At 71.6% G+C, this 54,721-nt stretch carries 54 protein-coding genes and 7 tRNA genes (2 of these 61 only partly in view); 15 read left to right on the top strand and 46 right to left on the bottom strand.

Annotation, left to right across the window (positions count from 1 at the left end; genetic code table 11):
- From C1N81_RS35910 to pgsA, 15 genes are all read right to left on the bottom strand, one after another.
- Positions 1–1,238: the 5' end (the start) of a RelA/SpoT family protein gene (locus tag C1N81_RS35910; protein ID WP_394435518.1), read on the bottom strand. 1,306 nt of this gene lie to the left of the window's left edge; the window shows 1,238 of its 2,544 coding nt (coding positions 1–1,238); its start codon is at positions 1,236–1,238; its stop codon lies beyond the left edge, outside the window.
- A gap of 182 nt (positions 1,239–1,420) precedes the next feature.
- Complete coding sequence (locus tag C1N81_RS35905) at positions 1,421–1,960, bottom strand: adenine phosphoribosyltransferase (RefSeq protein WP_394435517.1); 540 nt, start codon at positions 1,958–1,960, stop codon at positions 1,421–1,423.
- Between the two features lie 131 nt (positions 1,961–2,091).
- The gene (gene secF, locus C1N81_RS35900) at positions 2,092–3,213 is read right to left on the bottom strand and encodes a protein translocase subunit SecF (protein ID WP_394435516.1); all 1,122 of its coding nucleotides are present in this window, start codon (positions 3,211–3,213) and stop codon (positions 2,092–2,094) included.
- Position 3,214: 1 nt separating this feature from the next.
- Positions 3,215–4,966, bottom strand: coding sequence for a protein translocase subunit SecD (gene secD, locus C1N81_RS35895; RefSeq protein WP_394435515.1), 1,752 nt, complete (start codon positions 4,964–4,966; stop codon positions 3,215–3,217).
- A gap of 149 nt (positions 4,967–5,115) precedes the next feature.
- Positions 5,116–5,604: a preprotein translocase subunit YajC gene (gene yajC / locus C1N81_RS35890; RefSeq protein ID WP_394435514.1), complete on the bottom strand. Its 489-nt coding sequence runs from the start codon at positions 5,602–5,604 to the stop codon at positions 5,116–5,118.
- Positions 5,605–5,778: 174 nt separating this feature from the next.
- Positions 5,779–6,852: a Holliday junction branch migration DNA helicase RuvB gene (ruvB, locus tag C1N81_RS35885; protein ID WP_394435513.1), complete on the bottom strand. Its 1,074-nt coding sequence runs from the start codon at positions 6,850–6,852 to the stop codon at positions 5,779–5,781.
- A gap of 74 nt (positions 6,853–6,926) precedes the next feature.
- Entirely contained in the window at positions 6,927–7,535 is a 609-nt protein-coding gene (gene ruvA / locus C1N81_RS35880; RefSeq protein ID WP_394435512.1) for a Holliday junction branch migration protein RuvA, read from the bottom strand.
- Positions 7,532–8,116 carry a crossover junction endodeoxyribonuclease RuvC gene (gene ruvC, locus C1N81_RS35875; RefSeq protein WP_394435510.1) on the bottom strand — a complete coding sequence of 195 codons (585 nt, stop codon included), beginning with the start codon at positions 8,114–8,116 and terminating at the stop codon, positions 7,532–7,534. The genes ruvA and ruvC overlap by 4 nt, the downstream gene beginning before the upstream one ends.
- 124 nt (positions 8,117–8,240) lie before the next feature.
- Positions 8,241–8,993, bottom strand: a complete 753-nt coding sequence (locus tag C1N81_RS35870) for a YebC/PmpR family DNA-binding transcriptional regulator (RefSeq protein WP_394435509.1) — start codon at positions 8,991–8,993, stop codon at positions 8,241–8,243.
- Between the two features lie 47 nt (positions 8,994–9,040).
- Positions 9,041–9,649, bottom strand: coding sequence for a pyridoxal 5'-phosphate synthase glutaminase subunit PdxT (gene pdxT, locus C1N81_RS35865; protein ID WP_394435508.1), 609 nt, complete (start codon positions 9,647–9,649; stop codon positions 9,041–9,043).
- 3 nt (positions 9,650–9,652) lie between these two features.
- Positions 9,653–10,570, bottom strand: a complete 918-nt coding sequence (gene pdxS, locus C1N81_RS35860; protein ID WP_394435507.1) for a pyridoxal 5'-phosphate synthase lyase subunit PdxS — start codon at positions 10,568–10,570, stop codon at positions 9,653–9,655.
- Positions 10,571–10,677: 107 nt separating this feature from the next.
- A complete protein-coding gene (locus tag C1N81_RS35855; protein WP_394435506.1) occupies positions 10,678–11,223 on the bottom strand; it encodes a LemA family protein in 546 nt (181 codons plus the stop codon).
- 437 nt (positions 11,224–11,660) lie between these two features.
- Positions 11,661–12,821: a glycosyltransferase family 4 protein gene (locus C1N81_RS35850; RefSeq protein ID WP_394435505.1), complete on the bottom strand. Its 1,161-nt coding sequence runs from the start codon at positions 12,819–12,821 to the stop codon at positions 11,661–11,663.
- Positions 12,818–13,732: a phosphatidylinositol mannoside acyltransferase gene (locus tag C1N81_RS35845; RefSeq protein ID WP_394435504.1), complete on the bottom strand. Its 915-nt coding sequence runs from the start codon at positions 13,730–13,732 to the stop codon at positions 12,818–12,820. The genes C1N81_RS35850 and C1N81_RS35845 overlap by 4 nt, the downstream gene beginning before the upstream one ends.
- The gene (gene pgsA / locus C1N81_RS35840; protein WP_394435503.1) at positions 13,729–14,397 is read right to left on the bottom strand and encodes a phosphatidylinositol phosphate synthase; all 669 of its coding nucleotides are present in this window, start codon (positions 14,395–14,397) and stop codon (positions 13,729–13,731) included. Before pgsA ends, C1N81_RS35845 begins: the two co-directional genes overlap by 4 nt.
- 253 nt (positions 14,398–14,650) lie before the next feature.
- Between pgsA and C1N81_RS35835 the strand changes: the two genes are divergently transcribed.
- Positions 14,651–16,867 carry an elongation factor G-like protein EF-G2 gene (locus tag C1N81_RS35835; protein ID WP_394435502.1) on the top strand — a complete coding sequence of 739 codons (2,217 nt, stop codon included), beginning with the start codon at positions 14,651–14,653 and terminating at the stop codon, positions 16,865–16,867.
- A 184-nt stretch (positions 16,868–17,051) separates the two neighbouring features.
- Positions 17,052–18,800 carry a hypothetical protein gene (locus tag C1N81_RS35830; RefSeq protein WP_394435501.1) on the top strand — a complete coding sequence of 583 codons (1,749 nt, stop codon included), beginning with the start codon at positions 17,052–17,054 and terminating at the stop codon, positions 18,798–18,800.
- A 91-nt stretch (positions 18,801–18,891) separates the two neighbouring features.
- Here C1N81_RS35830 and C1N81_RS35825 read toward each other — a convergent pair whose 3' ends face one another.
- On the bottom strand, positions 18,892–19,455 hold the full coding sequence (locus C1N81_RS35825; RefSeq protein ID WP_394435500.1) for an HIT family protein: 564 nt from the start codon (positions 19,453–19,455) through the stop codon (positions 18,892–18,894).
- Between the two features lie 67 nt (positions 19,456–19,522).
- On the opposite strand from C1N81_RS35825, the gene C1N81_RS35820 reads away from it, so the two are divergent.
- Positions 19,523–20,221, top strand: coding sequence for a potassium channel family protein (locus C1N81_RS35820; protein ID WP_394435499.1), 699 nt, complete (start codon positions 19,523–19,525; stop codon positions 20,219–20,221).
- 2 nt (positions 20,222–20,223) lie between these two features.
- Here C1N81_RS35820 and thrS read toward each other — a convergent pair whose 3' ends face one another.
- The 3 genes from thrS to C1N81_RS35805 form a co-directional block, all read right to left on the bottom strand.
- On the bottom strand, positions 20,224–22,203 hold the full coding sequence (gene thrS / locus C1N81_RS35815; RefSeq protein WP_394435498.1) for a threonine--tRNA ligase: 1,980 nt from the start codon (positions 22,201–22,203) through the stop codon (positions 20,224–20,226).
- 121 nt (positions 22,204–22,324) lie between these two features.
- Positions 22,325–23,551, bottom strand: a complete 1,227-nt coding sequence (locus C1N81_RS35810; RefSeq protein WP_394435497.1) for a serine/threonine-protein kinase — start codon at positions 23,549–23,551, stop codon at positions 22,325–22,327.
- A 29-nt stretch (positions 23,552–23,580) separates the two neighbouring features.
- Positions 23,581–24,147 carry a DUF4365 domain-containing protein gene (locus tag C1N81_RS35805; RefSeq protein ID WP_394435495.1) on the bottom strand — a complete coding sequence of 189 codons (567 nt, stop codon included), beginning with the start codon at positions 24,145–24,147 and terminating at the stop codon, positions 23,581–23,583.
- Between the two features lie 237 nt (positions 24,148–24,384).
- On the opposite strand from C1N81_RS35805, the gene C1N81_RS35800 reads away from it, so the two are divergent.
- Complete coding sequence (locus tag C1N81_RS35800) at positions 24,385–25,110, top strand: 3'-5' exonuclease (protein WP_394435494.1); 726 nt, start codon at positions 24,385–24,387, stop codon at positions 25,108–25,110.
- 109 nt (positions 25,111–25,219) lie between these two features.
- Here the strand turns inward: C1N81_RS35800 and C1N81_RS35795 are convergent.
- The 8 genes from C1N81_RS35795 to C1N81_RS35760 all read right to left on the bottom strand — a co-directional run bounded on the left by C1N81_RS35795 (position 25,220) and on the right by C1N81_RS35760 (position 30,635).
- Positions 25,220–25,291 (bottom strand) — tRNA-Val (locus C1N81_RS35795).
- A 39-nt stretch (positions 25,292–25,330) separates the two neighbouring features.
- Positions 25,331–25,786: an SRPBCC family protein gene (locus tag C1N81_RS35790; protein ID WP_394435493.1), complete on the bottom strand. Its 456-nt coding sequence runs from the start codon at positions 25,784–25,786 to the stop codon at positions 25,331–25,333.
- A 299-nt stretch (positions 25,787–26,085) separates the two neighbouring features.
- Entirely contained in the window at positions 26,086–26,661 is a 576-nt protein-coding gene (locus tag C1N81_RS35785; protein WP_394435492.1) for a hypothetical protein, read from the bottom strand.
- Positions 26,658–27,533 (bottom strand): carbohydrate ABC transporter permease, encoded by an 876-nt coding sequence (locus C1N81_RS35780; protein WP_394435491.1) that lies wholly within the window; start codon positions 27,531–27,533, stop codon positions 26,658–26,660. Before C1N81_RS35780 ends, C1N81_RS35785 begins: the two co-directional genes overlap by 4 nt.
- On the bottom strand, positions 27,530–28,495 hold the full coding sequence (locus C1N81_RS35775; protein ID WP_394435490.1) for a carbohydrate ABC transporter permease: 966 nt from the start codon (positions 28,493–28,495) through the stop codon (positions 27,530–27,532). Before C1N81_RS35775 ends, C1N81_RS35780 begins: the two co-directional genes overlap by 4 nt.
- Positions 28,496–28,513: 18 nt before the next feature.
- Positions 28,514–29,794, bottom strand: a complete 1,281-nt coding sequence (locus C1N81_RS35770; RefSeq protein WP_394435488.1) for an ABC transporter substrate-binding protein — start codon at positions 29,792–29,794, stop codon at positions 28,514–28,516.
- Positions 29,795–30,005: 211 nt separating this feature from the next.
- A tRNA-Val gene (locus tag C1N81_RS35765) sits at positions 30,006–30,077 on the bottom strand.
- A gap of 93 nt (positions 30,078–30,170) precedes the next feature.
- Positions 30,171–30,635 (bottom strand): TIGR02611 family protein, encoded by a 465-nt coding sequence (locus C1N81_RS35760; RefSeq protein WP_394435487.1) that lies wholly within the window; start codon positions 30,633–30,635, stop codon positions 30,171–30,173.
- Positions 30,636–30,825: 190 nt separating this feature from the next.
- On the opposite strand from C1N81_RS35760, the gene C1N81_RS35755 reads away from it, so the two are divergent.
- Positions 30,826–31,239, top strand: coding sequence for an SsgA family sporulation/cell division regulator (locus tag C1N81_RS35755; protein ID WP_004002642.1), 414 nt, complete (start codon positions 30,826–30,828; stop codon positions 31,237–31,239).
- A 308-nt stretch (positions 31,240–31,547) separates the two neighbouring features.
- The gene (locus C1N81_RS35750) at positions 31,548–32,123 is read left to right on the top strand and encodes a CGNR zinc finger domain-containing protein (RefSeq protein WP_394435486.1); all 576 of its coding nucleotides are present in this window, start codon (positions 31,548–31,550) and stop codon (positions 32,121–32,123) included.
- A 4-nt stretch (positions 32,124–32,127) separates the two neighbouring features.
- Here C1N81_RS35750 and C1N81_RS35745 read toward each other — a convergent pair whose 3' ends face one another.
- Positions 32,128–32,337: a hypothetical protein gene (locus tag C1N81_RS35745; protein WP_394435484.1), complete on the bottom strand. Its 210-nt coding sequence runs from the start codon at positions 32,335–32,337 to the stop codon at positions 32,128–32,130.
- A 205-nt stretch (positions 32,338–32,542) separates the two neighbouring features.
- Positions 32,543–32,998 (bottom strand): hypothetical protein, encoded by a 456-nt coding sequence (locus tag C1N81_RS35740; RefSeq protein ID WP_394435482.1) that lies wholly within the window; start codon positions 32,996–32,998, stop codon positions 32,543–32,545.
- A gap of 178 nt (positions 32,999–33,176) precedes the next feature.
- On the opposite strand from C1N81_RS35740, the gene C1N81_RS35735 reads away from it, so the two are divergent.
- Entirely contained in the window at positions 33,177–33,680 is a 504-nt protein-coding gene (locus C1N81_RS35735) for a DsbA family protein (RefSeq protein WP_394435481.1), read from the top strand.
- A 52-nt stretch (positions 33,681–33,732) separates the two neighbouring features.
- Here C1N81_RS35735 and C1N81_RS35730 read toward each other — a convergent pair whose 3' ends face one another.
- From C1N81_RS35730 to C1N81_RS35720, 3 genes are all read right to left on the bottom strand, one after another.
- A complete protein-coding gene (locus C1N81_RS35730; protein WP_394435479.1) occupies positions 33,733–34,557 on the bottom strand; it encodes a GNAT family N-acetyltransferase in 825 nt (274 codons plus the stop codon).
- A 55-nt stretch (positions 34,558–34,612) separates the two neighbouring features.
- Positions 34,613–35,434 (bottom strand): aminotransferase class IV, encoded by an 822-nt coding sequence (locus tag C1N81_RS35725; protein ID WP_394435478.1) that lies wholly within the window; start codon positions 35,432–35,434, stop codon positions 34,613–34,615.
- 76 nt (positions 35,435–35,510) lie between these two features.
- A complete protein-coding gene (locus C1N81_RS35720; RefSeq protein ID WP_394435476.1) occupies positions 35,511–36,539 on the bottom strand; it encodes a chorismate-binding protein in 1,029 nt (342 codons plus the stop codon).
- A gap of 201 nt (positions 36,540–36,740) precedes the next feature.
- Here C1N81_RS35720 and C1N81_RS35715 point away from each other — a divergent pair.
- The 5 genes from C1N81_RS35715 to C1N81_RS35695 all read left to right on the top strand — a co-directional run bounded on the left by C1N81_RS35715 (position 36,741) and on the right by C1N81_RS35695 (position 37,243).
- Positions 36,741–36,813 (top strand) — tRNA-Gly (locus C1N81_RS35715).
- A 35-nt stretch (positions 36,814–36,848) separates the two neighbouring features.
- Positions 36,849–36,922 (top strand) — tRNA-Cys (locus C1N81_RS35710).
- A gap of 1 nt (position 36,923) precedes the next feature.
- Positions 36,924–36,995: transfer RNA gene (locus C1N81_RS35705), tRNA-Val, on the top strand.
- Positions 36,996–37,033: 38 nt separating this feature from the next.
- A tRNA-Val gene (locus C1N81_RS35700) sits at positions 37,034–37,105 on the top strand.
- Positions 37,106–37,168: 63 nt separating this feature from the next.
- Positions 37,169–37,243: transfer RNA gene (locus C1N81_RS35695), tRNA-Val, on the top strand.
- 90 nt (positions 37,244–37,333) lie between these two features.
- Here C1N81_RS35695 and C1N81_RS35690 read toward each other — a convergent pair.
- The 3 genes from C1N81_RS35690 to C1N81_RS35680 form a co-directional block, all read right to left on the bottom strand.
- Positions 37,334–37,630, bottom strand: coding sequence for a TFIIB-type zinc ribbon-containing protein (locus tag C1N81_RS35690; protein WP_394435475.1), 297 nt, complete (start codon positions 37,628–37,630; stop codon positions 37,334–37,336).
- Positions 37,631–37,699: 69 nt separating this feature from the next.
- Positions 37,700–38,653 carry a phosphotransferase family protein gene (locus C1N81_RS35685; protein ID WP_394435474.1) on the bottom strand — a complete coding sequence of 318 codons (954 nt, stop codon included), beginning with the start codon at positions 38,651–38,653 and terminating at the stop codon, positions 37,700–37,702.
- A gap of 436 nt (positions 38,654–39,089) precedes the next feature.
- Complete coding sequence (locus tag C1N81_RS35680; RefSeq protein ID WP_394435472.1) at positions 39,090–39,299, bottom strand: hypothetical protein; 210 nt, start codon at positions 39,297–39,299, stop codon at positions 39,090–39,092.
- A gap of 607 nt (positions 39,300–39,906) precedes the next feature.
- Here C1N81_RS35680 and C1N81_RS35675 point away from each other — a divergent pair.
- Positions 39,907–41,181: a serine/threonine-protein kinase gene (locus C1N81_RS35675; RefSeq protein WP_394435471.1), complete on the top strand. Its 1,275-nt coding sequence runs from the start codon at positions 39,907–39,909 to the stop codon at positions 41,179–41,181.
- A gap of 16 nt (positions 41,182–41,197) precedes the next feature.
- On the opposite strand, the gene C1N81_RS35670 is transcribed toward C1N81_RS35675, so the two are convergent.
- The 8 genes from C1N81_RS35670 to C1N81_RS35635 form a co-directional block, all read right to left on the bottom strand.
- The gene (locus C1N81_RS35670; RefSeq protein WP_394435470.1) at positions 41,198–42,025 is read right to left on the bottom strand and encodes a TrmH family RNA methyltransferase; all 828 of its coding nucleotides are present in this window, start codon (positions 42,023–42,025) and stop codon (positions 41,198–41,200) included.
- Between the two features lie 54 nt (positions 42,026–42,079).
- Positions 42,080–43,315, bottom strand: a complete 1,236-nt coding sequence (gene cobA / locus C1N81_RS35665; protein WP_394435469.1) for a uroporphyrinogen-III C-methyltransferase — start codon at positions 43,313–43,315, stop codon at positions 42,080–42,082.
- Between the two features lie 119 nt (positions 43,316–43,434).
- Complete coding sequence (gene cobT / locus C1N81_RS35660) at positions 43,435–46,614, bottom strand: nicotinate-nucleotide--dimethylbenzimidazole phosphoribosyltransferase (protein WP_394435468.1); 3,180 nt, start codon at positions 46,612–46,614, stop codon at positions 43,435–43,437.
- A gap of 377 nt (positions 46,615–46,991) precedes the next feature.
- The gene (cbiE, locus tag C1N81_RS35655) at positions 46,992–48,209 is read right to left on the bottom strand and encodes a precorrin-6y C5,15-methyltransferase (decarboxylating) subunit CbiE (RefSeq protein WP_394435466.1); all 1,218 of its coding nucleotides are present in this window, start codon (positions 48,207–48,209) and stop codon (positions 46,992–46,994) included.
- 199 nt (positions 48,210–48,408) lie between these two features.
- A complete protein-coding gene (locus C1N81_RS35650) occupies positions 48,409–49,047 on the bottom strand; it encodes a GNAT family N-acetyltransferase (RefSeq protein ID WP_394435464.1) in 639 nt (212 codons plus the stop codon).
- A 163-nt stretch (positions 49,048–49,210) separates the two neighbouring features.
- Positions 49,211–50,041 (bottom strand): MetQ/NlpA family ABC transporter substrate-binding protein, encoded by an 831-nt coding sequence (locus tag C1N81_RS35645; RefSeq protein WP_394435463.1) that lies wholly within the window; start codon positions 50,039–50,041, stop codon positions 49,211–49,213.
- A gap of 59 nt (positions 50,042–50,100) precedes the next feature.
- Entirely contained in the window at positions 50,101–50,859 is a 759-nt protein-coding gene (locus C1N81_RS35640) for a methionine ABC transporter permease (protein ID WP_394435462.1), read from the bottom strand.
- Positions 50,856–51,902, bottom strand: coding sequence for a methionine ABC transporter ATP-binding protein (locus C1N81_RS35635; RefSeq protein ID WP_394435461.1), 1,047 nt, complete (start codon positions 51,900–51,902; stop codon positions 50,856–50,858). The genes C1N81_RS35640 and C1N81_RS35635 overlap by 4 nt, the downstream gene beginning before the upstream one ends.
- 551 nt (positions 51,903–52,453) lie before the next feature.
- Here C1N81_RS35635 and C1N81_RS35630 point away from each other — a divergent pair.
- Positions 52,454–52,813 (top strand): hypothetical protein, encoded by a 360-nt coding sequence (locus C1N81_RS35630; RefSeq protein ID WP_394435460.1) that lies wholly within the window; start codon positions 52,454–52,456, stop codon positions 52,811–52,813.
- A gap of 103 nt (positions 52,814–52,916) precedes the next feature.
- Positions 52,917–53,303, top strand: coding sequence for a hypothetical protein (locus tag C1N81_RS35625; RefSeq protein WP_394438456.1), 387 nt, complete (start codon positions 52,917–52,919; stop codon positions 53,301–53,303).
- On the opposite strand, the gene C1N81_RS35620 is transcribed toward C1N81_RS35625, so the two are convergent.
- The 3 genes from C1N81_RS35620 to C1N81_RS35610 all read right to left on the bottom strand — a co-directional run.
- Positions 53,293–53,817, bottom strand: a complete 525-nt coding sequence (locus tag C1N81_RS35620; RefSeq protein ID WP_394435459.1) for a GNAT family N-acetyltransferase — start codon at positions 53,815–53,817, stop codon at positions 53,293–53,295. The genes C1N81_RS35625 and C1N81_RS35620 overlap by 11 nt on opposite strands.
- Positions 53,818–53,858: 41 nt before the next feature.
- Positions 53,859–54,374 (bottom strand): sigma-70 family RNA polymerase sigma factor, encoded by a 516-nt coding sequence (locus tag C1N81_RS35615; RefSeq protein WP_394435458.1) that lies wholly within the window; start codon positions 54,372–54,374, stop codon positions 53,859–53,861.
- 173 nt (positions 54,375–54,547) lie between these two features.
- Positions 54,548–54,721 carry the final stretch of a glycerophosphodiester phosphodiesterase gene (locus C1N81_RS35610; RefSeq protein ID WP_394435457.1) on the bottom strand. The gene runs 834 nt beyond the window's last position, so the window shows 174 of its 1,008 coding nt (coding positions 835–1,008); the start codon falls outside the window, past its right edge; it ends in the stop codon at positions 54,548–54,550.

The raw sequence follows: 54,721 nt of genomic DNA, 5'->3' as shown, positions 1-54,721 counted from the left end.
TGCAGCGACTGGTACATGTTGAACTTGGGCATCGCGATGTAGTCCTTGAACCGCCCAGGAACCGGGTTCCAGCGGGCGTGGACGGTGCCCAGGGCCGCGTAGCAGTCGCGGACCGTGTCGACCAGGACGCGGATGCCCACCAGGTCGTAGATCTCCGCGAAGTCACGGCCGCGGACGATCATCTTCTGGTAGACGCTGTAGTAGTGCTTCGGGCGGCCGGTGACGGTGGCCTTGATGCGGGCCGCGCGCAGGTCGCTCTGCACCTCGTCGGTCACTATGGCCAGGTACTCGTCGCGCTTGGGCGCGCGCTCGGCCACGAGCCGCACGATCTCGTCGTACATCTTGGGGTAGAGGATCGCGAAGGCGAGGTCCTCCAGCTCCCACTTGATGGTGTTCATGCCCAGGCGGTGGGCGAGCGGCGCGTAGATCTCCAGGGTCTCGCGCGCCTTCTTCTCCTGCTTCTCGCGCTTGAGGTAGCGCATGGTGCGCATGTTGTGCAGGCGGTCGGCGAGCTTGATGACCAGGACGCGCGGGTCCTTGGCCATGGCGACGACCATCTTGCGCACGGTCTCGGCCTGCGCCGCCTCGCCGAACTTGACCTTGTCGAGCTTGGTCACGCCGTCGACGAGGAGGGCGACCTGGTCGCCGAAGTCGCGCTTGAGGGTGTCCAGGCCGTACTCGGTGTCCTCGACCGTGTCGTGCAGCAGCCCGGCCATCAGCGTGGCGGGGTCCATGCCCAGCTCGGCCAGGATCGTCGTCACCGCGAGCGGGTGCGTGATGTACGGGTCGCCGCTCTTGCGCTTCTGGCCGCGGTGCCAGCGCTCGGCGACCTGGTAGGCGCGCTCGATCTGGCGCAGCGTCGACGTCTCGATCTTGGGGTCATTGCCGCGCACGATGCGCAGCAAGGGCTCCAGAACCGGGTTGTACGGGTTGGAGCGCTGCACGCCGAGGCGGGCGAGACGGGCCCGGACACGGTTGGAGGAGCCGGAGCGGGCCGCCGGCTGGTTCGTGGCGGCACGGATCGCGGGCGGCGGCGTGGCACGCGAGTGCTCGGCGGACTGCCTGGAACGTGGCTGCTCGGCCGCCTTGCCGTTGCCCGCGCCCGCGGGCTGCGCGGGGCTCTGCCCGTTCTTCGCGGGGCTCTGCCCGTTCTTCGCGGGCGCGCCGGAGGACGCCGCGGCGGGATCGGCCTGCTGGTCGGGCTTGGCGGCGGTGAGTGGCTTGGCCTCGTCTGGCAACGGCGCTCCTCGTGCACGACGGGTCCCCGTACAGGTCCCGGAACGTCCATGGTATCGATCCGGCGGCCATAGCACGTATTCGGCCGCCGGGACGCCCGTGTACTGGGGAAACACCTGAGGTGTACTGCGGAAACACCTGAGGCGGGCGCGGGATTCCGCCACGCCCGCCCCTGGAGGTGTGCCTAGACGGTGAGCAGGGCGTCGAGCGGGGCGCCGTCGAGCGCGGGCTCCACGCGCGCGCGGCCGGGCAGGAAGCCCAGCTCCATGAGGACCGCGACGCCCGCGACCTGCGCGCCGGCCCGGCGGATCAGGTGCAGGGCGGCCTCGGCGGTGCCGCCGGTCGCCAGCACGTCGTCGACGACCATGACGCGGTCACCGGCGGCCAGGTCCTCGGCGTGCACCTCGATCTCTGCGGACCCGTACTCCAGGTCGTAGGACTGCGCGAGCGTCGCACCGGGCAGCTTGCCCGCCTTGCGTACGGGGATGAAGCCGAGGCCCGCGCGGACGGCGACGGGGGCGCCCAGGATGAAGCCGCGCGCCTCCAGGCCGACGACCTTGGTCGCGCCGTGGCGCACGCACAGCTCGGCCAGCGCGTCGGTGAGGGCGGTGAAGGCTTCCGGGTCGGCGAGGAGCGGGGTGATGTCCTTGAACATCACGCCGGGCTCCGGGTAGTCGGGAACGTCCCGGATGCGGCTGAGGAGCAGGTCCTTGATGTCGGTCATTTCTGCACCTCAGGCACGTGGGATGGGGTTTTGGCGGAGGAAACCTTAGCAGCCGCGCGTGTCCGGCAACGACGCGGGCGCCAGGAGCCTCGACGGCTCCCGGCGCCCGTGTCACGTACGGCCCCGGGGGGTCAGCGGCGCTTGCCCGAGGGGCGGCCGCGGCCGCGGTTGCGGGCCGGCTGGTTGCGCGGTCCCGCGCCCGCCGGGGCGGCGTCCTCCGGCTCCTCCTCCGGCTCGCCGCCGGCCTGGTGGCCGACGACGGCGGCGGCGGTCTCCGCCTGCGCCGCGGAGGAGGCCCGCTTGGCGAGGACCCGCTTCTTGAGCGCCTTCATCTTCGGCTCGCGCTCCTTGAGGTCGGCGACCAGCGGAGTGGCGATGAAGATCGACGAGTACGCACCGGCGGCCAGACCCACGAAGAGCGACAGCGAGATGTCGTTCAGCATGCCGGCGCCGAGGAACCCGCCACCGATGAACAGCAGGCCCGCGACGGGCAGGAGCGCGACGACCGTGGTGTTGATCGAGCGGACCAGGGTGCTGTTGATCGACCGGTTGGCGATGTCGCTGTAGGTCCAGCGGGTCTGCTTCTCGATGCCCCGCGTCTGCTCCTTGAGGGAGTCGAAGACGACGACCGTGTCGTAGAGCGAGTAACCGAGGATCGTGAGCAGACCGATCACCGTGCCCGGCGTGACCTCGAAGCCCACCAGGGCGTAGATCCCGACGGTGATGGTGATGTCGTGGATCAGGGCGACGAGCGCCGCGACCGCCATGCGCCACTCGAAGGCGATCGCCAGGTAGATCACGACGAGGACCATGAAGATCGCCAGGCCCTGCCAGGCCTTGTTGGCGATCGTGTCACCCCAGCTGGGGCCGACCAGATCCGCGTTGATCTTGTCCTGGGCGATCCCCAGGTCCTTGGAGAGATCGGCCGCGATCTCGTCCGACTTGCCCGTGTCGATGCCCGCGATCTGGATGCGCAGGCCGCCCGTGCCGAGCTCCTGCACGATCGCGTCGTGGCCCGAGGCGTTCTCCGCGTACTCCTCCGCCTTCGCGGCCGAGACGCTGGTCTTGGGCGTCGTGAAGACGGCGCCGCCCTCGAAGTCGATGCCCATGTTCAGGCCGCGCACCCCGAGACCGAGGATGGCCGTGATGGTGATCAGGATCGAGACGCCGTACCAGATCTTGCGCTTGCCGATGAAGTCGTAGCCGACCTCACCGCGGTAGAGCCTGGCGCCGAGATTGCCGAGCTTCGACATCTCACGCCTCCTTCGGGTCGCTGGAGCCGGCGGCGGGGGCGGTGCGGCGGGATGAGCGCCGGCGCAGCGGCGGCTGGGCGCCGAGCCGCTTCGGGTCGAGACCCGACCACTTGTGGCCGCTGGAGAAGAACTTCCTGCGGGCCAGGATCGTCATCAGCGGCTTCGTGAAGAGGAAGACGACGACCACGTCGAGCAGGGTGGTCAGGCCGAGCGTGAACGCGAAGCCCTGCACCTTGCCGACGGTCACGATGTAGAGCACCGCGGCCGCGAGGAACGACACGAAGTCGGAGACCAGGATGGTGCGCCGGGCGCGCGGCCAGGCGCGCTCGACGGCGGGCCGCACGGAGCGGCCCTCGCGGACCTCGTCCCGGATGCGTTCGAAGAACACGATGAAGGAGTCCGCGGTGATACCGATGGCCACGATGGCACCACAGACCGCGGGCAGGTTCAGCGCGAAGCCGATGGCCGGGCCGAGCAGCGTCATCAGCGTGTACGTGAGGATGCCGGAGGCGACCAGCGAGGCGAGCGCGATGACCGACAGGCCCCGGTAGTAGACCACCAGGTAGATGACGACCAGGGCGAGGCCGATGGCGCCCGCGATCAGACCGGCGTGCAGCTGCTCACCGCCGAGCGCGGCGGTCACCGTGGTGACGCTCTGCTCGTGGAAGGTGAGCGGCAGGGCGCCGTACGACAGCACGTTGGCCAGGTCCTGGGCGGACTCCTGGGTGAAGCTGCCGGAGATCTCGGCGTTGGCGCTCAGGGTCGAGCTGACGCTGGGGGCGGAGACCACGTCGCCGTCGAGCACGATGGCGAACTGGTTCATCGGCGACTGCTGGTCCTTGAGCTTGCTGGTCGTCGCCGCGAACTTCTTCGAGCCGCCGCCCGTGAAGTCCATGTTCACGACCCACGCGCCGGACTGCTGGTTGATGACGGCCTGGGCCTTCTTGACGTCCTTGCCGTTCACCTCGGACGGGCCGAGGATGTACTTCTCCCACTGCCCGGCCGAGTCCTTGCCGCAAGCGACGATGGTGTCGGCCGGCTTGGCGCCCTCGTTGACCTTGGTGCGGGCCGCCTTGTCGGTGCAGTCGAGGTCCGTGAACTTCTTCTGCAGCGCGGTGGTCGCCGGGTCTGCGGAGGCGGGCGTGCTGGCGGACGGCGTCGGCGAGGCCTTGTCGTCGTCGGCCTTCAGGGCGTCGGTGACGGCACGGCCCTGGGAGGTGGCGGTGGGGGTCGGCGTGGCGGACGAGGACGCCTTGTCGTCGCCCTTCTCCGTCGCCTTGTCCGTGGCCTTGTCGCCGGACGAGGCGCTCGGGGACGGGCTCGCGGTGGGGTCGCCGGTCTTGGCGCCCGCGGCCACCGTCAGCACGGGGCGGAAGTAGAGCTGAGCGGTCGTACCGACCTGCTCGCGCGCCTGCTTCTGGTTCGTGCCCCGGGGGATGTTGACGATGATGTTGTTGTTGCCCTGCGTCTGGACCTCGGCCTCGGAGACACCCATGCCGTTGACGCGGCGGTTGATGATGTCCGCCGCGGTGTCCATGTTGGTCTTGTTGATCGCATTGGGCTGGCCCGGCTCGTTCTTGGCCTCCAGCGTGATGCTGGTGCCGCCCGCGAGGTCGATACCGAGGCGCGGCGTGTACTCACTGGCGAGGAACATGCCCCCGACGAGCGCCACCATGATGATCACAATCAGGCTCAGAGCACGCCCCGGCCTGCTCTGGGTCCCTGACCCTCGGCTCTTTGTAGGTGTGGCCACCTTCTCGTACTCCCTCTCCATCCGCCCTGCGTCGGGGATCCGGCCCCGCACCGCCCGGGCGGCCATGAAATGGTCGAGAATCCACGCGGGTCACGCACGAGACGGAACCGCGGCGACGCAAGCGGTCGCCCCCACGGTTCCTGTCGTGACTACTTCGCGTCGGACTCGCCGTCGGTCTTCTTCGGCTCGGCGTCGGCGGCCTTGTCGGCCTCGGCGGCGGGCTCGTCGGCCGCGTCCTTCTTGCCGAGGTCGATGCGCGAGTCGTCAGCGGCGGCGGGCTCGTCGGTCCCGGTGAGGGAGGACGCGTCGTCGGGGACGACGGCGGAGTCGGTCAGCTCGGTGTCCTCGGTGGCTTCCGCACCGTGGACGATGCGGTTGTACTCGTCGTCGGAGAGCACCGCGCCGATCGCGTTCTTCGCGAACATGAGGTGCACGCCGGGGCCGGCGTCCAGGAGGACCGTGTCCTCGTTGACCTCCTTGACCGTGGCGTACATGCCCCCGATCGTGCGGACGCCGGAACCGGGCTGCATGTCATTGCGCATCGTCGCGGCCGCCTGCTGCTTCTTCTTGGCGGAGCGGGTCATCAGGAACATGGCCCCGATGAGCACGATGAACGGGAGGAGGGTCACGAGACTCACGGGTGGGAACTTCCTTCAGGCGACCGCGTCAGGAGCGGCCTTGTCGGTTTGGGGGTGCCGTCGCCGTGAAGGCGACTGTCGGCGGAGTCTAAGCGAGTCCGCACGGTGGGAACAACGCTCAGCATGGCACCGGGGTTCCATGCCCGGCGACTGCCCGCGCCGCCGGACCGGCTCTCACGTCCCGAAGAGGTCCTGTTGTCCGGAAGCGCCCGCTCGCTCCTGGGGCGGAGTGAGCCCCAGGTGGGCCCAGGCGGCCGGGGTGGCGACGCGGCCCCGCGGCGTCCTCGCCAGCAATCCCTCCCGTACGAGGAAGGGCTCGGCCACCTCCTCGACCGTCTCGCGCTCCTCCCCCACCGCGACCGAGAGCGTCGACAGGCCCACGGGTCCGCCGCCGAACAGCTTGAGCAGCGCCTCCAGGACGGCGCGGTCGAGGCGGTCGAGGCCGCGGCCGTCCACCTCGTAGACGGCGAGCGCGGCGCCCGCGATCTCCCGGGTGATGTGGCCGTCGGCCTTGACCTGCGCGTAGTCGCGGACGCGGCGCAGCAGCCGGTTGGCGATGCGCGGGGTGCCGCGGGAGCGTCCGGCGATCTCGGCCGCGCCCTCGGCGTCGATCTCCAGGTCGAGCAGGCTCGCGGAGCGGTGGATGACACGCTCCAGCTCGGCGGGCTCGTAGAACTCCATGTGCGCGGTGAAGCCGAAGCGGTCGCGCAGCGGGGGCGGCAGAAGGCCCGCGCGCGTGGTGGCGCCGACGAGGGTGAAGGGCGGCAGTTCGAGGGGGATGGCGGTGGCGCCCGGCCCCTTGCCGACGATCACATCGACGCGGAAGTCCTCCATCGCCATGTAGAGCATCTCCTCGGCTGGCCGGGACATGCGGTGGATCTCGTCGAGGAAGAGGACCTCGCCCTCCTGGAGGGAGGAGAGGATCGCGGCCAGGTCGCCCGCGTGCTGGATGGCGGGGCCCGAGGTGATGCGGATCGGGGCGCCCATCTCCGCGGCGATGATCATGGAGAGGGTGGTCTTGCCGAGGCCGGGGGCGCCGGAGAGCAGGACGTGGTCGGCGGTCGCCCCGCGCGCGCGGGCGGCCCGCAGCACCAGGTCGAGCTGGACCCTGACCTTCTCCTGGCCGATGAACTCGCCGAGGTCCTTGGGGCGCAGGGCCGCCTCGACGGCCTGGTCCTCGCGGTCGGCGGCGGAGCCCACCAGACGCTCGGGGTCCGGCGCCGCGTCGGTCGGGTCGTCCCAGTTCATTACGTGTGCCTCGCGTTGCGGGTCGGGGTCGGTCGGGTGGGTGGGGGCGGCGGGAGCGGTGCAGTGGGTGCGGTTCAGCGGGTGCGGTTCAGGGTCTGGAGGGCGGCCTTGAGGAGCTGTCCCACCTGCGGGGACTCGGCCGCCTCGGCCTGCGGGGTGACCGCGGTGACTGCCTCGTCGGCCTCCCGGGTGGCGTAGCCGAGGCCGATGAGCGCGGCGTGCAGCTGGTCGCGCCAGCCGCTGGTGACGGCGGTGCCGATGGCGGGCCCGCCGGTGCCGAGCGGTTCACCGAGACGGTCCTTCAGCTCAAGGAGCAGCTTCTGCGCGCCCTTCTTGCCGATGCCGGGGACGGCGGTGAGCGCCTTCTCGTCACCGGTGGAGACGGCGCGGCGCAGGGCGTCGGGGCTGTGCACGGCGAGCATGGCCTGGGCGAGGCGCGGGCCGACGCCGCTGGCGGTCTGGAGCAGCTCGAACGTCTGGCGCTCGTCGTCGTCCGCGAAGCCGTACAGGGTGAGCGAGTCCTCCCGTACGACGAGGGAGGTGGCGAGCTTGGCCTGCTGGCCGACGCGGAGCGTGGACAGGGTGTTCGGCGTGCACTGGACGGCCATGCCGACACCGCCGACCTCGACCACCGCGGTGTCGGGGGCGAGGGCGGCGACGGGGCCGCTGACGAAGGCGATCATGCGGTACGGCCTTTCCCTGCTGTGGATGCGCGCCCTGCTGTGGATGCGCGCCCTGCTGTGGATGCGTGAGCTGCGTGCATGGCTACGGCTTGCTGGAGTCTGTTCTGCGCGGGGGCGCGCCAGATGTGGCAGATGGCGAGGGCGAGCGCGTCGGCGGCGTCGGCGGGCTTGGGCGGTGCGTCCAGCCTGAGCAGTCGAGTCACCATGGCGCCGACCTGCGCCTTGTCGGCGCGGCCGCTGCCGGTGACGGCGGCCTTGACCTCACTGGGCGTGTGCAGGGCGACGGGGATGCCGCGGCGCGCGGCGCACAGCATGGCGACGGCGCTGGCCTGGGCGGTGCCCATCACGGTGCGCACATTGTGCTGGCTGAACACCCGCTCCACGGCGAGGAGTTCGGGCTGGTGCTCGTCGAGCCACTGCTCGATGCCCTGCTCGATGGCGACCAGGCGGTGGCCCAGCTCCGCGTCCGGGGGCGTACGGACGACGCCGACGCCGCGCATCGTCAGGGGCCGCCCCGCGACCCCCTCGACCACGCCGACACCGCACCGGGTGAGACCCGGGTCCACGCCCAGCACTCGCACGCCTTGCCCCCACTTCGCTCGCCTGTTCCTGCAGGCTATCGGGTGCCACTGACAAAGCGGCGGGCCGACGGGGTGTGTGTCCCGTCGGCCCGCCGCTGATGCCGTGTCAGGCGCGCTCGGCGCCTCAGGCGTCGACCTTCTCCATGACCTCGTCGGAGACGTCGAAGTTGGCGAAGACGTTCTGCACGTCGTCGCTGTCCTCCAGGGCGTCGATCAGCTTGAAGATCTTGCGGGCGCCCTCCTCGTCCAGCTCGACCTGCATGGTCGGGACGAAGTTGGCGTCGGCCGAGTCGTAGTCGATGCCCGCCTCCTGGAGGGCGGTGCGGACCGCGACCAGGTCGGTGGCCTCGGAGAGCACCTCGAAGGAGTCGCCCAGGTCGTTGACCTCCTCGGCGCCCGCGTCGAGCACGGCGCCCAGGACGTCGTCCTCGGTCAGCTCGCCCTTGGGGACGACCACGACGCCCTTGCGGTGGAACAGGTACGAGACGGAGCCCGGGTCGGCCATGTTGCCGCCGTTGCGCGTCATGGCGACGCGGACGTCGGAGGCGGCGCGGTTGCGGTTGTCGGTGAGGCACTCGATGAGCACCGCGACACCGTTGGGACCGTAGCCCTCGTACATGATCGTCTCGTAGTCGGCGCCACCGGCCTCAAGACCGGCGCCGCGCTTGACCGCGGAGTCGATGTTCTTGTTCGGCACCGAGCTCTTCTTGGCCTTCTGGATGGCGTCGAAGAGGGTCGGGTTGCCGGACGGGTCGGCGCCGCCCGTGCGGGCCGCAACCTCGATGTTCTTGATCATCTTCGCGAAGAGCTTGCCGCGCTTGGCGTCGATCACGGCCTTCTTGTGCTTCGTCGTAGCCCATTTAGAGTGGCCGGACATCTGCCTGTCTCCTTCGCGTAACCAACCTCAGTACGAACGCAGCGATCCTACAAGGAACCCGAAGCGTCCTTCGCCCGCACCATCTCCACGAAGAGCCCGTGGAGGCGGTGGTCCCCCGTCAGCTCGGGGTGGAACGACGTCGCGAGCGCGTTGCCCTGACGGACGGCGACGATGTGCCCCTCGTGCTCCGCGAGCACCTCGACGGCCGCGCCGACGGACTCCACCCAGGGGGCGCGGATGAAGACGCCCTCCACAGGATCGCCCGCCACGCCGCGCACGTCGACCGCCGCTTCGAAGGACTCGTTCTGTCGCCCGAAGGCGTTACGGCGCACGATCATGTCGATGCCGCCGATGGTCTCCTGGCCCGAGCGCGGGTCGAGGATCTTGTCGGCGAGCATGATCATTCCGGCGCAGGTGCCGTAGACGGGCAGACCGGCGCGCACGCGCGCGCGGAGCGGCTCCATGAGGCCGAAAAGCGTGGCCAGCTTGGAGATGGTGGTGGACTCGCCGCCCGGCACGACGAGACCGTCGACCTCGGCCAGCTCCTCGGGCCGCCGCACCGGCCTGGCCACGGCGTCGGCCGTGGCCAGGGCGACGAGGTGCTCCTGTACGTCGCCCTGCAGAGCCAGGACGCCGACGACGGGCGTGTCGCTCATGCCCTACCAGCCCCGGTTCGCGTAGCGCTCGGCCTCGGGAAGGGTGTCGCAGTTGATGCCCACCATGGCCTCGCCGAGATTGCGCGAGGCATCCGCGATGATCTTGGGGTCGTCGTAGAAGGTGGTGGCCTTCACGATGGCCGCGGCGCGCTTGGCCGGGTCGCCCGACTTGAAGATGCCGGAGCCGACGAAGACGCCCTCGGCGCCGAGCTGACGCATGAGCGCGGCGTCGGCGGGGGTGGCGACGCCACCGGCGGAGAACAGCACCACGGGCAGGCGGCCGAGGTCGGAGACCTCCTTGACCAGCTCGTACGGGGCGCGCAGGTCCTTGGCGGCGGCGTACAGCTCGTTGTTGTCGAAGCCGCGCAGGCGGGCGATCTCGTTCTTGATCTGGCGCAGGTGGCGGACGGCCTCGACGACGTTGCCGGTGCCGGCCTCACCCTTGGAGCGGATCATCGCGGCGCCCTCGGCGATGCGGCGCAGGGCCTCACCGAGGTTGGTGGCCCCGCACACGAAAGGCGTCGTGAAGGCGAACTTGTCGCTGTGGTTGACCTCGTCGGCCGGGGTCAGCACCTCGGACTCGTCGATGTAGTCCACACCCAGCGACTGGAGCACCTGGGCCTCGACGAAGTGGCCGATCCGGGACTTGGCCATGACCGGGATGGAGACCGCGCCGATGATCTCCTCGATCATGTTCGGGTCGGACATCCGGGCCACGCCGCCGTCCTTGCGGATGTCGGCGGGGACCCGCTCCAGGGCCATGACGGCGACGGCGCCCGCGTCCTCGGCGATCTTCGCCTGCTCGGCGTTGACCACGTCCATGATGACGCCGCCCTTGAGCTGCTCGGCCATGCCGCGCTTGACGCGGGCGGTGCCGGTGGCCGGGGCTTCGGTGGCGGGCTGCGGGATGCTGGTGGACACGGGTGACCTCATTCGGTGACGAAGGCTTTGCTGCGTCACCGAGGAAACCTCGCACGACCAGGCCACTACAAGAGCCAATGGAGACCCGGTGGCTCTTTTCGCGCTCCCTACGTGGTGGCGCGATCGGCGAGGGCCGAGGGCGGCTCGTCGTCCATCTCGAAGGCGAGCGGGAACGGGGCGTGTCCCGCGAGGCGGAACCAGCGGACCTTGCGGTGCCGGCGCAGCGCGCGCGCCGCGCGGACGGCGTCATTGTGAAAACGCCGGGCCATGGGAACCCGCCGCACCGCCTGCGCCAGCTCCTCCGCGGCGGCCTCCCCACCGGGCGCCTCCCGCACGGCCTCGACCTGATCGGCCTCCCCGAAGACGGCCCTGAGCGCCTGGCTCAGCTCGCTCTCGGCGACCTCCCGCTGGTCCTCCTCGGCCTGCCGCGCCGCGTGCGCCGCCTCGTAGAGCACGATGGAGGCGGCCGGATCGAGGACACCGGACGTGGCCAGCTCCTGCGCGACGGAGGCCCGCCGCAGCAACTGCGCGTCGAGCGCGGCCCGAGCGGCGTCGATACGGGCGTGCAGCCGGTCGAGCCGCCCCGCGGTCCAGCTCAGATAGAGCCCGATCGCGAAGAGGGCTACGGCGATCCAGATGAGGGTGGCGGTCACGGGCGGCAAGATTACCGGCCTGCCCCCTGTCGGTAGGACGAGCCACCCCACCGCCCTGGCGTCACGAGGGAACGATCCATAGGGGTGCACCCGCGTAACGACGCGAGGGAACGGTCCACCGGGGTGCGCTCGCGGCTCGACGTGAGGGAACGGTCCACCGGGGTGCACCCGCGACTCGACGTGAGGGAACGGTCCACCGGGGTGCACCCGCGACTCGACGTGGGGGAACGGTCCACCGGGATGCACCCGCGACTCGACGTGAGGGGACGTGCCGGGGTGCCCCCGCAGGGCACTGCGAGAACGCAGCGCCGGACGACGCGCCTACGGCGGTCAGAGGGCGAGGAGACCGATCCGGCCGAGGAGGTACCCCGGCGCGGCCCCGCCCCACGACACAACGGACGGCGCTCCCGAGCGCCCTGACCGGGCCGCGCCGGGGCTCAGTCCCGGGCGAGCCCGAACCGCGCGCGCAACCCCGTCCGCTCGTCCGTCGCCACCGCGGCAGCGCCATGCGTCACCGTCTCGTACACCGACAGGATGTCCGCCCCGACGGTCGACCAGTCGAAGCGCCGAACATGCTTGCTGCCACGTTCCCGCAGCAAGGCGCGCCGCTCAGGATCGGCAAGGAGCCGAAGGGCCGCGCCGGCCAGGGCATCGGCGTCCTCGTTGGTGAAGAGTTCACCGGCCGAGCCCTGATCGAGAACCTGGGCGAAGGCGTCGAGATCGGAGGCGAGGACAGGAGCCCCCGCGGACATCGCCTCGACGAGGATGATCCCGAAGCTCTCGCCCCCGGTGTTGGGCGCCACGTACAGATCGACGCTGCGCAGCAACCGCGCTTTGTCGACATCGCTGACCATGCCGAGGAATTCGACGCGGGACCGCATGTCCTTGGGAAGCGAGGCGACGGCCTCCTCCTCGTCACCGCGCCCGGCGACCAGCAACCGAGTCCCGGGCCGCTCCGCGAGAATCCTCGGCAGCGCCTTCATCAGCACCGGCAGCCCCTTGCGCGGCTCGTCGATGCGCCCGATGAACCCGATCGTGTCGCCCTGCCACTCGGCCTTGGGCTCGGCCCGCGCGAAGAAGTCGACGTCGACCCCGTTGGGAATGACGACCGCGTCACCGCCCAGGTGTTCGACGAGGGTTCGCCGCGCGTACTCGCTGACGGCGATCCGCGCGCTGATCTTCTCGAGCGCCGGCTGGAGGATCGGATAAGCAGCGATCATGGCCCGCGACCGCGGGTTGGACGTGTGGAAGGTCGCCACGATGGGCCCCTGCGCGGCCCAGCAGGTGAGCAGCCCGAGCGACGGCGAGGCGGGCTCGTGGATGTGGATGACGTCGAACGTGCCGTCGTGCAGCCAGCGGCGTACGCGCGCGGCGCTCAGAAAGCCGAAGTTGAGCCGTGCGACCGAGCCGTTGTACGGCACAGGAACCGCGCGGCCCGCCGAGACGACGTACGGCGGCAGCGGGGTCTCGTCATCGGCAGGGGCGAGGACGGAGACCTCGTGCCCGAGGGCGATGAGGTGCTCCGCCAGGTCGCGGATGTGGAACTGGACGCCGCCCGGCACGTCCCACGAGTACGGGCAGACGATTCCGATCCTCACGCGGATCGCTCCTCGAAGTGCTCCAGGTCAGCGAGCCACAGACGTTGCAGCATGTGCCAGTCCTCCGGATGGTCCGCGATCCCCGTGGCGAAGGCATCGGCCAGCGCCTGTGTCATGACGGACGTCTTCTCGGCCCGCGTACCTGTCTCCGGCACGTCGACGGGCGGATGGACGCGGCCCCTCATGACGGACGACGAGTCGTACCAGAGGGTGACGGGCAGGAGCAACGCGCCCGTCTGCTGAGCGAGCATGGCGGGCCCGGCGGGCATCCGCGTCGTCTCGCCGAAGAACTTGACCTCGACGCCGGAGGTGGAGAGATCGCGGTCGGCGACGAGGCAGACGAGCCCGCCCGCGCGCAGCCGCCGCGCCAGGGTGCCGAAGGCGGAGCCTCCCGTGTGGGGAAGCACCTCCATGCCGAGCCCTTCGCGGTAGGCCACGAACCGGTCGTAGAGGGTCTCGGGCTTCAGCCGCTCGGCGACCGTCGTGAACGGCGTCTCCAGCTTGGTGGTGACCCAGGCGCCCGCGAGGTCGTAGTTGCCCATGTGCGGCAGGGCGAGCACGACACCCTTGCCCGCGGCGAGGCCCTCGGTCAGGTAGTGCAGGTCGTCGGGCGTGAACCCGTCCTTGATGCGCTGCCTGCTCCAGGCGGGCAGCCGGAAGGACTCCATCCAGTACCGCAGGTAGGACCGCATGCCCGCGCGGGACAGCTCGGCGAGCCGCTGGGGCGTCGCGTCGGGCACCACGCGCGCGAGGTTGGCCTCTAGACGGAGCACGCCCTTGCCGCGCCGCTTCCAGACCTGGTCGGCGATCGTGCGCCCGAGGCGCCGCGCGACGGGTTCCGGAAGCTTCTTCACCCCCGCCCAGCCGAGCCCGTACAGCGCGTCCGTGACCCGCTCCTGGGCGCCGCTCACGAGGCGGTCTCCTCCCGCGCGGCGGCGGCAGCGGCGGCGTCGGCCTCCGCGGACTCGCGCCGGACGGTCACCACGCGCTGGATCAGCGTGACGAGGCTGCCGACGGCGACGATCCACAGGGCGACGGGCAGCAGGTACTGAATGCCGGGCACGCCGAACTTGTGCAGACCCGCGAAGCCCGCGGCGACCAGCGAGATGACGAGCCGCTCGGCGCGCTCCACGAGGCCGTTGACGGCGACGGGCAGACCGATCGCCTCACCGCGCGCCTTGGTGTACGAGACGACCTGGCCGCTGGCGAGGCAGAAGATGGCGACCGCGCACAGCACGTTGTCGTCGCCCGCACCCGCGTACCAGAGGGCCATGCCGCCGAAGATGGCGCTGTCCGCGACCCGGTCGAGCGTGGAGTCCAGGAAGGCTCCCCAGCGGCTGGAGCGCCCGAGCTGGCGCGCCATGTTGCCGTCCACGAGGTCCGAGAAGACGAACAGCGTGATGACGACCGTGCCCCAGAAGAACTCTCCGCGCGGGTAGAAGACCAGCGCTCCCGCCATGACGCCGGCGGTGCCGAGGAGCGTCACCGTGTCGGGGCTGACCCCGCGACGGATGAGAAACGCGGCGAACGGTGTGAGGACACGCGTGAAGAATGCACGCGCGTACTTGTTCAGCATGGCCTTCCCGAGGGTCGGTGCCGGGCGGCCCCTCTGGCCACCGGCTGGCCCATCGTAGCCACGCGCGCACGGGAACGGCCGCCGGGCCACCACGCGCGCGTGCGATCGCGTACGACGTATGGACGCACAGTGACCGGAGTGGAAAGCTCGATGGCACCGCGGGTGTCGCCGAAGCCGCCTCCGCACGCGGGTTCGCGTGTCCGCTGTGCACGTCCCACAGGTACCACCTCACCGTGCGACCGGGAGGTCAGGCATGGGCGACAAGGCGAACGGACATCCCGGAGCCGCCGGCAGGGCGGCGACGGCCGACCATCCCGCGTCCGTACGGAATGTGGTGCTGGTCGGCCACAGCGGATCGGGCAAGACGACTCTGGTGGAGGCCCTCGCGCTGACCGCGGGGGCGGTGAACAGGGCGGGCCGGGTCGAGGACGGCACGAGCGTCTCCGACTACGACGAGATCGAGCACCGCCAGCAGCGCTCGGTCCAGCTCTCCCTCGTCCCGGTGGAGTGGGGCGGCTACAAGATAAATCTTCTCGACACCCCCGGCTACGCGGACTTCGTCGGGGAGCTGAGGGCCGGTCTGCGCGCCGCGGACGCGGCCCTTTTCGTCGTCTCGGCGGCGGAGAGCCCGGAGACGATGGCGGGCGCGACGCGCATGGTGTGGGAGGAGTGCGCGGCGGTCGGCATGCCGCGGGCGATCGTCGTCACGCATCTGGAGGCGGCGCGCTCGAACTTCGAGGAGATGACGCGCACGTGCGCGCGCGTGTTCGGCGGCGACGACCCCGACGCCGTACTCCCCCTGTACCTGCCGCTGCACGGCGCCCAGGGCACGGACGGGCACGCGCCCGTGACGGGCCTGATCGGTCTCCTCTCGCAGCGGGTGCACGACTACGCGTCGGGCGAACGCAAGGAGTCCGAGCCCGGCGAGGACCAGCTCCCCGCGCTGGAGGAGGCGCGCAACCGGCTCATCGAGGGGATCATCGCGGAGAGCGAGGACGAGACCCTCATGGACCGCTATCTCGGCGGCGAGGACATCGACTTCAAGACGCTGGTGGAGGATCTGGAGCGGGCGGTGGCGCGCGGCGTCTTCCACCCCGTCCTCGCGGCGGCCCCGGCGCCCGAGGGCGCGCGGCAGGGCATCGGCACCGTCGAACTCCTGGAGCTGATCACGGGCGGCTTCCCCTCGCCGCTGGAGCGCGAGGCCCCGGCCGTGACCACGCGCGCGGGCAAGAGCCGCCCGGTCGGCGCCTGCGACCCGGAGGGGCCGCTGGTGGCCGAGGTCGTGAAGACGGCCTCCGACCCGTACGTGGGCCGCGTCTCGCTCGTCCGGGTCTTCTCGGGCACGCTGCGCCCGGAGGAGACGGTGCACGTGTCCGGCCACGGGCTCACGGACCGGGCGCACGACGAACGCCCCCTGCACGAGTCGGACGAGCGGATCGGCGCCCTGTCGGCCCCCTTCGGCAAGCAGCAGCGCACGCTCACCCAGTGCATCGCGGGCGATCTGGCCTGTGTGGCGAAGCTGAGCCGGGCCGAGACCGGGGACACCCTCTCCGCGAAGGACGACCCGCTCCTGATGGCGCCGTGGGACATGCCGGACCCGCTGCTGCCGCTCGCCATTCAGGCGCACAGCAAGGCCGACGAGGACAAGCTCTCCCAGGGGCTCGCGCGGCTCGTCGCGGAGGATCCGACGATGCGTCTGGAGCAGAACCCGGACACCCACCAGCTGGTGCTGTGGTGCCTGGGCGAGGCCCACGCGGACGTGGCCCTGGAGCGGTTGCGCAGCCGGTACGGGGTGCAGGTCGACGTGATCGCGCACAAGGTCTCCCTCCGGGAGACGTTCGCGACGAAGTCGGCCGGGCGCGGCCGGCACGTCAAGCAGTCCGGCGGGCACGGCCAGTTCGCGATCTGCGAGATCGAGGTGGAGCCGCTGCCCGGCGGGGCGGGGATCGAGTTCGTCGACAAGGTCGTCGGCGGCGCGGTGCCCCGCCAGTTCATCCCCTCGGTCGAGAAGGGCGTGCGGGCCCAGGCGGCGCGCGGCGTCGCGGCCGGCTATCCGCTGATCGACGTGCGGGTGACGCTGCTCGACGGCAAGGCGCACTCGGTGGACTCCTCGGACGCGGCGTTCCAGACGGCGGGCGCGCTCGCGCTGCGGGAGGCCGCGGCGGACGCCCGGATCCATCTCCTGGAGCCGGTGGCGGAGGTGCAGGTGCTGGTCGGCGACGACTACGTGGGCGCCGTCATGAGCGACCTGTCCGGGCGCCGGGGCCGCGTCGTCGGCACCGAACAGGCCCCGGGCGGGCGCACCCTCGTACGGGCCGAGGTGCCCGAGATCGAGATCGGCCGGTACGCGGTGGACCTGCGGTCGCTGTCGCACGGCACGGCCCGGTTCGACCGCGGCTACGCCCGGCACGAGCCGATGCCGCCGCAGTTGAGCGAGCGGATCCGCGAACAGGCGCAGGACACCGCGTAGTTGCGGCCCGGCCGTCGGGGGCGGCCTTGCCGTCCCCCGCAACCACCGACATCCTTTGCTCCGAGAGGGGATGTCGGTGGTGGCCGTTACGCTGGTCCACGATCGGACGGATCAGGACGATCAACTGATCAACAGGTGTGCGGTATGCGGAAGTCGGGAATGGCCGCAGCGAAGACGTGTGGTGATGGGGGCGGCAGTGGCGGACGACGTATTCGATTTCAGGCCCGGGGCGCAGGTCCCGCTGCAGGGCTCCGCTGGGCAGACCGCGGCGACGTTCGCCATCGCGTCGGCCGCCTACCGCGACGACAAGGCGTCGAAGATAGAGGACGCCAACAACGACTGGCACAAGACCGAGGCGAAGGCGGGCACCTGGTCGCTGTTCGCGCCGAACCTCGGTGAGGCGTTCTCCCGGGCCGTGCAGGTGCGGATGCTCGGCGGCGGCCGCAAGCCGCTGATCCAGTCCTTCGGCACGGAGCCCCAAGTCGTCGTGGAGCACTGCCTCGCGGCCAACCGGATCCGGCGCCAGCGCGACAGCCTGCTGACCATCATCACCGTCGTGTTCGGCGTCCTGTTCCTGCCCGGGTTCCTGCTGTGGCTGGCCGCGTTCCAGATCCGCCGCTCGAACAACGCGCGAGTGGAGACGGCCGAGAAGGTCGTCAAGGAGAGCGCGGACAAGTCCACGGCGGAGCGCAGCGAGGCGAAGAAGCGGGAGCGGGCCGCCCACGGCCGGGCCGCGGTCGCCACGACGATCATGACGGTCGTCGGCATCGGCATCGTGATCCTGCTCATCAAGCTGCCGTTCCACGGCGTGTGGGCCTGGTACCTGCGGGCGGCGTTCGTGATGCCGGTCATCGGCGGTTTCTGGGCCCGGCAGGTCTGCGAGCGCACCGCGCGGGACCTGCGCGACCGGTGGGACGGGCTACTCTCGGGCGGCGGTGTCGGCGCGAAGATCCCGGAGGCGGTGCCCGGCAGCCCCGGCGAGACGGCCGCCGAGCAGCTGCGCCAGAGCCTGGCCCGGCTCACCGCCGAGCAGCAGGCGACCACGGTCTTCTACGCGGGGCCCAAGGGCATCCTGGGTATGGGCACCCGCTGGGGCAGCTGGCAGCTCGCCGAGGACCTGGTCCCGGCCGAGGAGGGCAAGGAGATCCACCCCTTCCGCAGCTGGGACGTCATACGGGCGATCCAGGACCAGCTCCGGATGCTGCAGCGCGGCCCGCTGCACACGGGCGGCTTCCCGGCCCCGTCGGTGAAGAACTGGGTCGTCACCCCGATCGGGGAGAACGCGAAGGCGGTGGCCCGCCCGACGGGCGAGGACGTCGACGCCTACCAGATGAAGTCGCACGAGATACAGCGGATCTGCAACGAGCAGCAGTTCGGCAGCGGCGACCGGCACTACCTGGGCGTGCAGTTCACGCTCTGGGACGGCCAGCTGGTCATCACCATGCTGATCACGGTGACGGTGCTGCACGAGACGCTGCGCATCGAGGTGACGGGCCACGCGCTCGGCCCGGTCAACTCCCTGTTCACCTCGAAGCCCGAACCGAAGACGAAGACGACTCCGAAGTCGATACGGTTCTGGGAGACGACCACGAAGACGCTGCCGCTCATCGACGCGGACGAGGCGGTCCGGGTCGCGGTCCGCGCCCCCCTCACCTGGTACCCGCCGCTCCTGGACCACCTGGGCGGGAAGATCGTCCTGCCGGAGCCGTTCGGCCTGCGGCACGCCTGGGCGGACCAGCCCTGGCGCCACCGCTTCATGGCGGACGACGCGCTGCGCACGGCGACGCCGGTCCTGCGCGTGGTGCACGCGGCGGCGATCAAGGTGCTGGCGGAGCACGGCGTGAACACCGAGAAGTTCGACAACCGCTCGGGCGTGCTCAGCGGCATGGTCCAGGACCCGGCACCGCGCAAGGCCGACGTCTACGACGCGTAGACCTCACCCGGTGCCGCAGACCTCACCTGGTGCCGCAGACCTCACCTGGTGCCGCGGACCTCACCCGGCCGCACCACCGGCCGGACGCTCCTCAGGCGTCCGGCCAGGCCTTCGCCAGGGCCGTACGGGTGTCGCCGAGGAGCTGCGGCAGCACCTTGGTGTGGCCGACGACCGGCATGAAGTTCGTGTCGCCGCCCCACCGCGGCACGATGTGCTGGTGCAGATGGGCGGCGATGCCGGCGCCCGCGACGGCGCCCTGGTTCATGCCGATGTTGAAGCCGTGCGCCCCGGACGCGGCGCGCAGCGCGGTCATGGCCCGCTTGGTGAAGACGGCCAGCTCGGCGGTCTCGGCCAGGTCGAGGTCGGTGTAGTCGGCGACGTGCCGGTAGGGCAGCACCATCATGTGCCCGCCGTTGTACGGGTACAGGTTGAGGATCGCGAAGACGTGCTCGCCGCGCGCCACGATCAGCGCGTCCTCGTCGGATTTGCCGGGAGCGGCGCAGAAGGGACAGCCGTCGTCGGCCCCGGGGCCCGTCGGCTTGCCCTCGCCTTGGATGTAGGCGATGCGGTGCGGGGTCCACAGACGCCCGAACCCGTCCGGTTCACCCACAGGACCGCTCTGCTGCTCCGGCTCACTCGTCATGAAGTGCAGCATATGGCGTCACCTGGGCAGGGCGTGTCGGCGGGTGTCGCCGCCGCCGGGCAGGGGCGATGCTGTCCGGATGACCGACAGCCCCCTCGAACGCTGGGAGCGGCGCAACGGCGCCGTCCTCGCGGTGGCGTCCCTGCTCTTCCTCGTGTCCTACGCGGTCCGGGTCCTCGGCCATGGTCTGCCGGGGGCGCTGCGCACCCTGTGCCTGGTGCTGATGCTCGCGTCGTGGGCGGTGTTCGTCGCGGACTACGCGCTCCGCTGGCGGCTCAGCGGCCGGCGCCTGCGGCGCTTCGTGCGCACCCACCTCCTGGACACGCTCGTCCTGGTCCTGCCGCTGCTGCGGCCGCTGCGGATCGTGCACCTCTACGAGCGGGTGCAGGGCCGCCGGGACGCGCCGCGCCTGCCGCTGTACGGCCGGGTGATGGCGTACACGGGCGTGTCGGCGGCGCTGCTCGGCTTCGCCGCCTCCCTCGCCGTGTACCAGCAGGAGCACGCGGCGCCCGGCGCGACGATCCGTACGTACGGCGACTCGGTGTGGTGGACGTGCACCACGCTGTCGACCGTCGGCTACGGGGACATGGCGCCGGTGACGCCGCTCGGCCGGCTCGTCGCGGTGGGCCTGATGGCGTGTGGGCTCGCGCTGCTCGGCGCGGTCACGGGCTCGTTCTCGTCGTGGCTCGTCCAGGTCTTCGCCCGGGAGGGCGAGCGGGACGGCGGAAGGCCCCCGGGGAACTCCCCGGGGGCCTCCGGCCACAGAGACGACGACTGAGGTCAGACCTGCGCGCGCTCCTCGACGACCTTGAGGATCTTAGCGATGGCCTCGTCGACCGGGATGCCGTTCTCCTGCGAGCCGTCGCGGTAGCGGAAGGAGACCGAACCGGCGCTCATGTCCTCGTCGCCCGCGATGACCATGAAGGGCACCTTGGCCTTCTGCTGGTTGCGGATCTTCTTCTGCATCCGGTCCGAGGACGAGTCGACCTCGACGCGCAGCCCCTGGGCGCGCGCCTTCTCGGCGAACTCCTCCAGGTACGGCACGTGCGCGTCGCCGATCGGGATGCCGACGGCCTGCACGGGCGCGAGCCACGCCGGGAAGGCGCCCGCGTAGTGCTCCAGGAGGACGCCGAAGAACCGCTCGATGGAGCCGAACAGGGCGCGGTGCAGCATGACGGGCTGCTGGCGCGAGCCGTCCGCCGCCGTGTACTCCAGGCCGAACCGCTTGGGCTGGTTGAAGTCGACCTGGAGGGTCGACATCTGCCAGGAGCGGCCGATGGCGTCCTTGGCCTGCACGGAGATCTTCGGCCCGTAGTAGGCCGCGCCGCCCGGGTCGGGCACGAGCGGCAGGTTCTGCTTCTCGGCGGCCTGGCGCAGCGCCTCGGTCGCCTCCTCCCACTCCGCGTCCTCACCGATGAACTTGTCGGAGTCGTCGCGGGTGGACAGCTCCAGCTCGAACTCGGTCAGGCCGTAGTCGCGCAGCAGGTCGAGCACGAAGGTCAGGAGCGTGTCGAGCTCCTGCGGCATCTGCTCCTTGGTGCAGTAGATGTGCGAGTCGTCCTGGGTGAAGCCGCGCGAGCGGGTCAGGCCGTGCACGACGCCGGACTTCTCGTAGCGGTACACGGTGCCGAACTCGAAGAGCCGCAGCGGCAGTTCACGGTAGGACCGGCCGCGGGACTTGAAGATCAGGTTGTGCATCGGGCAGTTCATCGCCTTGAGGCGGTAGTTCTGCTCGTCGAACTGGATGGGCGGGAACATGCCGTCCGAGTAGTGCGGCAGGTGCCCGGAGATCTCGAAGAGCTTCTCCTTCGAGATGTGCGGGGTGTTCACGAACTCGTAGCCGGAGACCTCGTGGCGACGGCGCGAGTAGTCCTCCATGACCTTGCGGATCACTCCGCCCTTGGGGTGGAAGACCGCGAGGCCGGGGCCCAGCTCGTCCGGGAAGGAGAACAGGTCCAGCTCGGCACCGAGCTTGCGGTGGTCGCGCTTCTCGGCCTCGGCGAGGAAGTCGAGGTAGCCCTTCAGCTCGTCCTTCGTCGGCCACGCGGTGCCGTAGATGCGCTGGAGCTGCGGGTTCTTCTCGCTGCCGCGCCAGTACGCGGCGGCCGAGCGCATCAGCTTGAACGCCGGGATGTTCCGGGTGGTGGGCAGGTGCGGGCCGCGGCAGAGGTCCTTCCAGCACAGCTCGCCGGTCTTGGCGTCGAGGTTGTCGTAGATGGTCAGCTCGCCGCCGCCCACCTCCGCGTCGGCGCCGTCGGCGGCCTGCGCCGCGTTGCCCTTGAGGCCGATGAGCTCCAGCTTGTAGGGCTCGTCGGCCAGCTCGACGCGGGCGTCCTCGTCGGTGGTGACGCGGCGCGCGAAGCGCTGCCCCCGCTTCTGGATCTCCTGCATCTTCTTCTCGATGCGCTTGACGTCCTCGGGGGTGAACGGCTCCTTGACGTCGAAGTCGTAGTAGAAGCCGTCCTTGATGGGCGGGCCGATACCGAGCTTGGCCTCCGGGAACAGCTCCTGGACGGCCTGCGCCATCACGTGCGCGGTGGAGTGCCGCAGGATGTTGAGACCGTCCTCGGAGGAGATCTCGACGGGTTCGACGGTCTCGCCGTCGGCCACGGCGTACGCCAGGTCCTTCAGCTCTCCGCCCACACGGGCCGCGACGATGCTGCGCTCACCGGCGAAAAGCTCGGCGGCCGTAGTGCCCGTCGTCACCACGCGCTCTTCCCGCTCGGAATCGCGTTGGATGACTACACGGACGTCTGACACCGGTCTCTCCTGCCTGAAGGTGGAACGCCGCGCCATTACCTGTGACGCGCGCACCAGGAATCGTACCGAGTCGCGGGGGCCGCCCGCGAAGCGGTCGCCGGGCCGGAGGGCGCGAGGGGCGCTACTCCTCCCCCGCGCAGGACTCCTCGAAGAAGTCCAGATTCTCCTGGAGGGACTGGCGGGACTTCATCAGCCGGTCCCGTTCGGCCTCCTCCACCTGTACGGGTACGACGTCGCGGGCCCCGGTGAGGCGCCGGAAGCCGCCCCGGGACTCCAGGCGGCCGTGCACCCGGATCGGCAGGCCGACGAGGTGGGCGTGGCCCGCGATGCGGTACGCCTCCTCGTCGAGCGTCATCCGGATGTGCGGGACGTCGGCGCCCGCGATGACCTGGAGGCGCACCGTCCCCTCCCCGCAGGGCCCGGTCCTGCGCAGGCGGACGACGGTGCCGGTGACGCGGACGGCGACGGACGGCTCGGCGTGCAGGTAGCGGCGGCCCGCCGCGCGCAGCACGTCCAGGTCGCCGGGTGAGAACTCGACGGGCGCGTCCCCGTCCGTGCACTCCTCGGGGACCCCGGCGGCGGGCGCCCAGGCGACGCCGACGCGGGCGCCCTCGGTGGAGCGGACCAGGGCGACGACCGCCTCGGTCAGCTCATGGCTGACGCCCGCCTCCACGGCGCCGTCGAACGCGTCCATGCCGCCGGTGGCCCGCCGGTAGTCGACGGCCTCGCGGACCGCGTAGAGGGCCTGGTGCAGCCGGACGGCGAGCGCGCGCCCGGCGGCGACGGGCACGAACGCGGTGAGGCGGCGGCCGTCGGGCGCGACCTGCACAAGCACGTCGTCCAGGGCGGCCGCGGCCGGCCCGCGGTGCCGGGCGCCGTAGTACCCCGCCCGCTCCCGCGCCGCCAGCGCCCCGGCGAGCAGCATCCGCCGCGCGGCGGAGCGCAGCTGTTCCTCGACGGTCCAGGCCGACGCGCCCGCCGGCCCCCCGGGCACATCGCGCCACCAGCGGATCTCGTCGCTGGGCACGGCGAGCGCGACGAGGACCTCCCGGGCGGAGGGCGTGCCGCTGCGCTCGAGCGCGGTCAGCGCTTCGCCCAGCAGTTCCTCGCTGTCGGGGAAGGCGCGGCTCTCCGGCACGAGGAGGCTGGTCCGCCCGCCGGTGCCAGGCAGCGTCCAGCGGGCGTAGCGGCCCGGGGCGCCGCCGCGCCGCCGCCAGCCGTGCCGGTCGAGGAGGGCGCCGAGGACGACCGGGTCGACGGTGCCCGGATCGGGTCCCGCGAGGTCGGCGGGGTGGGCGCGGACCGCGCCGAGGGACCGTACGGGCCTGTCGGCCGGGCGGTGCTGCATGTCCGTTCACTCCCATCCGGGACGGCCGGTCAGGGCCGCCCGCCCGTCCCGACGCGGGTCATGATCTCGCACAGCGCGCGGTCGTCGAAGATCCGTGTGGTCGGCACGCGCACGGTGGTCCGGCGCCGGCCGGTGACCGGGTGGCCGGCGAGGTTGGTCCAGTAGCAGCAGTGCCGCAGGTCGAGCCGGTCGTGCCCGGCGCGCAGCCAGTCGTCCTGGGAGCGCGGTACGAGCATCACGACGAGGATCTTGTGCACGGACACCGGCGTGCGGGCGAGCTTCTCCAGGTGCGCGTTGTCCAGCGTGAAGGAGAAGGCGGGGCCCGGTGGGCCGGGCGGTATCTGGTAGGTCGCCTTGAGCTGCACCTTGATGGTGACCTCGTCGTCGACCGTGTGCCCGGGGGCGCTGTGGCTGACGTGCCAGTCGATGCCGTTGTCCGGAAAGGGCTGCGAGAGCGAGCAACCGGCGGCCGCGGCCACGGCGTGCAGATAGCCCACCTGGAGCGTCTCCATGCAGGCGGTGGTGGCGAGTGTGCCGCGCGGCGGTGCGTTCCGCTCGGGCAGCAGCCCGCCCTGTTCGGGCTGCGCGAGCGCCATGGTGCGACTGGCCTTTCGACGTGGTGAATCCCCGTGGACGAATTCCGCCGCAAGCGCGCGGAGTTCAAAAAACCGATCGAAGACAGGTCAACGAAACCCCGCTGAACTGCCATGACTCGTAACTGTGTTGTCACCGCTCCGCGTACGACGCAAACGGCCCGGGTATCACCGAAGCGGGCAGCGGGCGCAATTCGACGGGACGTCACCTGCCGCGAAGTGCTGAGGAGTTGCATGGTCATGACGTGCTGGTACGAGGGCCCCCTTGCCGCCTTCGACACGGAGACGACCGGGGTGGACGTGGAGAGCGACCGCATCGTGTCGGCCGCGCTGGTGGTGCAGGACGCGCCGGGCACGCGCCCGCGGGTGACGCGGTGGCTGGTCAACCCCGGGGTGCCGGTGCCGCCCGGGGCGACGGAGGTGCACGGCCTCACCGACCTCCACCTGCAGCGCAACGGACGCTGGCCGTCGCCGGTGATGGAGGAGATAGGCCACGAGCTGGCGGACCAGGCGGCGGCGGGACGCCCCGTGGTCATCATGAACGCACCGTTCGATCTGACCCTTCTCGACCGCGAGTTGAAGCGCCATCGCGCCTCGTCGCTGGCCCGCTATCTGGGCGACGCGGCCCTGTGCGTCCTGGACCCGCGCGTCCTGGACAAGCATCTGGACCGCTACCGCAAGGGCCGCCGTACGCTGACGGACCTGTGCGCGCACTACGAGGTCGAGCTGGCGGAGGCGCACGACGCGGCGGCGGACGCGCTGGCGGCGCTCGACGTCGTACGGGCGGTGGGGCGGCGTTTCGCGACCCGCCTGGAGCGCCTGTCGGCCGGTGAGCTGCACACGCTCCAGACGTTCTGGCACGCGGCGCAGGCGCGCGGCCTCCAGGCGTGGTTCGCGCGCAGCGGCAACCCCGAGGTGGTCGACACGGCGTGGCCCCTGCGGCCCGACCTTCCGGCGGCGGCCTGATCCCCGCTGTGCGGAACTCGCGGCGGCCACCTGCTCGTTCCCCCGCTGGGGGCCCGACAAGCAGAAACGAAAAACCGGCCCGTCATCAGACGGACCGGCCTTCTCCGGGTGGGCGATACTGGGTTCGAACCAGTGACCTCTTCGGTGTGAACGAAGCGCTCTCCCACTGAGCTAATCGCCCGGGAACGGGTTGAACCATACAGGGCGCGGCGGGCTGTGTTCAAACCGGTCGCAGGTGGGCACGCAGACCGCGCCGGCCGCCGCGCATCATCCACGCGTGATTGGCGAGGAAGACCGGCCTGCCCGGCAGCGCGAAGCGCCGCATCAGCGGCCTGCGCACCTCGACCCGCTGCTCGTAGACGACGCGTGTGCCGTGGCCCCGCGCGGTCAGCGTCCACCGGGCCCAGCCCGCGAGATCCCCTTCCATCACGACCTCCAGGATTCCGGCGGCCGCGTCGCGCCGCTGTTCGCGCGCCGTGACCGTCAGCTCGTAGGGCAGGAAGGACCGGAAGACGGCGACGCCGCCGGTGTCGTCCAGCGGCGTCACCGACCGCACCTGCGGCCACCACCGCGGATACTCCTCGGCGCGCTCCAGGACCGCGAAGACGGCGGCCGGGGGCGCGGGCACGTCCCAGACGCTGCGGAAGCGGTACCGGCTCAGGGGGCTGAAGTCCATGGACCGAGTCTGCCCGCGGAACGCCGCCTTCGGAGGAGTGCGTCAGGGCAACTTGCCCTCAGGGCGCTGGACTCGGCGCAGCCGTCGCTGTCGCTGTGGCTGTCGCTGTCGCTGTCGCTGTCGCTGTCGCAGAACTCTCCACACGCGCGCGTGGCGAGACGCGCGCGTGGCGAGCTTCGCGTCGCCGGTGCGGACAGCGGGCGTACGCGCCGAGCCGCGAGTGCCCCTGGCAGCGGCTCAGGCGGCCGACGCCGGCGCCGTGCCGTGCCGTACGAGAAGGGGTGCATGGTGCGCGGGGCTCACCGGCCGCGTTCCTCCACCGCCACGGCCGCCGCCGCGAGGACGCCGAGCGCGGGGACGGCGAGCGGCGCGAGGAATCCGGCGCAGAGGACCACTACGGCCAGGCCGCACACGAGGAGGAGGGATCCGGCGGGGCCCCGTACGGTGCGCCGGGCCGCGGCGGCGAGGAGCGGTCGCCAGCGTGCCTCGGGGGTCCAGACGGCGGCGGCCCGCAGGACGGTGACGGCGGCGCCGAGCAAGGCGAACACGCCGACCGCCGCGGCGAACCGGCCGCCGGGGAGGCCGGAGCGCGCGACCCGCAGGTCGGTCCACACGGCCGCCCAGGCCGCGACCCCGGCGACCCCCACGAGCCACCCCCGCCGCGCCGCGAGCCACCAGTCCGCGGCGAACGCTCGCCCGCCGCCGGCCCGCGAGCCGAGGTGGCGGCGCAGATGCCGGGAGCCCGCGGCGAACGCGGCCGGCGCGGTGACCACCGGCACGGACGCGAGCGCGATCCACACCCCGGTCAGCAGGCACTCGGCGAAGATCCCGAACCCGGTGCGGCGCCGGGACTCGACCGGCGGTGCGGCGCTCATCCCTTGAGCCCGGAGGTCGCCATGCCGTCGATCAGGTAGCGCTGGAAGGCGAGGAAGAAGGCGATGACGGGGATCAGCGCCACCAACGACATGGCGATCATGCCGCCGTAGTTGGAGATGCCTTCCTGGTCGCGGAACATCATCAGGCCGAGCGAGACGGTGTATTTCGAGGGGCTGTTGAGGTAGATCAGCGGGCCCATGAAGTCGTTCCAGGCGTTGATGAAGGTGAAGATGGCGGTGGTGATGACGGCGGGCCGGCTCAGCGGCAGCACGATCGACCAGTAGGTGCGCAGGTGCCCGCAGCCGTCGAGCTTCGCGGCCTCGTCCAGCTCCTTGGGCAGCCCGCGCATGAACTGCACCATGAGGAAGACGAAGAACGCCTCGGTGGCGAGGAACTTGCCCGCGACGAGGGGGACCAGCGTGTCGATGTAGCCGAGGTGGCGGAACAGTACGTACTGCGGGATGAGCAGCACGTGGTACGGGAGCAGGAGCGTGCCGATCATGAGCGTGAAGAGCAGGTTCCGCCCCGCGAACCGGATCTTGGCGAAGGCGTACGCGGTCAGCGAGCTGGACAGCACGACGCCGACGACGGCGAGCACCGCGTACGTCAGTGAGTTGACGAAGAAGCTGCTGATGGAGATGGCCGAGATGCCGTCGGCGAGCCCGGAGAAGTTCGACCAGACCGGCTCGACGGGCAGCAGGTCGAGGCTGCCGACGATGTCCTTGCTGGGTTTGAGGGACGCGCCGGCCACCCAGATCACGGGGTAGAGGACGACGGCGAGCACGACGAGCGCGCCCGCGTGCCAGACGAGGGAGCCGATACGCCGCCGCGGACGCGGGGTGCGGACGACAGGGCTGGTGGCGCTGGTCATGGGGTGGCCTCCGTGCTGTCGCCGTAGTGGACCCATTTCTTCTGCGACCAGAACAGAACGGCTGTGACGAACGCGACCGCGATCACGAGCGTCCAGGCCATCGCGGAGGCGAAGCCCATCTGGGACTCCTTGAAGCCCTTCTGGTAGAGGTAACAGGTGTAGACGAGGGTGGCGTCGGCCGGTCCGCAGCGGGTGTCGGAGACGACGTAGGCGGAGCCGAACACCTGGAAGGCGTGGATCGACTCGAGCAGGACGTTGAAGAAGAGGACCGGGGAGATCATCGGCAGGGTGATGTTCCAGAACCGGCGCAGCGGCCCCGCCCCGTCGACCTCGGCGGCCTCGTACAGCTCCCGCGGCACCTGTGTGAGCCCGGCCAGGAAGATGACCATGGGGGCGCCGAACTGCCAGACGGAGAGGGCGACCAGGGCGTAGAGGACGTAGTCGGGGTTGCCGATCCAGCCGCCCACGTCGAGGCCGAAAATCCGCTGCGCGCGGTCCACGACGGCGTCGTCCGAGAAGAGGGCCCGCCAGACGAAGCCGACGGAGACGCTGGCGCCGATGAGCGAGGGCAGGTAGAACGCGGCGCGGTACAAAGCCTGGCCGCGCCGCCGCTGTGCGAGCAGCAGGGCGACGCCGAGCGCGAGCAGCAGCTTCAGCGGCGTGGCGACGACCACGTACTTGAGCGTGACCTGCACGGACTTCTGCCAGCGGGGGTCCTGGAACATGGTCGTGAAGTTGTCGAGGCCGATCCACCGCGGCGGGGTGAAGAGGTTGTAGCTGGTGAAGGCGTAGTAGAGCGAGGCGATCATGGGTCCCGCGGTGAGCAGCAGGAACCCGGCGAGCCACGGCGACATGAAGAGGTAGCCGGCGAGGTTCTCGCGGCGCCGCCCGCGCCGCCCGGGGGCGGGTTCGGCGGTCCGGCCCGGCCCCGGGACCGCGGGGGCTTCGTTGACGAGCGTCATGACGTACGTCCCCTCGGGTCAGCCCGCGAACGCGGCCTCGGCCTCGCCGAAGAACTGTTTCGCCGCCGCGGCCGGCGTGTTCTTGCCCTGGGCGACCTCGCCGCCGATGCGCAGAAACGCGGCCTCGATGACGTCGGCGCCCGAGGGGTGCGGGGTGATCGTGCCGAGCACTCCGGCGTCGGCGACCTCGTCCTCGTAGGCGGCGACGCCCTTGTTGGTGGCGTCGGCCGGCCGGTAGGCGTCGTATTGCTCGGTGGTGGCGAGGATGCCGCGGTCGTAACCCATGATCTTGCCGACCTCGGGGTCGTGCACCATGAAGTCGATGAACCGGGCCGCTTCCTCGGGGTGTCTGGTGCCGGTGAAGGCGCTGAGCATGAGTGAGCCGAGGTACTGGCCGGTGTCCTTGCCGTCGGTGGTGGGGATCGGGGCGAGCCCGTAGTCGGAGTCGCCCTCGCCCTCGTAGCGGATGGCGAAGTTGTCCCAGGTGAACTCGGAGGCGGCGAGCCCGGCGGAGAGGCCGGACCTGGGCTTGACCTGCTCGATCTTCTTCGGATCGGCGACCAGGCCGGATTTCACGCGTTGATACCCGTCTCCCCACCACTGCGTCAGATCGGCCTCGGTGAAGCCGAGTTCCTTGTCGGTGAAGAAGGCCTTGCCGTTCTGGCGCAGGGAGAGATCGTAGAGGTACATGATGCTGAAGTAGCCGGTGTCGCCGGACACTTTCTGGGTGTCCTGGATCTTCCGCAACGCGTCGAAGTAGTCGTCCCAGGTCCAGCCCATCTCGGGCGAGATACCCGCCTTCTTGAAGACTTTCAGGTCGACGACGAGCGACATGGTGTTGGCGCCGACGGGTACGCCGAGTTGCCTGCCGTCGACCTGACCGGCCGTCAATACATCGTTCCGGAAGTTCTTGAGGCTCAGATTCCCGGCATCGGCCTGGGACTTGAGATCCATGAGGACGCCGCGCTTGTCGTACTTGCGCAGAAAAGCCACCGAATTCTGGAACACGTCCGGCGGATTCCCGCCGGAGGCCTGTTTCTGGAACTTCTCCCAGAAGGATTCGTAGTCGGTGAATTCGGGCTTGATCCTGATCTTCGGGTACTTCTTCTCGAAGAGCGCGATCGTCTTCTTGATCGCGATCGTCCGCGGCTCGCCGCCCCACCACGCGTACCGAAGGGTGACGGGGCCGTCGCCCGACCCGCCGCCGCCGCAGCCGGCCGCCGTGAGGCCGAGCGCCGCGAGCGAGCCTCCCGCCACCTTCAGCAGTCCACGCCGGTCAAGATCCCTGTTCGCAGACACAGTTCGCCCCTTCACCCGCCGGGTCGATTCATATTGAATCGTTTTAGGAAAGCGTTTGCCGGGCCAAAGTAGAGACAGGTCGTGAACGCGTCAACGGTTCGGGCGAGAATGACGTCGAAGCGCTTCGAAGCGGCAGGTCGACGGGGCCGCGCCGGGTCCGGGAACGCCGAAGGCCCCGGAGACTCGATGTCTCCGGGGCCTTCGGTCCGGGTGGGCGATACTGGGTTCGAACCAGTGACCTCTTCGGTGTGAACGAAGCGCTCTCCCACTGAGCTAATCGCCCGGGCGCAGGAAGAACATTACCCCATGTCAGACGGTGCCTGGCACCACCCCGCGCCCTGCCGCTCCCGCGACGTCACCGCTCACTGTCCCGACGTCACTGCTTGATCTTCCACGGCATCTCGAGGCCGAACTTCCACACGTAGATCCCGACCAGGACGGCGATGATCACCAGGCCGACCGTGGTCAGGATGATGTTGCGGCGGCGCACTTTCGGATCCAGCGCCCGCTGGGTCGCCTCCGTGACCTTGCGCTTGGTCCAGCGCAGCACCAGCTGGGCCCAGACGAACTCGGTCGCCCAGATCGCCATGCCGCCGAAGATCACCAGCCAGCCGGGCCCCGGCAGCGGCAGCATCACGATGCCCGCGCCCACGACCGCGAGCCCCACGACGAAGACGCCCACCTGCCAGCTCAGGTGCAGCGTCCGGCTGCGCTGGATGAAGCCTGGCGCCCGCGAGCCGAGCGGCTTCGTCCCCGACGCGTCCGACGTGTCCGACGTGCTCGACGTGCCCTCACGAACCCCTGCGACCTGGCCGGCCGCCTCGTCACTCCCCGTATTCATGGTGCCAAACCTACCGGACCCATTCATGTCACCGGAATGGCCGTTACCCAGCGGATAAGACTCGGCCGTACGAGCTACCTAAAGCAGCCCAAAACACTCAGAGGGGTTTACAACGGCACCGTAGGTGGCATGTCGATTTCGCCGACGTGCGAATCCCCGAGCGCACACTGAGCGAAAGGCCCTGGCGCTTATGAACACCACGGTCAGCTGCGAGCTGCACCTGCGCCTCGTTGTGTCGAGCGAGTCCTCACTGCCTGTACCCGCAGGACTGCGGTATGACACGGCCGATCCGTATGCCGTGCACGCCACTTTCCACACCGGAGCCGAGGAGACGGTCGAGTGGGTATTCGCCCGCGATCTCCTCGCCGAAGGCCTTCACCGGCCGACCGGCACCGGCGACGTCCGAGTCTGGCCGTCCCGCAGCCATGGTCAGGGCGTTGTCTGCATCGCCCTGAGCTCTCCGGAGGGCGAGGCTCTGCTCGAGGCCCCGGCGCGGGCCCTGGAGTCGTTCCTGAAGCGGACCGACGCCGCTGTGCCCCCTGGCACGGAGCATCGTCATTTCGATCTCGATCAGGAGCTCTCGCACATCCTCGCGGAAAGCTAGCCGCGCGGGAGGCCCGCGCCGGCAGCCAGCCGCCGCGAGCACAGCGAGGGCGCCTCGCGCCGTCCACTCGGGGAGACGGCGCGGCCGCGCATCTGTTTGACAACCGCATAGGCGAGACATCGGCGCCGCCGCCGTGGGAGTGTCCACGGAGGCGGCGCCGACGCGTGTCACGGCGCGGGGAGGGCCGCCGCACAGCGGTGCGCGCGCCCCCTGCGGCCTTCGCCCGTCCGGGTTCTCCCGGGCCCGGAGGCGATAGGCTCGGCCAGCACCGGCGGGTGTGGGCCCGCCTCCAGGGCAGGGAGCTAATCGTGCTGATCACCCATGACACCCGGTGTGCGCTCGACACCGTGGTCGATCTGGTGAACACCGCACCGGACAGCCACGCGGGCGCCGACGGCACCGACGGCCTCGCGAGCGTGACGGCTCTGGCGGACTTCGTGGCGCAGCACGAGATCAGCGACGTGGAGGTCGGTGTGCTCGCGGAGCGCGACCTCGACGCCGTACGCGCCATACGGGCCCGGTTCGCCCAGGTGTTCGCGGCCCCGGATCCGCACAGCGCGGCGACGGTGATCAACGATCTCGTCGCGGCCGCCGGAACCACGCCCCGCCTCACGGACCACGACGGGTACGACTGGCACGTGCACTACTTCGCGCCCGGCGCGTCCGTGGCCGACCATCTGGCCGCCGACTGCGGCATGGCGCTGGCCTTCTTCGTGGTCGCGGGCGAACAGGAACGGCTGCGCCGCTGCGAGGCCCCGGACTGCCGGTACGCGTTCGTGGACCTGTCCCGCAACCGTTCCCGCCGCTACTGCGACAGCCGCACCTGCGGGAACCGGCTGCATGTGGCCGCCTACCGGGCGCGCCGCAAGGAAGCCGCGGGCTGACCCCTCAGAGCAGCAGAAGGTCGTGGAGCGCGGCCAGCAGGAGCAGGGAGCCGATCACCCCCAGGAAGATCATCAGGGGTGGCTGGGAGAGGGCGAAGAGACACCCTCGCTGGTTCTGGGTCGGTACGGGCGTGGGCGGCGCGGCCGCACTGCTCGGCGGCGTCTGCCCCTGTTCGGCGTCGAGCTGGTCGGCCAGCTGCGGAGTATCCAACATCTCGTCGCGATGATGTCGCAGCCGACCCCGGTTCTCTCACCAACGAGCGGCTCCGGAGCGGGAGTTCGCCGGATTACGTGACCCCCGACCGGGCACCTGCGCGAAAAGACCGGTGCTTGTCGTACGTACGTCCAGTCGTACGAGCGAATAGGCGCCCCGGGCAGAAGCCCGCGGGCCGCGTCGGTCGGTCCGGGCAGGCGCTGGCTCAGATGCCGTGCTTCTTCAGGATGGCCTCAATGTCGCTGAAGTCGTCCGTCCCGCCGGCCGGCTCCTTTTGCTTCGGCCGCGTGGTCTGCGTGGGCGCTGTCCGTGTGGCGCCGCCCAGGGACGGGGCCGAGGCCGCCGGGGCCACGGCCTCGCGGCGGGCCGCCTTCGCCGCCGCCCTGCGCTCCTTGCGGGAGCCGCCACCGCGCCGCTCGACCGCCCGCGTCCCCACGAACATCAGCCAGGCCGCGCCGAGCACCCCGAATCCGGCCCACGCGGTGGGGCTGAACGCGGTGTCCACGACCCAGCCGACCGCGCCGGTCATCACCAGGCCCAGCGGGACCAGCGAGTAGGCGGCGAGGCGGGCCGCCGTGAGGAACCGCTTGCGGTACGCGGTGACCGCGGCGATACCCAGACCCGCCACGGCGACGGCGGAGCAGACGGTCTCGGCAATCATCCGGTCCTCCTGTGCTCGGGCGTTCTGTCCATGTGCGGGGCGCTGCGTCCCCTTCCATCCTGCACCGCGAGGGCGGCCCGGGGCCACGGCCGGGGCGGACCTCAGGGACATCTAGGGGTCGCCTCTCCTCCGCAGGTCCAGGTTGGGGCGGTCGGCCCGCGCCTGGAAGACTGGCCCCATGAACGCCCCGAACCCCATCCTTGACGTGTGGTGCGAGCTGCAGTGCCCCGACTGCCGCTCGGCCCTGGACGACGTGCGCGCGCTCCGTGAGCGCTACGGCGACCGGCTCGAGCTGCGGCTGCGCCACTTCCCCCTCGAGAAGCACAAGCACGCCTTCGCGGGCGCGCAGGCCGCCGAGGAGGCGTTCGAGCAGGGGAAGGGGTGGCCCTACGTCGAGGCGGTGCTCGGCCGGGTCGAGGAGTTCGACCGCGCGGGCGAACCGTTCCTCGTCGACGTGGCGCGCGAACTCGGCCTGGACGCCGAGGAGTTCGACACCGCGCTGGTCGACGGCCGGCACATCCTGATCGTCGACGCCGACCAGGCCGAGGGCAAGGCGATCGGCGTGACGGGCACGCCCACGCACGTCATCGGCGGCGAGCGGCTCGACGGCGGCAAGAGCCAGGAGGGGCTGCGCGAGCGCATCGAGGAGATCGCGGACCGCCTGCTCGCAGAGCAGCAGTAGCCGTAGCAGTACCCGGAGCGGGAGCCTGCGCGCGTGCGCCGGCGGAGCCCGTTCAGAGCAGTTGCTTGTACAGGTGGTGCACCGTCGCCTCGTAACCCAGTGACTCGTACAGGCGCTGCGCGGGCGTGTTCCCCGCGAACACGTTGAGGCCGATCCGCGTGGCGCCCGCCGCCAGCGAGTCGGCCTCGGCGAGCAGCATCAGGGAGCGGCCGTGGCCCCGGCCGCGATGGGCGGGGTCGACCTCGACGTCGTAGACGTACGCGCCGTCGCGGCGCTGGGCCAGCCACAGGGTGCCGACGGTCTGCCCGTCCTGCTCCAGGACGCTGACCAGGACGTCCGGCGTGGCCACCCCCTCGGGCAGCAGGGCCGTGTGATCGCGCTCGGCCTTCTCCCCGGCCTCCTGCTCGGTGGCTCCGCGCTCCAGGACGGTGCGCGCGTACCGTTCCTTCGCCCGTATCAGCCACGGTCCGAACTCGGCGTCGGTCATCCGGCGTCCCGTGCTGCCCGCCGGGAGCGCGGGCGGGTGTGCGGGCAGCGTCTTCGCCATGTTGCGGTTGCGCTCCACGTAGCCGAGCGCGCTCGCAAGGCGGAGCAGCCCGGACTGGTGCGCGGGCACGGACGCCTCGATGCGGCGGCAGTTCCAGGAGCGGGCCACTTCCTCGGCGGCGAGCGCGGCGACGGTGCCGCGCCCGCGCCCGCGGTCCGGCTCGTCGACGCTCAGGTCGAGGACCTGGGCCACCGACGGGCCGAACACGGGGTGCGTGGCGAGGTGGAGCGTGCCGACGGGACGGCTGTTCACGCACACCGTGTAGTGGCGCGAGCGCGACCCGTCGGCCGTGTGCTGGAGCGGCTCGGTCGGCCGCAGAGTCGTGGTCATCAGGGCTGTTCTACCCGCCCGTACGCCCGGGACCCCAGCGCTTTACGGTCGCGGCTCAGGGGTCCAGGTGGTCCGCGGCCCGCTCGTCCCAGACGCGCATCGCCTTCGCGGTGACCGGGCCGGGCGCGCCCGGCAGGTCGCGGTCGTCGACGCGGTGCACGGCCTGGATGTCGCGGAGCGTCGAGGTCAGGAAGATCTCGTCGGCCTGGGCGAACACCTGAAGCGGCAGGTCGGTCTCCTTGGCGCCGGTCCACTCGACGGCGAGGGCGCGCGTGATGCCGGCCAGGCAGCCGGAGGCGACGGGCGGGGTGTGGATCTCGCCGTCCAGGACGACGAAGACGTTGGACCCGGTGCCCTCGCACAGCTGCCCCACGGTGTTGGCGAAGAGGGCCTCGGAGGCGCCGCGTTCGCGGGCGCGCGCGAGGGCCACGACGTTCTCCGCGTAGGAGGTGGTCTTCAGGCCCGCGAGAGCCCCGCGCTCGTTGCGCGTCCACGGCACGGTGATCACGGCGGTGGTGTCGGGGCGCCGGGAGGTCTCGCCGAGCGCGACGACGAGCGTGGTGCCGCTCTCCCCGCGGTCCGAGCCGAGCGGCGAGAGGCCGCCGGTGTACGTGATCCGCAGGCGGCCGAGCGCCATCGGGTTGGCGTCGAGGACGGCGGCGCAGGCGCGGCGCACCTCGTCGAGGTCGGGTTCGGGCAGGCCGAGGCCGCGCGCCGAGCGGGCCAGCCGGTCGAGGTGGCGGGTGAGGGCGAACGGCGCGCCGTCGACCGCCTTCACCGTCTCGAAGATGCCGTCGCCCACGGTGAGCCCGTGGTCGAAGACGGAGACGCGGGCCTCCGCGGTCTCCTGGAGCCTGCCGTCGAGCCAGATCTTCACGTGAGGTTCCCTCCGCCTTCCCGGGCGCGGACCCGGTCGTCCCCGGGCCGCGGGTCGTCCGCCTGCCCGGCACCCCCTACGAGTGCCCCTCCGACGCTACCGCCAGCAGCCGCGACGCCTTCAGCTCGGTCTCCCGCCACTCCCCCTCGGGGTCCGAGCCCCAGGTGATACCGGCGCCGGTGCCGAAGCGCAGGACCGCGTCCGCGCCCGTACGGTCGAGCCAGAACGTACGGATGCCGACGGCCAGTTGTCCGGTGCCCCGGTCCGCGTCGACCCAGCCGATGCCGCCGCAGTACGGGCCGCGCGGCGCCGTCTCCAGGTCGGCGATGATGCGCAGGGCGCTGGATTTCGGGGCGCCGGTCACCGAGCCGGGCGGGAACGTGGCGTCGAAGAGGTCGGGCCAGCCGGCCCCCTCGCGCAGTTCGCCGCGGACCAGCGACACCAGGTGGACGAGGCCGGGGTGCTTCTCGACGACGCACAGATCGGGGACGGTCACGGTGCCGGGCGCGCAGACGCGGCCCAGGTCGTTGCGGACCAGGTCGACGATCATGACGTTCTCGGTGTGGTCCTTCTCCAGGAGGTCCGCCTCGGTCCGCCCCGTCCCCTTGATCGGGCCGGACTCGACGAGCGTGCCCCGGCGGCGCAGGAACAGCTCGGGCGAGGCCGTCGCGATCTCCACGCCGTGGTCGGGCAGCCGGATCGTGCCCGCGTACGGGGCGGGGTTTCCGCGCGCGAGGAGGGCGGTCAGCGCGTCCACGTCCGCGTCGGCGCCGATCGGCGCGGACAGCACGCGGCAGAGGTTGGCCTGGTAGACGTCGCCGGTCGCGATGTGCTCCCGTATCCGCCGCACCCCGTCCGTGTACGCGGCGTGGTCGAGCGACGACGACCAGTCGGCGGGCGCGGGGCCCCGCCAGGCCCCCGGGCGCGGCGCGGGCACCGGAACCTCCCGCACGTCGTCGAAGCGGGCGCAGACCAGGCGCCCCTCGAAGTCGGCGGCCACCGCCCAGAAGCCGGTGGACTCCAGGGCCGCGGGGTCGCTGGTCACGTCACGGAGACCGGTCGCGAGGAGTTCGCCGAAGCGGGCGAGCGGGGGGAGGTCGATCACGCTGTCGAGTCTAGAAGGGGGCCGGGCCGGGTGACGGGACGGTGACCTGGAGTGGAAGACGCGCGGACGCCGGCGGCCTCTCCACGCGGTCGCCCACCGGGTCGCACCTCAGCACGCTGCGCAAACGCGTTTTTGTACTGGCCCAGGAATCCGCTAGAGTTCAACACGTCGCCGGGACGCGCAAGCGGATCGGAAAGACACGCGAACGTAGCTCAGTTGGTAGAGCGCAACCTTGCCAAGGTTGAGGTCGCCGGTTCGAACCCGGTCGTTCGCTCGATGTGGGGGATCTTCCCGAACCCCTTCACTCCTGGTGGAGTGGCCGAGAGGCGAGGCAACGGCCTGCAAAGCCGTCTACACGGGTTCAAATCCCGTCTCCACCTCCATGCGCGATTAGCTCAGCGGGAGAGCGCTTCCCTGACACGGAAGAGGTCACTGGTTCAATCCCAGTATCGCGCACTGGATCTTCGGACTCCGGTTCGTCGTCGATCCGACCCGCGCGATTAGCTCAGCGGGAGAGCGCTTCCCTGACACGGAAGAGGTCACTGGTTCAATCCCAGTATCGCGCACGCAGCACCACGCAGTACCCGGCAGTACCCCTCGCGGAGCCTGATAGAGTCTGGCCCGTTCCCGCGCGATTAGCTCAGCGGGAGAGCGCTTCCCTGACACGGAAGAGGTCACTGGTTCAATCCCAGTATCGCGCACCAGCAAGAAGCCCCCGGTCCTCGGACGGGGGCTTCTTCGTGTCCGCGGGACACGTGCCGGGCGGCGCGACAGGCGTCGCGCCGGGACGCGTGTCAGGAGGAGAAGAGCATCCGTCCGAAGCCGCCCTTGTGATGGCCGTGGTGCCCGTAGTGACCGCCGTGTCCGCCATGTCCGCCGTGCTGCGGCGCGCCCCAGGCCGGGGCCGGGGCGGCCGGATACGCCTGCGGCGGGGCGGGCGGGGCCTGCTGCTGCCACTGCGCCTCGAGGCGGGTCAGCGACTCCAGCTCGCCGTAGTCGAGGAATATCCCGCGGCAACCGCTGCACTGCTCGATCTGGACGCCGTTGCGGTTGTACGTGTGCATCTGTGCGTGACACTTCGGACACTGCATGATCGGGTCAACTCCTCGCCGTTCGGCACCGCTTCGCCGGGACACTGCCCGGCTTCCGTCCACGGCACCCTACTTGGCGGCATCCCGCCCCAACTGGGTCGGTACGCCCGCCATTCGGTCACAGGCGTCGACGACGGCCACCTCCACCTCGTCGAGCGGGCGGCACGCCTCGACGGCCTTCGCGACGGCGCGGGCGGCGCTCTGCACGGTCAGGGCGCGGGCGGGGACGTCGAGCGCGGGCCAGGGGTCCGGGCCGCTCAGCCGCGGCGCGCCGCCCGCGCTCCGGTAGGCGGCCAGGAAGCGGGCCCAGTCCTCGGCGGGCAGCAGGCCGCAGGCGAACCAGGCCGCCGGACGGGCCAGGTCCCAGGCCGGGTCGCCGAGCCCCAGGTCGTCCACGTCGATCAGCCGCCACGGTTCCGCGCCGGCGGCCGGGCCGCGGACCAGCTGGCCGAGGTGCAGGTCGCCGTGGCAGAGCGCGCGGGCATGTGTGTACGGGGCCTCGGCGCGGGCCCACGGCGGAAGCGTGCGCCATGCCCTGCGGACGGGGGCGGTGGCGGGGTGGTCCGGGGCGGTGGCTCGCAGCCGGTCCATGGCGCGGGCCGCCTTCAGCGGACCCCGCATCCACGGGACCGCCTCCGGCAACCGGTGCACGGGCGTCGCGTGCAGCCTCGCCAACAGCGCGGCGGCGGCCTCCCAGGGGGCGTCCTCCGGTCGGTCCGGGTCGACGGGGGTGCCGTACGGCCAGAACGTGACGAGCCGCCCGTGCGTGGGCACCGCCGCTGGGCGCAGGGGTGGCAGGAGGATGCCGTCGAGCGCCGGGTGCGCGGCCACGGCCAGCCGCACCGCCAGCTCCTTCGGATCCGTCCCGCCCGCGTGTGCTTTGGCCACCACGTCACCGTGCCGGACGACGGTCCCGTCCGCCCGATCCGCGAGCGTCCCCGCCCCGCACCCGCACCCACCCGTCTCCCGATGCACCACACGCCGAGCGGAGAGGTGCAGCGCGGAGAGGAGGGAGTCGACCATGCGGGCGAGCCTACGGGGCCCCTCGCCGGGGGCGTTGCGCGCGAGGGTGCCGCGGGCGACGGCCCTGGCGCCCGGCGAACGAAGACGGTCTGCGGGCCCGCGGACACGGCGTGCTCCGAACCCGGGGCCGAGGGGCGCGGAGGACTCCGGGCAGAGGGCGTGCGCGCCGGAACCTTGTGCCCCGCACGACCGGAACAGCCGCACCCCGGTCCTCCCGGCGCAGCCGGGACCGCCCACCCCAAACACCCTCGGCCCAGCCGGACCGTCCCTGCCCAGGGCCCACTGATCCCGCCGCACCCGCGGAGCGCATGGCAATGCCGCGTGCAGCTCCCCAGCTGCACGCGGCATTTGTGCCGTCCGCCGCACCCCCGTCCCCACGGGGTTTCCTGGTCGGATGTCCCCGCCCGGACCGCTCATCCGGGCCTGGAGGCGCCGCTCAGCGCCCCAGCATCACGCCCACGGACGACGCTTGCGCGACCACCGCGTCCCAGCCGCCGAAGACGACGACCAGGAGCGCGGCGAGGGGAAGGACCATGGCCGTAGCCACCAGCGGGTGGCGGCGGCCGGTCGCGGGACTGCCGTACGGCGCGGTCCTGCGAGCCCACGTGCTGCGGAACACTGTCGTCCGCGGTGTCGTGTCCGCCATGGTCCTCTCCCGGTCGCGAATTCTCGGATCCCGCCGGCCGGGCCGGCGGGGTGGTGGGTTGTCGGCAGCGGCGAGTACCTGACCTCGGGGGACGAGAGCTGCACTCGCCGCTTGACCTCAAATCTAGGGGCGGGGGCCCTCGCGGGCGTCATGCCCTCGTACCGATTGCCGGGCCTCCCGGAGGATGAGCGGGATCACCTCGCGTACTCCCCTGGGTGGAGACGGCGACCCGGATCCCGGGGTGTTTCCCGTAGGGGCGAGGCGCCTTACCGGGTGACTTCTCTCACTTCCGCGCGGCTCCCGCGCCCCGGGTTCTCCGCCCGGTGGACCCGTATGGCCGGTACCGCCCCGGGCGTCGTGGACCGTCGCCCCGTCCCCCGCGACCCCGCCGGCCTGCTTGCTTTCGTGGCGTCAAATTCCGCCATGGCGGCGGTGATTGGCCGAGTCGCGCCCCGCAAGAGCCGTCCGGCACAACCTTCCTGATCGCGTTTCACGTATAACCTCCCGCACCGACAATCGAATCCGGCGTGAGGGCGCGGCCTGAGCACAAGGTCGGCCGCGTAAACGTAAGCTGTCGCTCGTCAGACGAGACCGGGCAGCAGCGGGGATGAACATGGCGATGATGCGCCTGAGGCGCGAGGACCCGCGCGTCGTCGGCTCGTTCCGGCTGCACAGACGTCTCGGGGCCGGTGGGATGGGCGTCGTCTATCTCGGCTCCGACCGGCGCGGGCAGCGGGTCGCGCTGAAGGTCATCCGGCCGGATCTGGCGGAGGACCAGGAGTTCCGCTCGCGGTTCGCGCGCGAGGTGTCCGCCGCGCGCCGGATCCGGGGCGGCTGCACCGCGCGTCTGGTCGCCGCGGACCTGGAGGCGGAGCGGCCGTGGTTCGCGACGCAGTACGTGCCGGGTCCGTCGCTGCACGACAAGGTCGCCGAGGAGGGCCCGCTGCCCGCGTCGGACGTGGCGGCCGTCGGCGCCGCCCTGTCCGAGGGGCTCGTCGCCGTGCACGAGGCCGGGGTCGTCCACCGCGACCTCAAGCCGTCCAACATCCTGCTGTCCCCGAAGGGGCCGCGGATCATCGACTTCGGCATCGCCTGGGCGACCGGCGCCTCGACGCTGACCCATGTGGGCACGGCGGTGGGCTCCCCCGGGTTCCTCGCCCCCGAGCAGGTGCGCGGCGCGGCCGTCACCCCGGCCACGGACGTGTTCTCCCTCGGGGCGACCCTCGCGTACACGGCGATGGGCGACTCGCCGTTCGGACACGGCAGCTCCGAGGTGATGCTGTACCGCGTGGTGCACGAGGAGGCGCAGTTGCGCGGTGTGCCGGACGCGCTCGCGCCGCTGCTGCGCGCGTGTCTCGCCAAGGATCCGGAGGAGCGGCCGAGCACGCTGCAGTTGTCGCTGCGGCTGAAGGAGATCGCGGCCCGCGAGGCGCAGGGCCTCGGCGAGGTCCGTACGCCGGCTCCGCGCACCGAGGCGGACCGCCCGACGGGACGTCTCGCGGAGAGCTACGCGGATCAGCGCACCCAGCGCAGCACGCAGCGGGGCACCCAGCGCCGTACGCAGCCGGGCACGCCCGCGCCCCGTACAGGGAACGGCCGCGGCACGGACGGCAGGACCGGCGGCAACGGGCGGGCGACGGGGAACGGGCGTACGGGTGGCGGTTCCGGGCCGCGCTCCACCACGTCCCGCTCCGGGAGCAGGCCCGCGCCGCGCAGCGGCACCGGGCGCCCCGCCCCCCGGACGAACTCGCGGACGAACGGGACGGGCGCGGGCAAGAAGCTGCGGCCCGCCAACCCCCGGCTGCTGCGGCAGCGCCTGTTCGTGTTCGTCGTGGTGACGCTGCTCGTGGCGCTGGTGATCGCGGCCGCCCAGAGCCTCTGACCGGGAAAAGACCAGGTCAGAGTTGGGGGCGGCCCGTCGCCACCGCGTAGAAGGCGACCGCCGCCGCCGCGCCCACGTTGAGCGAGTCGACGCCGTGGGCCATCGGGATGCGGACCCATTCGTCGGCGGCCATGAGCGCCTTGGTCGACAGGCCCTCGCCCTCCGCGCCGAGCAGCAGCGCGACGCGGTCCATGCGGTGCGGGGCGACCTCGTCGAGGGACTTGGCCTTCTCGGCGGGGGTGAGCGCGAGGAGGTTGAAGCCCGCCTCGCGGACCGTCTCCAGGGACCTCGGCCAGGATTCGAGGCGCGCGTACGGGACGGAGAAGACCGCGCCCATGGAGACCTTCACCGAGCGGCGGTAGAGCGGGTCCGCGCAGTCGGGCGAGAGGAGGACGGCGTCCATGCCGAGGGCGGCGGCGGAGCGGAAGATGGCGCCGATGTTGGTGTGGTCGTTGACCGACTCCATGATCACGATGCGGCGGGCCGTGGCGAGGAGGTCGTCGGCGCCGGGCAGCGGTTTGCGCTGCATGGAGGCGAGGGCGCCGCGGTGCACGTGGTAGCCGGTGACCTGTTCGGCGAGGTCGGGGGCGACCGCGTAGACCGGGGCGGGGACCTCGTCGATGACGTCGCGCATGACGTCGACCCACTTGGCGGAGAGCAGCATCGACCGCATCTCGTACCCGGCCTGCTTGGCGCGCCGGATGACCTTCTCGCCCTCGGCGATGAAGAGGCCCTCGGCCGGTTCGCGCTTGCGGCGCAGTTCGACGTCGGTCAGGCCCGTGTAGTCGCGCAGGCGGGGGTCGTCGGGGTCGTCGATGGTGAGGAGACCTTGGGGTTCAGCCACGGGTCGATACTGCCTTGTCCTGGTGTGGGTGCCAACGGTTGAGCGCGGCACTTGTTACCGCTGGTTACGGGTGGGGCTCTCGTGCACCACGGGCCCGATGACGATGACCGCCGGGGGCTTCACCCCTTCGGCGACCACCTTCTCGCCGACCGTCGCGAGCGTGGCGTCGACCCGGCGCTGGGCCGCCGTGGTGCCCTCCTGGACGAGCGCGACCGCGGTGTCGGGGGCCTTGCCGTGCGCGATCAGCGCCTCGGCGATCTTGCCGATCTTGTCGACGCCCATGAGGATCACGAGGGTGCCGGTCAGCTGGGCGAGCGCGGCCCAGTCGACGAGGGAGCGCGCGTCGTCCGGCGCCACATGGCCGCTGACCACGGTGAACTCGTGCGCCACCCCGCGATGGGTGACCGGGATGCCGGCCGCGCCGGGGACCGAGATCGAGCTGGAGATGCCGGGGACGACCGTGACCGGGATGCCCTCGGCGGCCAGCGCCTGCGCCTCTTCCATGCCGCGGCCGAAGACGAACGGGTCGCCGCCCTTGAGCCGGACGACGGCCTTGCCCTGCTTGGCGTGCTCGATCAGCGCGTTGTTGATGGCCTCCTGGGCCATGAACCGGCCGTACGGGATCTTCGCCGCGTCGACGACCTCCACGTGCGGCGGGAGTTCGTCGAGGAGGTCGCGCGGGCCGAGCCGGTCGGCGATGACGACGTCGGCCTCGGCGAGGAGGCGGCGGCCGCGCACGGTGATCAGGTCGGGGTCGCCGGGGCCGCCGCCGACCAGGGCGACACCCGGGGTGCGGGTCCGCTCGGCGGTGACGGTGCCGTCGCGCAGGGCCTCCACGAGGGCGTCGCGGACGGCGGCGGTGCGGCGCGGGTCGCGGTCGGCGGCCTCGGCGGACAGGACCGCGACGGTCACGCCCTCGGTGCGGCCCGTCGCCGGGGTCCAGGCGGTGGCCGCCTCGGCGTCGTCGGAGCGCACGCACCAGATGCGGGCGGCTTCCGCCTCGGCGCTGGCCTGCTCGTTCGCGGCGCGGTCGCCGGTGGCGACGAGCACGTACCAGGCGCCTTCGAGGTCGCCCCGCTCGTAGCGGCGCTTGATCCAGGTCAGCTCGCCCGCGTCCGCCATGGCCTCCACGGAGGGGGTGGCCGACGGGGAGATCAGGGTGAGGTCGGCGCCGGCCGCGATGAGGGCGGGGAGACGGCGCTGGGCCACCTGGCCGCCGCCGATGACTATCGTCTTGCGGCCGGTGAGGCGGAGTCCTACCGGGTAGGCGGGGTGCTGTGCGGGGGGCATGGGGCGCTGCTCCTCGGGCGGGGCGGTGAGGGGGCTACGGCTCCGGAGCTCCCCGGCTATCTGCAGGTCAGACTACGTGGGGGCACCGTGCACCGGTGCCCCCACCTGTCTCGTACCGATTACTTCTCGGTGACGCCCGCCGAGTCGAACGTGGCCACCTCGTGCATCGCCCGCGCCGCGCTCTGCACGATCGGGAGCGCGAGGAGGGCGCCCGTGCCCTCGCCGAGGCGGAGGTCGAGGTCGACCAGGGGGCGCAGGCCCAGCTTGTTGAGGGCCGCGACGTGGCCGGGCTCGGCGCTGCGGTGGCCCGCGATGCAGGCGGCCAGGACCTCGGGGGCGATGGCGCGGGCGACCAGGGCGGCCGCACCGGCGCTGACGCCGTCGAGGATGACCGGCGTGCGCAGCGAGGCGCCGCCCAGGAGCAGGCCGACCAGGGCCGCGTGCTCCAGGCCCCCGACCGCCGCGAGGACGCCGATCGGGTCGGCGGGGTCGGGCTGGTGCACGTCGAGGGCGCGGCGGACGACCTCGACCTTGCGGGCGTGCGTCTCGTCGTTGATCCCGGTGCCGCGCCCGGTGACCTCGGCGGGGTCGGCCTCGGTGTAGACGGAGATGAGGGCGGCGGACGCGGTGGTGTTCGCGATGCCCATCTCGCCGGTGAGCAGCGCCTTGTTGCCCGCGGCGACGAGGTCGCGGGCGCTCTCGATGCCGACCTCGATGGCCGCCTTGACCTCTTCGCGGGACAGGGCGGGCCCGGTGGTCATGTCGGCGGTGCCCGCGCGGACCTTGCGCGGCAACAGGCCGGGGGTGGCCGGGAGTTCGGAGGCGACGCCCACGTCGACGACGCAGACCTCGGCGCCGACCTGGTTCGCGAACGCGTTGCAGACCGCGCCGCCGCCCAGGAAGTTCGCGACCATCTGGCCGGTGACCTCCTGCGGCCAGGGGGTGACGCCCTGGGCGTGCACCCCGTGGTCACCGGCGAAGATCGCGACGGCCGCGGGCTCCGGGATCGGCGGCGGGCACATCCGGGACAGGCCCGACAGCTGCGCGGAGATGATCTCCAGCATGCCGAGGGCGCCCGCGGGCTTGGTCATCCGCTTCTGGCGCTCCCACGCCTCGCCGAGCGCCTTGGCGTCCAGCGGGCGGATGTTGGAGACGGTCTCGGCGAGCAGGTCGTGCGGGTCCTCGCCGGGCAGGGCCCGGCGCCCGTACGTCTCCTCGTGCACGACCCAGGACAGGGGGCGGCGCTTGGACCAGCCCGCCTGCATCAGCTCGGGCTCCTCCGGGAACTCGTCGACGTAGCCCACGCACAGGTAGGCGACGACTTCGAGGTGCTCGGGCAGGCCGAGGGTGCGGACCATCTCGCGCTCGTCGAAGAAGCTGACCCAGCCGACGCCGAGGCCCTCGGCGCGGGCGGCGAGCCACAGGTTCTCGACCGCGAGAGCGGAGGAGTACGGGGCCATCTGCGGCTGCGTGTGGCGGCCGAGGGTGTGGCGGCCGCCCCGGGTCGGGTCGGCGGTGACCACGATGTTGACCGGGGTGTCGAGGATGGCCTCGATCTTCAGTTCCTTGAACTGCTTCGCGCGGCCCTTGGGCAGGGACTTGGCGTACGCGTCCTTCTGGCGCATCGCCAGTTCGTGCATGGTGCGCCGGGTCTCCGCCGAGCGGATCACGACGAAGTCCCAGGGCTGCGAGTGGCCCACGGACGGCGCCGTGTGGGCGGCCTCCAGGACGCGGAGCAGCACCTCGTGCGGGATCGGGTCGGAGCGGAAGCCGTTGCGGATGTCGCGGCGCTCGCGCATGACGCGCAGGACCGCCTCGCGCTCGGCGTCGTCGTAACCGGACGCGGCGGCGACCTCGGGCTCCAGGTCCTCGGGCGCGACGGCGACCGGGGCGGCCTCCGGCTCGGGCGCGGCCTCCTCCTCGGCGGCCCGCACCAGCTGCTCGGCCTGCACCTCGGGGATCGGGGCGACCTCGATCAGGTCGGGTTCGTCGGCCTCGAAGTCGTCGGCGACCTGGTCGGCGGGCGCGCCCGTGTCGCCCTCGCGCGGGGCGGGCACGACGGCCAGGATCTCCGGCTCGGCGGGCTCCTCGGCCGGCTCGGCGACCGCTTCCGCGGCCTGCGGCTCGACGGGGGCGGCGACGTCGGCGGCCGGAGCCTCGACGGGCGCGGCCTCCTGGAAGGGCTCCTGGACCGGCTCCTCAGCGAGTACGGCCTCGGGCGCCACGGCCTCCGCGACCGGCTCGGCGGGCTGTTCCACCGGCTGCTCGACGGGCGCCTCGGCGACCGGTTCGGCGACGGGCTCGGCGACCGGCGCCGGCTCGGCCACGAGCGGCGGCTGCTCCGCGACGGCCACCGGCTCCTGGGCGGGCTCCGGCACCTCGGTGCTGTCGGGGAGGACCGGCTCCTCGGGCAGCGGCGGGACCGTCATGGCCTGCGGCGGCGTCGGCGCCAGGTGCGGCGTCGTCGGCACCGTGCCCTCGACGGGGACGAACTGGCCGAGCGGCTGCTCGGGCGCGCTCTCCCGCGGCGGGTCGTACGCCTGCGGCGCGTGCACCGCGTACTCGCCCGACTGCTCGCCATGGCCCGCGTACGCGGCGACCGGCTCGGCGACGGGCTCGAACTGCTGGGAGGCGTCGGGGTGCTGCGGACGCGGGAAGTGCGGGGGCTGCTCGGCGTAGAAGCCGGGCTGCGGCTCGGGCTCGGCGGGGGCCTGTGGCTGCCCGGAATCGGCGGGCGCCCACGGGGTGCCGCCCTGCGGCGGGATGTCGAGGTACTCGGGGCCCGTGGTCGGCGGACCCGCCTGGCGGACGGGCGTGGGGTGCGCCGGGGTCTGCTGGGCGGGGCCGCGGTCGGCCAGCGAGCGGACCGGGCCGACGCCGGGCTCCGGCGTGGGCGGGCCCATGTGGAGCGGGCGGCGCGGCGCGGCGGGCGGCTGCGGGGCCTGCTGCTGGGCCGGTGCCTGCATGGGGCCCAGGTCGTGGTGTCCGCTGTCGCGGCCCGCCATCTCGTGCGGGCCGGGCTCGTGCGCGACGGGCGCCTGCGCGTACTCGGAGTATGCGGCGTACTCGGCGTACTCCTGGCCCTGCGCCTGCACGTACTGCTGCGGCGGGGGCGTCGGTGTCTGCGGCTCGCCCCAGGCACCCTGGGAGCCGGGCATGAGGAGCATCTCGTCCTCCTCGCCGCCGGTGGCGGCGGGATCGAGGTAGGTGTACGCGCCCGGAGCGGGAACGCCCGGCTGTCCCACCGCGCCTGCGTTCTCCGGCAGCCCTTCGCCCGGAACCTGACCGGTGTCGGTCATGCCTACCCCTCGCCCATCGATGAGAACTTCCTGGCCGCTCCCGGCCGTCCGCCGGAGCTGCGCGCCCCTTGCGAGCCGCAGACCGGAGTGGCCCGGCGGCCGCACTCCTCGGAACATCTCCTTGGAGAACGAGCACGCGAGCCGCACGGCACGAACCGCCCCGGACAACAGGTATTGTCCCGGCCGGTTCGCGACTGTGGCAGGTGGTTCGGCCACGGTCTCCTGTGGACTGCGCCACGTTGCGCGGTCTCCGGTCGCCGCCGTACCACAAGCGCGCCAAGAGTGGTGCGTTTCCCGGACATTGGCCGACGAAGCGGCGTACGTCCCGGTGCGGTACAACGATCGGCCAGCCTACCGCGCGCGTTGGTCCTTCAGGGTCACGGGTGGCGGTCGGGAAGACGACCCGAAAGAAGGAACCCCACGGCCCGCTCCTTCTCCGTCCAGGCACGTGTGTCCAGTTCGACGGATTGCAGGAGCGCGCACTCGACGTCGTACCCGTGTTCGGTCAAGTCCCGGCCGACGAGTTCGGCGGAGTCGCGGGTCGCGGCGTGCGTGACGATGCGCGCGGGCCGCCGGTCGGCGACGGCGGAGACGACCGGCGCTCCCCCGGCCCCGACGCGTACGACGTCGGGCTCGGGCAGGTTCTCCAGGACGTGCGGGGCGGTGCCGTGGACGATCTGCGCCTGGACGCCGAAGCGGCGGGCGGTGGCGAGGGTGCGGGCGCAGGCGTCGGCGTCGCGGTCGACGGCGATCACGGCGGCGCCGAAGCGGCCCGCCTCCGCGGTGAAGGCGCCGCTGCCGCAGCCGATGTCCCAGACGAGGTCGCCGGTGCGCGGGCCGAGCCGGGCCAGCTGGGCGGCGCGCAACTGCTCGCTCTCGCCCTCGCCGAAGGGGCCCGCGTACTCGGCGGCGGGCAGCGCCCAGCCGCGCGGCGTGGTGTCGGGGTCGCCGCCGGCCAGCCAGCCCCCGTTCTCCGGGGCGCCGACGCTGACCGGGCCGCCGATGGCGATGACCACGTTCGGGTCGCGCCAGCTGTGGTCGGCGGCCTTGTCGGAGGTGACGACGGTGACCTGTTCGCGGTCGGTGCCGAGCTCCTCGCAGATGACGAAGGTGCGGTGGACGCCTTCGAGGAGGAGGCCGAGTTCGGCGGGGCCGGCGCCGGGCGAGGTGAGGACGGCGACCTTGGTGTGGGCGCGGCAGACGTTGACGGCGCGGCGCAGGGTTCGGCGGTGGGCGACGACGACCTGGGCGTCGTCCCAGGGCATCCCGGCGCGGGCGAAGGCCTGGGCGACCGAGGAGACGGCGGGCACGACCTCCACCTCGAGGCCGTACTGCGGGGCGCGCAGGGTGCGGACGACGCCGAAGAAGCCGGGGTCGCCGTCGGCGAGGACCACGGCGGTGCCGCGGTGGCCCGCGATGCGGCGGGCGGCGAGCGCGACGCTGCCGAGCCGGATCCGCTCGGCGTGGGCGGGGATCTCGGGGAGCGCCAGGTGGTGGGCGGCGCCTGCCACGAGGGTGGCCGCGCTCAGCGCGGAGCGGGCCGCCGCGGTCGGCGGAGAGCCGTCCCAGCCGATCACCATGACCCGGTCGGCCATCGTCGTCAGTCTCCAGGGTGTGCTCGGGTGCGTACGCGCGAGGGGGCGTACACGGGTCGGGGGGATGCCGCCGGCGTGCGGGGAGCCGGGATGGGCACCGGAGAGCGTACCTGCTGGGTCTGTCGACCGTCTGTGGGGCCGGGTCGGGTCCGCGTCGGGTGGGGTCCGCCGCGGGATCAGTTCCAGTCCGAGAAGGGGATCAGTTCCAGTCCGAGAAGGCGGTGAAGCCCCCGGCCTCCGCGAGCTGTTCGGTGACGCCCTCGATGTCCTCGGGGAGCAGGCCGTACACGATGAAGTCGGTGCGGACCTCGGTCAAGGCGCCGTCCTCGGTGCGGGTGCGCGCTATGCAGGCGTTGCGCAGGACGCCCTCGCTGATGCTGCCGATCTTCTGGGCGACCTGCTGGGAGGCGGTGTTGTCGGCGGCGGTGCGCATCTCGATGCGCTCCATGCCCTGGTCGCGGAAGAGCCACTGGGCCATGGCGAGCGCGGCTTCGGAGGCGTAGCCCTCGCCGCGCGCCCAGGGGGCGACGATGTAGGAGAGTTCGGTGGCGCGGACGTGCCAGTTGGTCTTGGTGAGCTGGACGATGCCGACGAGGCGCTGGGTGAGGAACTCGGTGACGGCGAGGTCGAGTCCGCTGCCCGCGGCGCGCGCCTTCGGCGCGTACTCGGTGATCCAGCGGCGCGCGTCGTCCTCGGTGAAGGGCTGAGGCACGGAGGTCCAGGCGGCGACGAGTTCGTCGTTCATCATCTCGGCGAGCGCGGGGGCGTCCTCGTCCTCGAGCGGACGCAGCACCAAACGCTCCGTACTGATGGAGATGTCGGGGAAGGTGTTCGTCATACGCCGCTCCGTAACCTTCGTGGCGGCCCACCGGACATCACGCCGGCCGCCGGGTGAAGTGCCCAGCATGCAGCATGAAGGCACGTAACTGCACATGGGGGCCGCCCCGGTCGGCCGGGCGCGGCCCCCATGTGAGACAAGGTCAGTTCCGCTGCCCGGGCCCTCAGAAGGACGGCAGGACGGAGCCCTTGTACTTGTCCTCGATGAACTTCTTGACCTCGGGCGACGTCAGGAGCTTGGCGAGCTTCTTGACGCGCGGGTCGTCCTCGTTGCCCTCCTTGACCGCGAGCACGTTGTTGTACGCGTTGTTCTCGGTGGACTCCAGGGCGAGCGCGTCCTTGGCGGGATTGAGGCCCGCGCCGATCGCGTAGTTGCCGTTGATGACCGCGCCGTCGACGTCCTTGAGGGAGCGCGGCGTCTGGGCCGCCTCGACCTCCTTGAACTCCAGGTCCTTGGGGTTCTTGTCGATGTCCTGCGGCGTCGCGGTGGCCTCGGAGCCGCTCTTGAGCGTGATGAGTCCGCTCTTGGCGAGGAAGCGCAGGGCGCGGCTCTCGTTGTCGGCGTCGTTCGGGAGGGCGATGGTGCCGCCCTTCTTGATGCCGTCGAGCTTGTCGGCCTTCTCGGAGTAGAGGCCGAGCGGCTCCAGGTGGACGACGGCGACCGAGGCGAGGTGCGTGCCCTGCTTCTTGTTGAAGTCCTTGAGGTAGGGCGTGGTCTGGAAGTAGTTGGCGTCCACGGACCCGTCCTCGGTCGCCGTGTTCGGCGTGACGTAGTCGGTGAACTCCTTGACCTCGAGGTTGAGGCCTTCCTTCTTCGCCAGGTTCTTCTTGATGTAGTCGAGGATCTCGGCGTGCGGGACGGGGGTCGCCGCGACGACGAGCTTGTCGGACGCCTTGGCCTTGGTGTCGCCCTTGTCGGAGCCGCAGGCGGTCAGGCCCAGGGTGAGGGCTCCGGTGGCGAGGACAGCTGCGGTGATCTTGGTGGTGTTACGCACGAAAAGTGCCTTTCTCCATGGGTGGTGCAACCCGCCGGGTGGGGCGGGGAGTCAGGGGGTCAGCGCGTTTTGGCGGGGGCGGCGGTCTTGGCGGTGGCGGCCCGGCCGCCGGGCAGGAAGCCGCCGAGGGCACGGAAGCGGAGCGGTTCGCCGCCCTTGCCCGCGCGGCGGTGCAGGACGCGGGCGCCGCTGTCGCCGGCGAACTGGATGACGGCGATGGCGACCGCGAGGAGGGCCACGATGATCCACATCATCTCGGTCTCGAAGCGCTGGTAGCCGTAGCGGATGGCGAGGTCGCCGAGGCCGCCCGCGCCGACCGTGCCGGCCATGGCGGAGTAGCCGATGATGGCGACGATCGTCGTGGTGGTCGCGGAGATCAGCGACGGCAGCGACTCGGGGACGAGCACCTTGCGCACGACGGTCCAGGTGTTGCCGCCCATCGACTGCACGGCCTCGACGAGCCCGCCGTCGACCTCGCGCACGGACGTCTCGACGAGCCGGGCGAAGAACGGGATGGCGCCGACGGCGAGCGGCACGATGGCGGCCTCGCGGCCGATGGTGGTGCCGACGATCCAGCGCGTGAAGGTCATCAGGGCGACCATGAGGATGATGAACGGCATCGAGCGGACGATGTTCACGACCTGCCCGATGACCTTGTTCGCCACCACGTTCTGCAGCAGTCCGCCGCGGTCGGTGAGGACGAGCAGGATGCCGAGCGGGAGCCCCGCGACGACGGCGATCAGCGTGGACCAGCCGACCATGTAGAGGGTGTCCCAACACGCCTGCGCCAGCAGGGGCTGCATCTCCGACCAGGTCACTTGGTGACACCTTCCTTCAGCAGTGCGGACGCGCGGTCCTCGCGGCCCCGCACCTCGACCTGGAGCCCCTGTTCGCGCAGGAACCCGATGGGGACGACGTTCTCCTCGTAGCGGCCCGGCAGCTCGATGCGCATGCGGCCGACCTGCTTGCCCGCGACGGTGTCCATCGCGGCGCCGAGGATCGAGATGTCGATGTTGTACGTGCGCGACAGCTGGGAGATGACCGGCTGGGTCGCCGACTCGCCGTGGAAGGTGACGTCGATGACGGTGCGGTCCGCGCCGGAGGCGTCGCCGCTGACGGGGAAGAGCGCGGCGGCGAGTTCGGAGCCCGGCGTCGCGAGGAGTTCGCTGACCGTGCCGGACTCGACGATCTGGCCGCGCTCCATGAGGGCGGCGGAGTCGCAGACGGTCTTGACGACGTCCATCTCGTGCGTGATGAGCAGGACGGTCAGGCCGAGCTGGCGGTTGAGGTCGCGCAGGAGCTGGAGGATCGAGCGGGTGGTCTCCGGGTCCAGGGCGCTGGTCGCCTCGTCGGAGAGCAGCACCTTCGGGTCCCCGGCGAGGGCGCGGGCGATGCCGACGCGCTGCTTCTGACCGCCGGAGAGCTGGGCCGGGTAGGACTTGGCCTTGTCGGCGAGACCGACGAGGTCAAGCAGTTCGAGCGCCTTGGCGGAACGTTCCTTCCCCGACTTGCCGAGGATTTCGAGCGGCAGCTCGATGTTGTCCTGGACGGTGCGCGAGGACAGCAGGTTGAAGTGCTGGAAGACCATGCCGATCCGGCTGCGCGCCTCGCGCAGCTCCCGCCCGGCGCGCGGTCCGCGCCCGGCGAGGGCGGTGAGGTCCTGACCCGCGACCGTCACGGTCCCGGCGGTGGGACGCTCGAGCAGGTTCACGCAGCGGATCAGCGAGGACTTGCCGGCGCCGGACTGGCCGATGACGCCGTACACCTCGCCTTCGCGCACGTGCAGGTCGACGCCGTCGAGTGCGGTGATCTCGCGGCCGCGCGAGCGGTAGACCTTGGTGAGGCCCTGAGTGGTGATCACGTGGGTTTCCGTCACTGTCGAGTGCGCGGCACGGGTGGCGCCGGGCACGGGGCATTCATTTCGGGAACTTGGCCGAAGTTCCGGGCGCGGCAGGCTCGCGCTCCGAGGGGTGCGGAGCGGTACTGGCATCAGTACGGAAGCTGTGCGCGGGCAGACCCGGGGTCTCGCTTCGGGGCGCGAGAAGGCAAGGCGGGGGCCCTCAGAAGGCGCACATTCGACACATACAACGAGCACCGGGCGTCATCGTCGCCTCGGTCGCAAGGGTGCGGCTGCTCGTCGTGGTCATGCGGGCAAGTAAAGCAGACGTGAGGACCGGCGTGGCCTGCGTTGTCCGAATAGCGGACAGCGCTGGACGGCCCCGGACGCGGCCCGGACGCCTGCGGCGCTCTCCGCACCCGCCCCGGTGACCAGTACTGACACGGCGGACGGCCCCCGCCCCAGCCGGTCCGCCCGATCCCGCGCGCCTCGTACGTTGTGGCCAACGCCACGGTCCCGGCGGACAGCGCGGGGCCGAGCGCATCGGGCCTTTTGGCCCGTAATAGGGTGCGCCCATGCTTGATGCCCTGACCCTGGTGACGGGTCTCGCCGCGCTCGCGCTCGCCGCGTGGTGCGGTTTCGCCGCCTACCGCGACCAGCCGACCAAGGACTGGCACTTCATCGGTATGGCCGTGGTCTCGGCGCTCGCTCTGGTGCAGCTGGTGATCGGCATCGTGCAGCTGGCCCGTGGCGAGAAGCCGGCGCAGGGCACGACGATCTTCGTCGCGTATCTGATCGGGGCCTTCGCCTGCGTCCCCGCGGCCGGGTTCATGTCGCTGGCGGAGCGCACGCGCTGGGGTTCGGTCACGGTCGCCGCGGGCGGCGTGGTCCTCGCCGTTCTCGAAGTACGGCTCTATGACATCTGGGGAGGATGAGGTGGCTGTGGCTTCCGAGGAGACCGGCCGGGCGGACGAGGCAGAAGAGACGCAAGAGACGGAAGAGACGGAAGAGACGGACAAGGGTGCCGGCTCCCGGCGGCTGACCAGCGGCCCCGGCACGCTGCTCGTCTGGCTCTACGGCGTGATGGTGGTCGGTGCCGTGTCGCGCTCCGTCTTCCAGATCGCGACGGACTTCGGCAAGGCGCCGCTCGCCTACTCCCTCTCCGCCGTCGCGGGCGTCGTCTACGGCTTCATCACGTACTCGCTGGTGCGTGGCGGCGAGACGGCCCGGAAGGTGGCGCGCGTATGCTGCGGCGCCGAGCTGGTGGGCGTCCTCGCGGTCGGGACGTGGACGCTGGTGGAGCCCTCGGCGTTCGCGGACTCCACCGTCTGGTCCGACTACGGCATGGAGTACCTGTTCATCCCGGTGCTCCTGCCCGTCTCGGCGCTGTTCTGGCTGCGCCGGGCGCGGACCGCTACGCGCTAGCCACGAACGCCTCGGCCGCCGGCGCCGCGGCCACCGCCTCGACGTCCTTGGCCAGGGTGATCAGCGTCAGCCGCTCGTCGACCCGCCTGGTCGACACGGGCGTGTAGCCGTGCCTGCGGTACAGGCGCAGATTGTGCTCGCTGCGGTGGCCCGAGAAGAGCTCGATCCGCTTGGCCGCGCTCCCCGAGGTGAGCGCGGACTCGACGGCGGCGAGCAGCCGCCCGCCCAGGCCGTGGCGCTGCATGCGCGGGTGCACGATGAGCTTGTCGATCCGCGCGGTGCCGTCGGCGTCGACCGTGCCGCGCACCGATGCCACCACCTCGTCGCCGAGGCGGGCCACCAGAACAGTGCCGCCGGTCAGTTCCGCCCTGACCGAGTCCAGGGACTGGGTGAGCGGCTCGATGGAGTAGTCGCCGTAGAGCTGTGCCTCGCTCTGGTAGCAGAGGTACTGCAGCTTGAGGATCTGCTCGGTGTCCGCTTCGGTCGCCGCAGAGATGGTCACGCTCATGCCCATGTGTGCATGCCTCCCGCTCACCTGTTCCGCCGGTTGTCCCCTCACCCTTTTCCCCTGCGCGGTGCGGGCGCAACCTCGGAGGCGAGGATTCTGCGGAGGCATCCCAGACATCTGGCACGTTCCGGCCCAAGACTGCCCTGTGAGATACCCAACTCGCCTGCGATTTCACGGTAGGTGAGGTCCTCGGGGGACAAGAACGCATTCATGAGGCGCGGACACCGTCCGGGTAGCCGGCGGATCGCCGCGTACAGGGCGCGGGCCCGCTCCCGGTCCAGGGCGCGCCGCTCGGGATCGGACCGTTCCCGCTCGGTGGCAGGTTCCTCGGCGTACGGGAGTTCCCGCAGGTCCGCGCGGCGCTGGAGGCGCGCCTCGGCGCGGACGGCCGCCGTGAGCCAGGCCGCCGGGTCGGGCGGTGGGCCCTGGGCGGCGAGGTGCTCCAGGAGGCGGAGCCACACGGCCTGTTCGAGGTCGCGGTGTTCGGCGGTGCCGGGCAGTTCGGCGCGGGCCTCCGCCGCGAGGAGGGGCCGCAGGGCTTCGATCACCTTGTCGTACGTCATGTCCGGCGGGACGCGGCCGCCCCGGCGCGGGGTTGCCGGGGCGGCGGCGTCTCACTCCAACCGGGGCGAACCGGTCAGCCGTTGACGAAGCCTCGCGAGGCCGTTCGGGGCCACGCGGGACCTCGCGGGAACTCGCGGAGCCTCGCGTAACCTCGCGGCGCCTTGCGTTCGGCTCAGCCGTTGAGGAAGTCCTCGCGGGCCAGAAGACCGGTGTCGCAGTTGTCGGTGAAGATCCCGTCGATGCCGGTCGCGAAGTACGCCTGGAAGGCGCCGAACGCGTCGCCGTAGGCGTTGGGGTCCGTGCCCTTCTTGAAGTCGGCGGGCAGGAAGGTGTTCTCGTTGCGCAT

The organism is Streptomyces sp. SGAir0957 (assembly GCF_043523415.1).
The sequence above is the reverse complement of the archived record's forward strand: the minus strand, read 5'-3'. Positions and strand labels throughout refer to the sequence as shown.

What these genes read in the sequence shown, in the direction of transcription:
- C1N81_RS35735 (WP_394435481.1), top strand. Translation starts at nt 33,177, where the DNA reads ATGAACGCCCCGAACCCCATCCTTGACGTGTGGTGCGAGCTGCAGTGC.
- C1N81_RS35675 (WP_394435471.1), top strand. Translation starts at nt 39,907, where the DNA reads ATGAACATGGCGATGATGCGCCTGAGGCGCGAGGACCCGCGCGTCGTC.
- C1N81_RS35745 (WP_394435484.1), bottom strand. Translation starts at nt 32,337, where the DNA reads ATGTTGGATACTCCGCAGCTGGCCGACCAGCTCGACGCCGAACAGGGG.
- C1N81_RS35620 (WP_394435459.1), bottom strand. Translation starts at nt 53,817, where the DNA reads ATGGGCATGAGCGTGACCATCTCTGCGGCGACCGAAGCGGACACCGAG.
- C1N81_RS35820 (WP_394435499.1), top strand. Translation starts at nt 19,523, where the DNA reads ATGACCGACAGCCCCCTCGAACGCTGGGAGCGGCGCAACGGCGCCGTC.
- cobA (WP_394435469.1), bottom strand. Translation starts at nt 43,315, where the DNA reads ATGCCCCCCGCACAGCACCCCGCCTACCCGGTAGGACTCCGCCTCACC.
- cobT (WP_394435468.1), bottom strand. Translation starts at nt 46,614, where the DNA reads ATGACCGACACCGGTCAGGTTCCGGGCGAAGGGCTGCCGGAGAACGCA.
- C1N81_RS35740 (WP_394435482.1), bottom strand. Translation starts at nt 32,998, where the DNA reads ATGATTGCCGAGACCGTCTGCTCCGCCGTCGCCGTGGCGGGTCTGGGT.
- C1N81_RS35870 (WP_394435509.1), bottom strand. Translation starts at nt 8,993, where the DNA reads ATGTCCGGCCACTCTAAATGGGCTACGACGAAGCACAAGAAGGCCGTG.
- C1N81_RS35690 (WP_394435475.1), bottom strand. Translation starts at nt 37,630, where the DNA reads ATGCAGTGTCCGAAGTGTCACGCACAGATGCACACGTACAACCGCAAC.
- C1N81_RS35800 (WP_394435494.1), top strand. Translation starts at nt 24,385, where the DNA reads ATGACGTGCTGGTACGAGGGCCCCCTTGCCGCCTTCGACACGGAGACG.
- C1N81_RS35830 (WP_394435501.1), top strand. Translation starts at nt 17,052, where the DNA reads ATGGGGGCGGCAGTGGCGGACGACGTATTCGATTTCAGGCCCGGGGCG.
- C1N81_RS35615 (WP_394435458.1), bottom strand. Translation starts at nt 54,374, where the DNA reads ATGACGTACGACAAGGTGATCGAAGCCCTGCGGCCCCTCCTCGCGGCG.
- C1N81_RS35835 (WP_394435502.1), top strand. Translation starts at nt 14,651, where the DNA reads ATGGGCGACAAGGCGAACGGACATCCCGGAGCCGCCGGCAGGGCGGCG.
- ruvA (WP_394435512.1), bottom strand. Translation starts at nt 7,535, where the DNA reads ATGATCGCCTTCGTCAGCGGCCCCGTCGCCGCCCTCGCCCCCGACACC.
- secF (WP_394435516.1), bottom strand. Translation starts at nt 3,213, where the DNA reads ATGTCGAAGCTCGGCAATCTCGGCGCCAGGCTCTACCGCGGTGAGGTC.
- C1N81_RS35810 (WP_394435497.1), bottom strand. Translation starts at nt 23,551, where the DNA reads ATGCAGCACCGCCCGGCCGACAGGCCCGTACGGTCCCTCGGCGCGGTC.
- C1N81_RS35755 (WP_004002642.1), top strand. Translation starts at nt 30,826, where the DNA reads ATGAACACCACGGTCAGCTGCGAGCTGCACCTGCGCCTCGTTGTGTCG.
- C1N81_RS35630 (WP_394435460.1), top strand. Translation starts at nt 52,454, where the DNA reads ATGCTTGATGCCCTGACCCTGGTGACGGGTCTCGCCGCGCTCGCGCTC.
- ruvB (WP_394435513.1), bottom strand. Translation starts at nt 6,852, where the DNA reads ATGAACTGGGACGACCCGACCGACGCGGCGCCGGACCCCGAGCGTCTG.
- cbiE (WP_394435466.1), bottom strand. Translation starts at nt 48,209, where the DNA reads ATGGCCGACCGGGTCATGGTGATCGGCTGGGACGGCTCTCCGCCGACC.
- pgsA (WP_394435503.1), bottom strand. Translation starts at nt 14,397, where the DNA reads ATGCTGAACAAGTACGCGCGTGCATTCTTCACGCGTGTCCTCACACCG.
- C1N81_RS35905 (WP_394435517.1), bottom strand. Translation starts at nt 1,960, where the DNA reads ATGACCGACATCAAGGACCTGCTCCTCAGCCGCATCCGGGACGTTCCC.
- C1N81_RS35825 (WP_394435500.1), bottom strand. Translation starts at nt 19,455, where the DNA reads ATGCTGCACTTCATGACGAGTGAGCCGGAGCAGCAGAGCGGTCCTGTG.
- C1N81_RS35775 (WP_394435490.1), bottom strand. Translation starts at nt 28,495, where the DNA reads ATGACGCTCGTCAACGAAGCCCCCGCGGTCCCGGGGCCGGGCCGGACC.
- C1N81_RS35785 (WP_394435492.1), bottom strand. Translation starts at nt 26,661, where the DNA reads ATGAGCGCCGCACCGCCGGTCGAGTCCCGGCGCCGCACCGGGTTCGGG.
- C1N81_RS35680 (WP_394435472.1), bottom strand. Translation starts at nt 39,299, where the DNA reads ATGGCGGACACGACACCGCGGACGACAGTGTTCCGCAGCACGTGGGCT.
- C1N81_RS35780 (WP_394435491.1), bottom strand. Translation starts at nt 27,533, where the DNA reads ATGACCAGCGCCACCAGCCCTGTCGTCCGCACCCCGCGTCCGCGGCGG.
- C1N81_RS35790 (WP_394435493.1), bottom strand. Translation starts at nt 25,786, where the DNA reads ATGGACTTCAGCCCCCTGAGCCGGTACCGCTTCCGCAGCGTCTGGGAC.
- C1N81_RS35760 (WP_394435487.1), bottom strand. Translation starts at nt 30,635, where the DNA reads ATGAATACGGGGAGTGACGAGGCGGCCGGCCAGGTCGCAGGGGTTCGT.
- C1N81_RS35685 (WP_394435474.1), bottom strand. Translation starts at nt 38,653, where the DNA reads ATGGTCGACTCCCTCCTCTCCGCGCTGCACCTCTCCGCTCGGCGTGTG.
- C1N81_RS35805 (WP_394435495.1), bottom strand. Translation starts at nt 24,147, where the DNA reads ATGGCGCTCGCGCAGCCCGAACAGGGCGGGCTGCTGCCCGAGCGGAAC.
- C1N81_RS35650 (WP_394435464.1), bottom strand. Translation starts at nt 49,047, where the DNA reads ATGACGAACACCTTCCCCGACATCTCCATCAGTACGGAGCGTTTGGTG.
- C1N81_RS35730 (WP_394435479.1), bottom strand. Translation starts at nt 34,557, where the DNA reads ATGACCACGACTCTGCGGCCGACCGAGCCGCTCCAGCACACGGCCGAC.
- pdxT (WP_394435508.1), bottom strand. Translation starts at nt 9,649, where the DNA reads ATGAGCGACACGCCCGTCGTCGGCGTCCTGGCTCTGCAGGGCGACGTA.